Origin of the sequence: Nakamurella endophytica, assembly GCF_014646215.1 — a bacterium.
Classification (GTDB): Bacteria; Actinomycetota; Actinomycetes; order Mycobacteriales; family Nakamurellaceae; genus Nakamurella; species Nakamurella endophytica.
This window is the reverse complement of sequence record NZ_BMNA01000001.1, coordinates 507854-563959: the sequence shown is the minus strand read 5'-3', so window position 1 is coordinate 563959 and position 56106 is coordinate 507854. Positions and strand designations below refer to the sequence as shown.

Here is a 56106-nt window from a genome sequence, read left to right as displayed (position 1 = left end):
CCGGGGGCGCGCGGACGGGGTCGACCTGGACGCCCGCCAGGTGCACTACACGGGCGCCGACGGGTCGACGGCCGACCTCCCGTACGACCGCCTGCTGCTCGCCCCCGGCAGCGTCACCCGGCTGCTGGACATCCCCGGCCTCGCCGACCACGCCATCGGCCTGAAGACCGTCACCGAGGCGCTGTACCTGCGCGACCACGTCCTGGGCCGGATCGAGGCCGCGTCCGCGATGGACGATCCCGACCGCCGCCGCGCCGCGTTGACCTTCGTGGTGGTCGGCGCCGGGTACGCCGGCACCGAGCTGGTCGCCCAGATGGCCCGGATGACCGGCCAGCTGCTGCCGCTGCACCCGCGGATCCGGCCCGGCGAGCTGCGCTGGTTCCTGGTCGACGTGGCGCCGGCGGTCATGCCGGAGCTGGGCTCCCGGCTGGGCGAGGACGCGCTGCAGCTGCTCCGCCGCCGCGGGGTCGACGTGCGGTTGAAGACGTCGGTGCAGCGGGTGACGGCCGACCGGGTCACCCTGACCGACGGCACCGAGCTCGACTGCACGACGGTGGTCTGGTGCGCCGGCGTCACCGGCAACCCGCTGGTGTCCTCGCTCGGACTGCCCACCAGCAAGGGCCGGCTCGTCGTCGGGGCGGACCTGACGGTGCCCGGACATCCGGAGCTGTTCGCCATCGGCGACGCCGCCGCCGTCCCGGACCTGACCAAGGACCCGGACCGCGACGGGCACCGGCCGCTGTGCCCGCCGACCGCCCAGCACGCCATGCGCCAGGCGACCGCCGCCGCGCGGAACATCGCCGCCTCCCTGGGGAGGGGTCGCGCCCGGCCGTACCACCACCACGACCTCGGCCTGGTCGTCGACCTGGGCGGTCCCGACGCCGCCGCGACGCCGCTGGGCCTGCACCTGGCGGGCCGGACGGCCAAGGTGGTCACCCGCGGCTACCACCTCTACGCGTTGCCGACGGTCCGCCGCCGGGCCCGGGTGGCGGCCGACTGGGCCCTCGCCGGCCCGCTCCCGGACGACGTCTCGTTCGGTGCCGTGGACCGGGACGAGGCGCTGATCACCACGGCGGAGGCCGACCGTCCATGACGGTGCCGGGCGCCGCCCCGGTGCCGGTTTGACCCCGGCGCCGCCGGGGTAGTCACCACGGAGCGCCAAGGCCCGGTCCGTGTTGAACAGCAGCCCGTCCGGCCGCCAGGAGGGTGTGCATGACCGCTGTCCTGCCCCGTCCCGCGACCCGGCCCCGTCCGGTCGGCAGACCGCGTCCCGGCGTGGTGCTGCTGAACTACCTGCGCACCACGGACCCCAAGGTGCTCGGGAAGATGTACCTGGTCACCGCGTTCTTCTGGTTCGTCGTCGGTGGCTTCATGGCGCTGCTGATGCGCGCCGAACTCGCCAGGCCCGGTCTGCAGTTCCTGTCCCAGGAGCAGTACAACGAGCTGTTCACCGCGCACGGCACGATCATGTTGCTGCTGTACGCGACACCGGTGCTGTTCGGCTTCGCCAACTTCGTGCTGCCACTTCAGATCGGCGCTCCGGACGTCGCGTTCCCGCGGCTGAACTCGCTGGCGTACTGGCTGTACTTCTTCGGGGCCATCGTCACGACGTCCGGGTTCCTGACGCCGACGGGTGGCCCGCAATTCGGCTGGACCGCCTACGCGCCGCTGTCGGACAGCGTGAACTCGCCGCAGATCGGTGCGGACCTGTGGGTGATGGGCCTGGTCGTGTCCGGGCTCGGCACCATCCTCGGCGGGGTCAACATGATCACCACGGTGATCTGCCTGCGCGCCCCGGGCATGACGATGTGGCGGATGCCGATCTTCACCTGGAACATCTTCGTGACTGCGATCCTGGTGCTGCTGGCGTTCCCCGTCCTGACCGCAGCACTGCTGGGCCTGGAGGCGGACCGGCATTTCGGCGCCCACGTCTTCGACCCGGCCAACGGCGGCGCGATCCTGTGGCAGCACCTGTTCTGGTTCTTCGGCCACCCCGAGGTCTACATCGTCGCGCTGCCGTTCTTCGGCATCGTCACCGAGATCTTCCCGGTCTTCTCCCGCAAACCGGTGTTCGGCTACCGCGGGCTGGTGTTCGCCACGTTGAGCATCGCGGCGCTGTCGGTGGTGGTGTGGGCGCACCACATGTTCGTGACCGGGGCGGTGCTGCTGCCGTTCTTCAGCCTGACGACGTTCCTCATCGCCGTGCCGACCGGCCTGAAGTTCTTCAACTGGATCGGCAGCATGTGGCGCGGCCAGCTGACGTTCGAGTCACCGATGCTCTTCGCCTGCGGCTTCCTGGTCACCTTCCTGCTCGGCGGCCTGACCGGGATCATCCTGGCGGCACCGTCGCTGGACTTCCACGTCTCGGACACCTACTTCGTGGTGGCGCACTTCCACTACGTGCTGTTCGGCACGATCGTGTTCGCCACCTATGCCGGCATCTACTTCTGGTTCCCCAAGATGACCGGCCGGTTCCTGGACGAGCGACTGGGCAAACTGCACTTCTGGACCACCTTCGCGGGGTTCCACCTGACGTTCCTGGTGCAGCACTGGTTGGGCACGATGGGGATGCCGCGCCGCTACGCCGACTACCTGCCCAGCGACGGCTTCACCGGCTTGCACACCGTCTCGACGATCGGCGCGTTCCTGCTGGGCGCATCCACCCTGCCGTTCGTCTGGAACGTGCTGCGGTCGCTGCGCTACGGCGAGGTCACCACCGCCGACGACCCGTGGGGCTACGGGAACTCGCTGGAGTGGGCGACCAGCTCACCGCCGCCGCGGCACAACTTCACCTCGCTGCCGCGGATCCGGTCCGAGCGCCCGGCCTTCGAGCTGCACCATCCGCAGATCATCGAACGGATGCACGCCGAGGCCTCCCCGGACCGGGACTCGCCGGGCCTGGAACAGGCCGAGTCCAGCTCTCATCTGGAGATTCCGCATCGGGGGTAGTGGGAATCGACGTCCCGGCAGTCCCGTCCCTGCACACCAGGAGGTCCACCGATGGCAGCACAGCGACAGACCGGCTCGAGCGGTCGCCGGTTGCGATGGATCCTGCTCGGCGCCGCCATCCTGATCATCGCAATCGTCGTCGTGGTCGTGCTCATCACCGCAGGCGGGAACCCGACGGACATGCCGGGAACCCGGAACTGACCGTCGCTGCGCCGTTCGGGGCGACTGTCGAGCACGTCACACGGGGCGCCGGCGCGTCACCGTCGCTGCAGGTGGGCGCCATGTGCACGGCCGCACCGGGCGGTGGGCGGCCGGGTGCGTGAACCCGGGCCGTCCGGGGTACAGAGGTGCGGCAGCTACCGTGGTCAGAACCGCGACGACCCTGGGGACCCCCCGGTCGGGCCAGGAGGCACCTACTGCCGCGTGTCGCGTCGACGTGCCGCCGCAGCCGGGACAGACAGGATGGGCATGGCCGGTAACTCGATCCATCGCTACACGAACACGTCCGTGCTGGCCGTCTGTGCCATCGACGCCCCGCGGGTGGTGACCTCCGCGGAGATGGACGAGCGGCTGGCGCCGGTGTACCAGCGCGTCGGCCTGCGGCCCGGCATGCTCGGCGGGCTGGCCGGCATCCACGAGCGCCGCTGGTGGAACCGCGGGACGTCGTTCGTCGACGGCGCGGCCATGGCCGGCGCCAAGGCGATCGCCGAGGCCGGCGTGCATCCCAGCCAGATCGGCCTGATGATCAACACCTCGGTCAGCCGGCAGTATCTGGAGCCCAGCACCGCCGTCGCGGTGCACCACGCGCTCGGTCTGCCCAGCTCCTGCCAGAACTTCGACGTCACCAACGCTTGCCTGGGCTTCGTCAACGGCATGCAGCTGGCGGCCGCGATGCTGGAGAGCGGCCAGATCGAGTACGCGCTGGTCGTCAACGGCGAGGACGCGCAGCCGATCCACGAGGCGACCATCCGGCGGTTGCACGAGAGCACGGGCAACGCCAAGGAGGTCTTCGAGCAGTTCGCGTCGCTGACCCTGGGCTCCGGAGCGGCCGCGATGGTGCTGGGTCGCGCCGATGCGCACCCGGAGGGCCACCGGTACCTGGGCGGGGCGACCCGCGCGGGCAGCGAGCACCACGAGCTCTGTGTCGGGACCATGGAGCACATGAGCACGGACAGCACCGGCCTGATGAAGGCCGGGCTGGAGCTCACCCTGCAGCTGTGGGACGAGTCCGCGGCCGACTGGGGATGGGACCAGGGCATGCAGCGGTACGTCATGCACCAGGTCAGCACGGTGCACACCCGTGCCATCTCGCAGGCGCTGCAGCTGCCGGCCGACCGGGTGCCGCTGGTCTTCCCGACGCGCGGCAACCTCGGCCCGGCGGCCATCCCGTTCGCCCTGTCCACCGTCGCGGACGAGCTGGAGGCCGGGGACCGGGTGCTGCTGATGGGTGTGGGGTCGGGCCTCAACGTGTCGTTCTCCGAGATCGTCTGGTGATCCGCCGCCGCGGGGGCGCGCCGGTGACGCCGGCCGGGCCCAGGGCGGCGGCAGTGCCGCCCGCGGGGGTGCCCGGGCTGGATCCGCGATGGTCGCGGCTGGTGACCGTCCAGGACGCCGACGGCGTGGACCGTGCGTTCCACGTGTTGGACTCGGCGGTCGGGCCGGACGGCGCCGCCGTCGACGCGGCCGCCCCTCGCGCCGCCACCACGGGCGGCACGCTGCTGTGCGTCCACGGCAACCCGACCTGGAGCTACCTGTGGCGCCGGCTCGTGGCCGCGGCACCGCCGGGATGGCGCGTCGTGGCCCCCGACCAGCTGGGCATGGGGTTCTCCGAGCGCCCCGGGCAGCCCCGCGACCTGGCCCGGCGGATCGACGACCTCGGCCGGCTGACCGACGCCCTCGGGATCACCGGGCCTGTCGTCACCGTCGGGCACGACTGGGGTGGGGTCGTCTCGCTCGGCTGGGCGGTGCGGCACCCCGACCAGCTGGTCTCCGTGGTGCTCTGCAACACCGCCGTCCACCAGCCCGAGACCTCGCCGGGACCGGTGTTGATCCGGCTGGCGCACCGCCGGTGGGTCAACGAGCTGACGTGCCGCCGGACGCCGTTGTTCGTCCGCGCGGCGACCTCCGTGAACGTGCCCCGGCCGCCGAAGGACATCCGTGACGCCTACGCCGAGCCCTACCGCGCCGCGACCCGGCGGGCGGCGGTCTCCGACTTCGTCGCCGACATCCCCTTCGCCGCTGGGCACCCGAGCCGCCCGGCCGTCGACGCCGTCGCAGAGGGCATCCGGCACCTCGACGTGCCCGCGTTGCTGCTGTGGGGACCGCGGGACCCGGTTTTCCTCGAGGAGCACCTGGCCGACCTGCGCGCTCGCCTGCCGCACGCCCGGCTGCACCGCTTCGAGCGCGCCGGCCACCTGCTGCCGGAGGACGCCCCCGGGTACGTGACGGCCGTGACGCGCTGGGTGGCCGAACTCGACGTGCCCGGGACACCCGGTCCGTCCGGGGCCGCCCCCGAGGTGGCCGACGGGGCCGCCGCGGAGATGCCCGACGGGGGAGCCGCCGGCACCGCGGACACCGCTCCGGCGACCAGGACCGCGGACATCGCCGTGGCAACCGATGCCGCACCGTCCACGGCCGCCGATGCCGCCGCTGACCCCGCCACCGGCCGCCCGTCGCTGCTGGACGCGGTCCGCGCCCGCGCCGGCGACGACACCGCCGCCGTCGTCGAGATCGGCCGCGGCACGGTCTCCTGGCGGGAGCTGCACCGCCGCATCCGGGACGCCGCCGCGGTGCTCCGCCGCGCCGGCGTCGGGCCGGGGCGGCGGGTCGCGCTGCTGGTGCCGCCGTCGGTGGACCTGGTGGTGGCGGTCTACGCGGTGTGGTGGGTCGGCGGGTCCGTGGTGCTCGCCGACCGCGGGCTCGGGCTGGCGGGCATCCGCCGGGCGCTGCGCAGCACCGCGGCCGACCACGTCCTCGGCGGCCGGACCGCGCTCGTCGCCGCCCGCGCCCTCGGCCTGCCGGGTCGACGCATCCACGTCGAGGATCTGTCCGGCGCCACGTCCGCCACCGGTGACGGCGCGCCCGACCGTGAGGTCGACGATCCGGACCTTGAGGCGGCGGTGCTGTTCACGTCCGGCGCCACCGGCCCGGCCAAGGGTGTCCGGTACCGGCACCGGCAGTTGCGGGCGCAGCTGGAGCTGGTGCGCCGGGTCTTCGACGTCCGGCCCGGGGACGCCATGGTCGCCGCCTTCGCCCCCTTCGCGCTCTACGGGCCGGCTCTCGGCGTGCCGTCGGCGGTCCCGCGGATCGACGTCACCGCACCTGCGACGCTCACCGCACCCCTGCTGGCCGAGGCGGTGCGCGCCGTCGACGCCACCACCGTCTTCGCGGCGCCCGCGGCCCTGCGGACCGTGCTGGCGACCGCGGACGGGCTCACCGCGGCGGAGCGGGTGGCGCTCGCCGGGGTCCGGGTGCTGACCAGCGCCGGGGCGCCGGTCCCCGCCGTGCTGCTGCGCCGGCTGCAGGCGCTGCTGCCCGACGCCACGCTGCACACGCCCTACGGGATGACCGAGGCGCTGCCCGTCGCGGACATCGACCTGGCCGGGATCGAGGCCGCCGGCCCCGGTGACGGCGTCTGCGTCGGCCGGCCGGTGCCCGGCGTCCGCGTGCAGGTCAGCCCGCTCGGTCCGGACGGTCGGCCCACCGCGGGGCTCACCGACCGGCCGGGCGTGGTAGGCGAGCTGTGCGTGCAGGCCGAGCACGTCCGGGACGGCTACGACGCGCTGTGGCTCGCCGACCGGGACGGCTGGGCGGCGCCCGGCTGGCACCGCACCGGCGACGTCGGCGTGCTGGACGCCGACGGCCGGATCTGGGTGCAGGGCCGGACCGCCCACGTCATCGCGACCGAGACCGGTCCGGTCACCCCGGTCGGCATCGAGCAGCGCATCACCGGTGCGGTGTCCGGCGCCGGCGGCCCGGCGGACGTCGCCGTCGTCGGCGTCGGACCGGCCGGGGTGCAGCAGGTCGTCGCCGTGGTCGCCGGCGGCCGCCGCGGGGCCGGCCCCTTGCCGGACCCGGATCTGGTGGCCGCCGTCCGTGCGGCCGCCGGGCGCCCGCTCGCCGCCGTGCTGCGCCGGCCGGCGCTGCCGGTCGACATCCGGCACCAGTCGAAGATCGACCGGGTCGCCGTCGCGTCCTGGGCCGGCCGGGTGCTCGCCGGCGGATGAGGATCCTGCTGACCGGCGGGACCGGCCTGCTCGGCGGCGCCACCGCCCGGGCCCTGCTGGACCGTGGCGACGAGGTGACGGTGCTGCAGCGCCGGCCGGCCGGCCTGGGATGCCGGGAGGTGCTGGCCGACGTGACCGACCGGGATGCCGTGGCCCGGGCGGCGGCCGGCCAGGACGCCGTCCTGCACCTCGCGGCCAAGGTCGGCATCCAGGGCACGTGGCGCGAGTTCGCCGCCGCCAACATCGGCGGCACCCAGGCGGTCGTCCGGGGCTGCCGCGCCGGCGGCGTGGGCCGGCTGGTGCACGTGTCGTCGCCCTCCGTCGCCCACGCCGGGGACCCGCTGGTGGGTGCGGGTGCGCAGCCCGCGGACCCGGAGGGCGCCCGCGGCGACTACTCGCGGTCCAAGGCGGTCGCCGAGCAGGTCGCACTGGCGGCCGACGCGCCGGACCTGGCCGTGCTCGCCGTCCGGCCGCACCTGGTGTGGGGTGCGGGGGACCGGCAGCTGGTCGCCAAGATCGTCGACCGGGCGCGCCGCGGCCGGCTGCCGCTCGTCGGCACCGGCGCGGCCCTGATCGACAGCACGTACCTGGACAACGCCGTCGACGCCCTGGTCGCCGCGGTGGACGTCTGCGGCGCCGCGCACGGCGAGGCGCTGGTGGTCTCCAACGGCGAACCGCGGCCGGTCGGCGAGCTGCTGCAGCGGATCTGCCAGGCGCACGGCGTGCCCGGGCCGCGCGGGCGGGTGCCCCTGCCGGTCGCGGTGGCGGCCGGTGCCGTCGCCGAGCAGGTGTTCCGCCGGCTGCGCCCGGCGAGCGATCCGCCCATGTCGCGGTTCCTGGCCGAGCAGCTCGGCACCGCGCATTGGTTCGACCAGCGCCGCACCCGCGAGGTCTTGCGCTGGGTGCCGCGTATCCCGCTCGAGCAGGGTTTCGCGGCGCTCGCCGCCCACGCCGCAGGAGCCGGGACATGACGACGCACCGCCTCGACGCCCGCGCGGACACCGTCGTCGACGTGTTCGCCGCCGCCCGGCCAGCCGTGCTGACCGTCGACCCGGGTGACACGGTGGTGGTGCGGTCGCTGGACGCCTCGGGGTCGCTGCGGCCGCACGGGACGCCGGGGGAGCGGGTGCCGACGCTGCTGCCGCAGAGCGCCGGACACTGCCTGACCGGACCGATCGCCGTCCGCGGTGCCCGCCCGGGCGACGTGCTGGCCGTCCGGTTCGACGCGGTCGACCCGGACGACTGGGGCTGGACGGTGGCCGGTGCGCGCGACACGTGGCTGAACCGCCGCCTGCGGCTGACGCCGGGTGAACCGGCCTGGCTGCGGTGGACGCTGGACTGGGATCCGGCCACCCGCACGGGCACCGGCACCGACCAGTTCGGGCACCGGGTGCGGCTGGCCCCGTTCCTCGGCGTGGTCGGTATGCCGCCGGAGCCGGACGGCGAGCACTCCACGATCCCGCCGCGGCCGGTCGGCGGCGGCAACATCGACTGCCGCAGCCTGGTCGCCGGGTCGACGCTCCACCTGCCGGTCACCGTCGCCGGCGGGCTGTTGTGCCTGGGTGACGGCCACGCCGCGCAGGGCGACGGCGAGGTCAGCGGGACGGCGATCGAGTGCGGGATGACCAGCACCGTCACCCTGGACCTGGTGGCCGACCCGCCGGTGTCCGGCATCTACGCGCAGACGCCGGAGGGTCGGCTGACGTTCGGCTTCGACGCCTCCCTCGACGAGGCGGCGGCGCAGGCGCTGGACGCGATGGTCGACTGGCTGGCCCGGCTGCACGGCCTCGGCCGGGCGGAGGCGCTCGCGCTGGCCAGTGCGGTGGTCGACCTCCGGGTGACCCAGGTGGCGAACCGGACCTGGGGCGTGCACGCCCTGCTGCGGCCCGACGCCGTGCGCTGACCTCCGCATCGGGTTCGTCGGTCCGCCGCTATGGGGGTCGCCCGCGCAGTCACGGGAGATCGCGCCCGCCGCTACCGGGAGTCGGCCGAGCGGTCGGCCGGCGTCGGTCGGGGTCAGCCGGCCGCGGCCGGCGCGGGCGCCGAGCCGCGGGAGCTCCGCTCCTGGCCCGGACCCGCGGCGAGCGCCTCGACCTGCGACACGGTGAGCGGCCGGCCGAGGTGGAACCCCTGGGCCGACTCGCACCTCATGGCGCGGAGCGCGGCCACCTGATCGGGCGTCTCCACTCCCTCGGCGACCACCGGCAGGTCGAAGGCGTGCGCCGCGGTGATCATCAGCTCGAGCAGCGCCCTGGACGACCGGGTCCCGGTGTCCAGGAAGCTGCGGTCGATCTTCAGGGTGTCGACCGGCAGGTCGCGCAGCGAGGCCAGCGAGTGGTAGCCGGTGCCGAAGTCGTCGAGGGTGACCGCGACGCCCAGCTCGCGCAGCTGTCGCAGGTGGTGCGGCGCCCGCAGGTCCTCGATGACCACCGTCTCGGTGATCTCCAGCGCCAGCTGTGCCGGTGACAGGCCGGATCGGGCGAGCGCGGACCGGACGTCGTCGACGATGCGGGGGTCCGAGACGTGCCGCCCCGACACGTTGACCGACACCGTCCGGTCGTGGTGCCCCCAGGCGGCCATCTGCGCCGTCGCCCGGTGCAGCACCCAGGCGTCCAGCTCGCAGATCAGCGACGACTCCTCCGCGACGGGGATGAACTCCAGCGGCGGGACGAGCCCGTGGCCAGGGCGCTGCCAGCGCACCAGCGCCTCGTAGCCCTGCACGGCGCCCGAGGACAGGTCGACGACCGGTTGGTAGTGCAGCACCAGCTCGTCGGCGTCGATGGCGTGGCGCAGGTCGCGCTCGAGGTCGGCGCGGAGGTCCAGCTCGGTGCGCAGGGCGTCGTCGAACACCTCGACCCGGCCGCGGCCGGCGCGCTTGGCGCGGTACGCCGCGGTGTCGGCCTCGTGCAGCAGCCGGTCGGGGTCGGTGGACCCGTCCTGCCCGATCGCGACACCGATGCTCACCCCGACGGCGGCCTGCACCGCACCGGACAGCTGCACCGGCTCGCCGACCGTCCGGACCAGCCGGTGGGCCAGCTGCACGGCGTCGGCCTCGCGCGGCAGGCTTTCCAACAGCACGACGAACTCGTCGCCGCCCAGCCGGGCCACCAGGTCACCCACCCGGACGGCGCGGCGCAGCCGGTCCGCCACCGCCCGCAGGACCTCGTCGCCGGCCCGGTGGCCGAGCGAGTCGTTGACGGCCTTGAAGCCGTCCAGGTCCAGGAACAGCAGTCCGAGCAGGTCACCGGTCCGCTGCGCCCGGCCCAGCGCCGCCTCGATCCCGGCCATCGCCTGGGCCCGGTTGGGCAGGTGGGTGAGGAAGTCGTGGGCCGCCTGGAACGCCAGGTCGCCCTGCAGCCGGTCGCGTTCCCGGTGCGCGGCGACGACCTGCCGCACGGCCAGCCGCATCCGGGCCACCACGAGCAGGAACAGCAGCACCCAGCCGACGGCGATGGCGGCCGCATCGATCCCGGATCCGGTCCACCACTGCGCCAGCAGCACCCCCGGCGCCACCAGGCCCGCGGCGAGCAGGGCCACCAGGCGCCGGCGGCTGAACGGCCGCCGGGGCTCGACGGACCGCTCCGCCAGCCGCGCCGCGGACGGGTGCAGCGCCGCTGCCCCCCAGGCCACGTACGACAACAGCCAGAGCAGCTCCGGTACCGACGTGGCCGTCGACGTCCACAGACCCAGCGCCGTCGTGGTGGTGTCGGCCGCGACGAGCAGGACGGCCCCGGCGAACAGCAGCCGGAACGCCGGCGTCCGCCCACCCGGAGTGGTCAGCAACCGGATGAGCACGGCGAGCAGCACGATGTCGCCGACCGGGTACGCGACGCCGACGACCGCCGCCAGCGGTGCGGACGACGACTGCGCGAGGGTCGGGCGGGCGAGCACCACCCACGACAGCAGTCCCAGCCCGGCGGTGAGGATGGCGCTGTCCAGCAGCCCGGCGGTGTCGCGGTCCGCCAGCCGGCTCCGGACCAGCCGCCACAGCCCGACGGTGAGGACCGGGTAGGCGGCGAGGTAGCACGCGTCGGCCCACGTCGGGTAGGCGTCCAGATGTGCGACGTCCTGGAACCAGCTGCTCAGCGTGTCGCCCAGCACCCACAGCAGGAGCCCGAGCTGCAGCGCGCGCCAGGTCGGCCGGGCCGCGCGGGGCTGGCGGGACAGCCCGACGGTGACCGCGGCCAGGCACGAGAGACCGACGGCCAGGTAGACGGCGTCCTGGGGGAGGCCGTCCGGGACGGCGGCGTAGCCGGCGGCCACCACCACGCCCGCGGCGCCGTAGAGCATGGCGGCGCGGGGACGGGCGGGCGACACGGTGGCCACCCCCTGTATATCGGTCGCTGCTGACTGTGACGACCGCACCCTAACCGATCGGTGGCGCTCCGGGAGGCGGATCGACCCCCAATCGGCTGCGGACCACCCGGTACTGGTCGCGGTCCAGCCACGACGGGTTGGACATGAACGGCTGGCGCAGGACTTCGACGCCCTCCAGGCCCGGGAGGACCGCCAGCTCGGCGGCCGGCAGCGGCTCGGGCAACAGGTGGAGCGCCAGCCGGGCGGTCAGCGTCCGACTGCCCGGCGTGGCCGCGGCCGGTCCCTGCACGGTGCCCAGGCCCCAGAAGCCGCGCGCCCACGGCCGTCCCGGACCGCTGACCCACAGCAGCGCGGGCTGGGCCGCCGCCATCAACGCGCTGCGGTAGTTGTCGGCCACGCACCACGAGGTGACCGGGCCGCCCGCGGACAGCAGCGCGGCCAGGTCCGTCACCGCGGGATTGCACGTGAGCACCCAGGCGCCGAGGGTCCGCAGGTCGACGCGCGGCACCGCACCTCCACCGTGACGAGTGTGAGAAGGCTGTGCCCCCAGTAGGATTCGAACCTACGACACACGGTTTAGGAAACCGATGCTCTATCCCCTGAGCTATGGAGGCGGGGCGCCGGCAGGGGACTGGTGTCGCCCTGGCGGACGGCATCAGGGTACCGGCCCACGGAGGGGACGACGGCGAGCCGGCGGCCGCGCAGGCCGTCGCCGCGGTCCCGGTCGTCCCGCCGGCTCTTGGCCAGGCGCAGCTCGTGGTCCGCCCGGGCCAGCAGGGTGCCGGGGGTGTCGCCGGCGCGGGCGTGCGCCGAGCCCCAGGTGAGCGTGACCGGGACGCCGGCCACGGACCCGCCGGCCCAGCGACGGAGCCGGCTCTCCACGGCCTCGACGTCCGCGGCCCCCGGCGCCTGCACCAGCACCACGAACTCGTCGCCGCCCCACCGGCAGATCAGGTCCTGCGGCCGGGTGTGCTGCCGCAACCACTGCGCCACCTGCGCCAGGCAGCGGTCCCCGGCCAGGTGCCCGTGGACGTCGTTGATCGCCTTGAAGTGGTCGACGTCCGCCAGCAGCAGCGCCGTGGGCTGGTCCGGACCGGCCGGGCCCAGGATCCGGCCGAGCCGGTCGTCGAGCACGCGGCGGTTGACCAGCCCGGTGAGCGGGTCGGTGACGGCCTGGGTGCGCAGCGCCTCCCGGGTGCGGACCCACTCGGTCACCTCCAGGTGCCGCACCACCGTCCGGTCCCGTCCGCCGGCGTCGTCGGGCAGCCGCCGGATCTCCGCGCGCCACCAGCGGTCCCCGGTCGGGTCCGGGTAGTCGACCTCGGCGGACGGGCGGGCGCCGCCGAGGACGCCCACCAGCGCGGTGTGCAGGCGTCCGGCAGAGGGGTCACCACCCCGGGCGGCGCGGTCGCACACCTCGAGGTAGGAGGCGCCGGCCCGGCATCCGCCCGCGTCGAGCGTCCAGGACCGGTTCGCCGCCAGCACCCGGCCGCCGCGGTCCAGCACGGCGACCCGGTCCGGCAGGGCGTCCATCGCGGCGGACCACGGGTCCGCGCGCCCGCGGGTGCGGCGGCGCCCGGGCCGGTCCACCGTGCCCCGGTCGTCTGCCATCGCCCGTCCCTCCGGTGGTCCCGGCGGTCCGCCCGTCGGTCGATCCCGCGTTCCGGCGCGGCGCCGGGACCGCGTCGCGGCCCGAACGATGATCATGCAGTCACAGATCGGAGTGGTGGCGACGCGCCGCGTGACATCTGTTCGCCCGATCCGCGGCCGTGGCCCCGCGCGGCAGCGTGACGGCGGACCGGCCGTCGGGCGTCCGGACGGTGTGCGAGGGTGGCGCCATGCCGCAGCGCGCCGTCCGGGCGATCCTGTTCGACCTCGACGGAACCATGGTCGACTCGACCGCCAGCGTGGAGCGCAACTGGCGCCGACTGTCCGAGCGGGTGGGCATCGGGTGGGACGTCATCGGGCCGTGGATCCACGGCATCCCGGTCCGGCAGGTGCTGGCCCGGCTCGCGCCGGACATGTCGCCGGAGGAGATCGAGGAGCACCACCAGTTCATGGTGGAGGCGGAGTCGACCGACACCGGCGACGTGGTCCCGCTGCCCGGTGCGCTGCGGGCGCTCGACCAGCTGCCGACGAGCAGGTGGGCGATCGTGACCAGCGGCGGTCGCCGGCTGGCCACCGCGCGGATGCGTGCCGCCGGGCTGCCGCAGCCCCGCCACCTGGTGACCGCCGACGACGTCGACACCGGCAAGCCGGCGCCGGATCCGTACCTGGCCGGCGCCCGGGCCGTCGGCCAGCCCCCGCAGTCCTGCCTGGCCTTCGAGGACGCGCCGGCCGGCATCGCATCGGCGCAGGCCGCGGGCGTTCCGGTGGTCGGCATCCGGACCACGCACCGCGACCTGGACCAGCCGAGCGTGGGCAGTCTGGCCGAGGTCGAGTTCTCGGCGGACCGGATGGGCGTGGTGGTGACCTGGTGACCGGTCCCGGGTGCGGGTGAGCCGGATGCGCGTGGAGCTCCGGCAGGGCGACATCACCGCGGTCGCCGTGGACGCCGTCGTCAACGCGGCCAACTCGCGGCTGCTCGGCGGCGGCGGGGTGGACGGCGCCATCCACCGCGCCGGCGGCCCGGACATCCTGCGGGAGTGCCGCGCGCTGCGGGCCACGCCGGAGTACCGGGACGGGCTCCCCGCCGGGCAGGCCGTCGCCACCACGGCCGGCCGGCTGCCGGCGCGCTGGGTGATCCACACGGTCGGACCGGTGCACTCCCGGCGGGAGGACCGGTCGGCCGTCCTGCGCTCCTGCTACACCGAGAGCCTGCGGGTCGCGGACGGGCTGGGCGCCGGGTCGGTGGCCTTCCCGTTGATCTCCGCGGGCCTGTACCGCTGGCCCAAGCCGGACGCCGTCGCACAGGCGCTCGCGGCACTGCACGCCGCCGACACGTCGGTCGAGCAGGTCGTGCTGGTGCTGTTCGACGCCGCCACGCTGGAGCTGGCCCGCGAGGTCGCGGCGGGCCGTCAGCCGGGCAGCCCGCCCGCCTCGTTGCCGGCGCCGAGCGTCCAGACCAGCATCACCGACGGCTCGTCCTCGGGGCGGCCGCCGGCCGATCGGTAGGTGGCCTGCGCCGCCGCGTTGTCCGGCTCCGTGAGCACCCAGGCCTCGCTGCAGCCGCGCCGCCGGACCACGTCGACGAACCGCTCGGTCAGCGCGCGGCCCACGCCCTGCCGCCGCGCCCCGGCTGCCACGTCCAGGCTGTAGAGCAGGGCCGTCACCTCGCCGTCCGGGTGCAGCAGCTCCTGGCCGTAGACCCAGCCGACCGGCCGGCCGTCGATCTCGGCGACCAGCAGGTGGACGTCGTCGCGGGCCAGGAACCGGGACGGGTCCAGCCGCCCGCGGAGGTCGAAGAGCCGGCAGACCTCCGTCGCGGCCGCCGCGTCGTCGGGTCCGAGCCTGCGTACCTGCATGGGATCAGCATGACGGTCAGTCGTCGACGCCGCGCGCCACCAGGGCCTCGCCGACGTGGTCGGCCGTCCGCAACGCGCGCACCACGGCCGGTGCCGCCACCGCGGTCAGCGACCAGCCGGCGCCCCGGGCGGTGCGGGCCTCCTGCACCTCGCGGACGATGCCGCTGAGCACCGGCACCAGCCGGATGGTGAGGGCCAGCAGCAGCGCGACGCGGTCCCCGTCGACCCCGAACCGGCGCAGCGGCCGCAGGAGCCGGTGCAGCACGTCGAGCAGGGCGGTGACCCGGGTGGTCAGGGTCAGCAACGCGGCCAGCGCCACGGTCAGCACCAGGCCGCCGGTGACCCACAGCGCCTGCTGCCATCCGGCGAGCAGGAGCTGCGCCGCCGCCACCACCACGACCAGCCAGCGCAGCGGGCGCAGCTGCGTCCAGGCGACGCCGGGCGGGATCCGGGCGAGCGCGTAGAGCAGCACCTCGACCAGGGCGGCCAGGCCCAGCTGCCACGGCCGGCGCAGCACCACGAGCAGGACCGTGCCCGCCAGCAGGCCGACCAGCTTCGCCCCCGCGGGCAGCCGGTGCAGCACGGAGGTGCCGGGCCGGTACAGGCCGAGGGCGGTCACGGGATCGCCGGTCCCGCCGGGTCGGCGAGCACCCGGTCGTAGGCCGCGAGCGCCGTCGCCGGATCGGCGTCCGCCACCACCCGCCCCCCGTCCACCACGACCACCCGGTCGAAGCCGGACAGCAGGTGCAGGTGATGGGTGACCAGGACGACCTGCTGCGGCAGCTCGGCGAGCAGCGCGGCGACCCGGCGGGCGTTCCGGGCGTCGAGCAGCGTGGTCGGCTCGTCCGCGACGAGCACGTCGGGGTCGGTGACCAGCACCGCGGCCAGCGCCAGGAGCTGCTTCTGCCCGCCGGAGAGCTGGTGGGCCGGGTGGTCGGCGTGGCCGGCCAGGTCGAACCGGTCCAGCACCTCGGTCACCCGGCGCCGCACCTCGGGGTCCGGCAGCCGGTGCCGGCGCAGCGAGAAGGCGACGTCCTCGGCCACGGTCGGCATGACGATCTGGTTGTCCGGGTCGGTGAAGACGAACCCGACCCGGCGGCGCACGTCACGGCCCTTCCGGGCGGTCGACAGGCCGTCCACGGTGACCGTCCCGGTCGACGGCAGCACCAGCCCGTTGATCATCCGGGCCAGCGTCGACTTGCCGGAGCCGTTGCCGCCGACGACGCCGATGCGCCGCTCGGTGAGCACCAGGTCCACGCCGGCGAGCACCGTCCGCTCGCCGAACCGGTGGCCGACCCCCGTGAACCGGATCTCGGTCACCCGTCCACCCGCTCGACGACCATCGCCAGGCCCTGGCCGCCGCCGACGGCGCAGGCGGCCAGCCCCCACCGCGCGCCGGCAGGGCCGGACATGCGGTGGGCCAGCCGGACCAGCAGCAGCGCCCCGGACGCGCCCCACGGGTGACCGAGGCCGATGGCGCCGCCGTCCCGGCACACCAGCTCCGGGTCCAGGTCCAGGTCGTCGAGGGCGGCGACGGCCACCGCGGCGAACGCCTCGGTGATCTCGACCGCCCCCAGCGACGCGGTGGTCAGCCCGCGCGCCCGGGCGCGGGGGTGGGCGAGCGCGGCCCGGACGGCGGGTGCCAGGGCGGCCCCGGGCAGTGCCGGGTCCCCGCCGACGGCCGCGGCGGACACCACCCGCAGCGGACGGGGCTCGCCGGGCAGCTGCTCCGGGGGGCGGTGGCCGTCGACCACGGTGAGCAGGGCGGCGCCGTCGGACACGCCGCAGGAGTTGCCCGCGGTGCTGGTGCCGTCCGGGGTGAAGGCGGGGGGCAGCCGGGCGAGGCGGGACAGCGTCAGCCCGGTCCGGGGGCGGTCGTCCCGGGCGATGCCGGCGACGGGGACCACCTCCGCCGCGAAGACGCCGCCGCGCTGCGCGGCCGCGGCGCGGGCGTGGGACATCTCGGCGTACCGGTCGAGGCGGTCGCGGGAGTAGCCGCGGCGGCGCGCCAGGTCGTCGGCGGCCGCGCCCATGTCCGGGTCCGGGTGCCCGGGCGGGGCGAACGGCGCGCGGGTGTAGCGCTCGCCGGGAGGGCCGCCCGGCGCACCGGGCCAGTGCCGCCACGGCGCGGTGGACGCCGCCTCGACACCGCCGGCCAGCACGACGTCCGCATCGCCGGCCCGGATAAGGGCGGCGGCCTGCAGCACCGCCTCCAGCCCGGACCCGCACTGCCGGTCCACGGTGACCGCCGGGGTCCCGGGCGGCAGCCCGGCCGCCAGCGCGGCGACCCGCGCGACGTTCCCGCCGGGACCGGTGCAGTTGCCCAGCACCACCTCGTCGACGATCCGGCCGTCGAGGGCCGCGGCCGCGTCGGCGAGCAGCGGGGCGGCGAGGTCGGTGGTGGAGCAGCCGGCGAGGGCGTGCCCGGCGGTGCCGATGGGCGTCCGCCGGGCCCGGACGATCCACGGGTCGCCGCCGGGTCCCGCCGCGGTCACCGGGCGACCCGCCCGGCGGCCGGCGACCGGTGCGAGGCGCTCCCCGGACCCTCGGCGAGCAGCCCGGACAACGCGACCCGGTCCACCTTGCCGTTCGCCCGCCGCGGGATCCGGTCCAGGACGACCCAGCGCACCGGCCGGGCCTCGGCCCGCAGGCCCCGGCGGGCCGCGGTCCGGACGGCGGCCAGCCGCACCGGGTCGACCAGGCAGACGGCGGCCACCACGACCTGGCCGAGGGCGCCGTGCGGTGCTCCGGCCACCGCGGCGTCCTCGACGCCCGGCAGGCCGCGCAGCACGTCCTCGACCTCCTCGACCGGGACGGTGGCACCCCCGACGGTGACCGCGGTGTCGCCCCGCCCGGCCACCGTGACGGTGCCGTCGGGACCGACGGTGCCGCGGTCGCCGACGGTCGCCCAGCCGTCAGCCAGTCGGTGGGACCCGGTGGGCCGCCCGCCCGCCGCTGCGGGCATGCCGAGGGCCAGGTACGGCGACCGCGCCCAGAGCACGCCGTCCTGGTCCTGCACCTGGACGCCCGGGAACGGCCGGAACGGCGCGGGCGGCGTGCGGGCGGCGACGAAGGACAGCTCCGCGGCGCCGTAGTACTCGAGCACCCGCACGCCGCGGGCCGCGGCGCGGTCGGAGACGGCGTCCGGCAGGGCCGCTCCGGCGACGACGGCCCGGGACAGCCGGGGAGCGGACCCGGACAGCAGCCGGTCGAGCACGGTCGGGACGGCGTGCGCCGCGGTCGCCTCCGCCGGGCGGTCGGTCAGCCGGGCGCCCAGCCACAGGGTGTGCAGCGCGCCGAACAGGTGCAGCGTGCTGTGCAGCGGCCCGGTGAGCAGGACGGTGTCGGTCGCGGTCAGCCCGGCCAGCGCGGCCAGCGCCGGGAACGAGTCCGTCCACGACGCCAGCGTCCGGGCCACCGTCCTCGGCCGCCCGGTGCTGCCCGAGGTGCCGGCCATCAGCCAGGTCCCGGCCGGCAGCGGCCCGACCGCGGGAGCGGGTCCGGCCGGGTCGGCGACCAGCACGGGCACCGCCTCGGCGGTGGCGGCGAGGATGCCGGCGAGCAGCTCCGGGACGTCACAGCCGGACAGGTCCACCGGACGCGGCGGGGGAGCATCGCGCCACCGCGCCCGCTGCCGGTCCGCGGCAACGGCGAGGTCGGTGTAGCGCAGGGTGCGGCCTCGCCAGGTCAGCGCCGGTGCGTCGGCCGGCCCGCGGGCCAGCACGCCGATCCGCGCGGCCGTTGCCGATGGCGGCGGCGCGGCGGACGGGCGGGGGTGCCGGGCCGGCGTGGTCAGACCGGCGCTCCGGTCCGTCCGGTGGCGGGGGTGCGGGGAGCGAGCAGCCCGGGATAGGCCCGGTGCACCTGCCGGCACACGGCGGCCGCGACCACCGCCTTGACGGCGTCGCCGGGCAGGAACTTGCCGGCGTCGACGACCGCGGTCCACAGCGGCAGGTGCGCCCGCACCGCCGTCCACGGCACGCCGATCGCGTAGATGACCACGATGCCGCCGACCACCTGCACCACGATGCCCAGCCACAGCGGCCGGCGGGGCAGCAGGCGGCGGGACAGCAGGCCGATCACCACGACGCCCGGCAGCCAGCCGACCAGGTAGCCGGCGGAGACGCCGGCCAGCACGCCGATGCCGCCGCGGCCGCCGGCCAGCAGCGGCAGCCCGGCCAGGACGAGGGCGTCGAAGACCAGCACGGCGAGCAGGCCCCTGCGGGCGCCGAGCAGGCCGCCGGCGAGCATCACGCCCAGGGTCTGCAGGGTGATCGGGACGGCCGTGGTGCCGAGCGTCACGGTGCCCGGCAGGCCCAGTGCGGCCAGCAGGGCGGCGAAGACGGCGACCTGCGCGAGGTCCCGCGCGGTGGTGCGGCGGTCGGCCACGGCGTTCCTCTCGGTCGGCGGCGACCTGACTCTAGGACGCCGCCGGGGGTGGCGAGAACCGCGGCCGGCGGCCGGGGCAGAGTGGCCCGGTGCGGGATGCGGGCGAGCGCGACGAGTGGACCCTGCCGTCGTCGGCCGGTGGCGAGCTCTCGGTCACCGTCCACCGTGCGGCGGGCGAAGCTGCCGGGGCGGCGTCGGTGGCCGTGCTGGTGCACGGGTTCGGCTCGTCCGCCGAGACCAACTGGGTGCGCTCGGGCTGGGTGCGCCGGTTGTCGGCCGCCGGCGTGACGGCGGTGACGCTGGACCTGCCCGGCCACGGGCGGTCCGCCGCGCCGCACGACGCCGGGGCCTACCGGTTGCCGGGGTTGGTCGGTGACGTGTCCCGGGTGGTCGCCGCGGTGCCGGACCGGGTGCCGGGCGTCCGGTGGGTCGACCTGGTCGGCTACTCGCTGGGTGCCCGGCTGTCGGCGCACGTGGCCGCGGCGATTGCGGCCGGCGCCGGGGTGGCCGTGCGGCGGGTGGTGCTGGGCGGCTACGCCGGTGGCCCGTTGATGGTCGACGTCGACCCGGCGCACCTGCGGGAGCTGCTGACCGGCGACCCGCGGCGCGCCGAGGACGCCTGGGACCTCGCGGCGGACGCGGTGGGCACGCTGGGGACGGCAGGCACGGTGGGCACGATGGGCATGGTGGGCGCTGCGCACCCGGCGGTCCGCCGGCTCGCCGGCATCGCCCGTGCGCTGCCGGGCAGCGATGCCCACGCCCTGCTCGCCCTGGTCGAGGGGTTGGTCGGGGAGGGTCTGATCCGGCAGGACGCGCCCGTCGTGCCGCAGCCGTGCTTGCTGGTCACCGGGGCGGACGATCCGGTGGCGCCGGGCGTCCGGCGCTGGGCGCAGCAGCTCCCCGCCGCCCGGTTGCTCGTGGTGCCCGGCCGGGACCACATCTCCGTCGTTCCCGCCGCCCTGTTCCGGTCGACAGCCATCGACTTCCTGACCGGCGCCGAACCAACGGGTGACGACGCCGGGTGGTCGGGTCCGGCAGGCAGCGTCGAGCAGGAGCCGCGCCGCCCCGGCCGGGCGTGACGGGTCCGGTGCCACGGCGCCGGCGCCCCGCGGGCGCAGGGGACGCGGTCCGCCCCGGATACGCTCGTCGGACACCGAGCGGCCGGGCCGGGGCACTGCCGTCCTGTCCGGCCGCGTCAGGCACCGCCGCATCCGCGGCCGGAAAAGAGGGAGTAGTCGTGTCCGCAGCCACTCACGGGCGTGCGCTGATCGTGTCGATCACCGATCAACTGGTGCACGGACAGGGTGACAACGGGGCGGGAGCGCTGGTCACCGAGCTGCTCGCCGAGGCCGGGTTCACCGTGGACGGCACCGTCACCATCGCCTCGGACGCGGTCGACATCCGCAACGCCTTGAACACGGCCGTGATCGGCGGCGTGGATCTGGTCGTCACCGTCGGCGGCACGGGCGTCGCCCCGCGGGACGTGACGCCGGACGTCACGCAGGAGGTCCTGGACCGCGAGCTGCCCGGCGTCGCGCAGGCGCTGCGCTGGTCGGGCATGACCGCCGCCGTGATGGACTCGATCATCTCGCGCGGCATGGTCGGCGTCTCCGGGTCGACGATGGTGGCCAACATCGCCGGGTCCCGCGCCGCCATCCGCGACGGTCTGGCGACGCTGATCCCGCTGGCCATCCACGTGATCGAGGAGCTGTCGGACCCGGAGATCTAGGAGCCGGGCTCGCGGTCTTCGTCCCGGCCGTTCTCCGCCGCCGTGGCCCGGGTGCGGTCGGCCGCAGCCCTGGCCCGCTCGGCGGCTGCCTGGGCCGCGGACGCCGACTCCTGGGTGCCGGGCCCGGTGGTGCCCGGTTCCGGCACGGCGGACGGGGACTGCGTGGCGGTGGCCGTGTCATCGGCCGTGTCGTCGTCGGCATCCCCGGTCACCCGGTGCCGTACCTCCTCGGCGACGTCCACGACGCGCGAGCCGACGGTGCCTGCGACGCTGCGGAACCGGTCCCACGCCGGCCCGGCGACCTCGGTGACCCGGTCGCCGACGGTGTCGGCGACGTCGGCGACCCTGCCGCCGAGCGAGCCGGCGACCTCGACGACCTTGCCGCCGACGCTCTCGGCCGCCTCCTTGAGCTTGCCGCCGACGTCCTCGGCGGCCTCCTTCGCCCTGTCCACGATTCCCATGACTCGGCCTTTCGCTCGCGGGCGGCCGCAGCGGCCGCGGTGGTGGCAGGCTGCGGGCATGAACCTACCGCCGGGCACCGATCGGGACCCGGGTGTCGAGGACGCCGGGGACGCCGGCGCGAGCCCGACCGATCCCGCGCGTGCGGGCGCCGTCCCTGCCGGACGTCCGACGGTGGACCGGGCGACCTTGGACCGGGTCTTCGGTGTCGTCCTGCCCGACGTCACCGCCGACGAGGTCCCGGACGTGCCGGCGCGGCACGACGACGACTGGTACCGGGAGAACCGGCCGCCGCACCACGGCGGCTGACGGCTCGCCCGGAGCCCCGCCGGGCCGCTCGGCTCAGGACACCGTCGGCGGCGTCGGTCCGGTCGACTGGGCGCGCAGCAGGTCGCGGATCTCGATGAGCAGCTGGACGTCGGTCGGGGCTGTCTCCAGCTCCGCCTCCTTGCCGCGGCGCATCCGCGCGTTGATCCGGTTCATCGGCACCACGAAGATGAAGTAGACGACGCCGGCGGTGATCAGGAACGTGATCGCCGCCGTCAGCACCGCGCCGATGTTGACGAACGTCGACTCGTTGCCGGACAGGATGTGGAAGCCCAGCCCGATGTTGCCCGGTCCGCCGACCGCGGCGATCAGCGGATTGATGATGTTGTTCGTGAACGAGGTGACTATCGCGGTGAACGCCGTGCCGATCACCACGGCGATCGCCAGCTCGATGATGTTGCCGCGCAGGATGAAGTCCTTGAACCCCTTGAGCACCGGTGCCACTTCCTCTCCCGGGATCCCCGACAGGATCCGACGGCGCGGATGGTAGCCGTCGCCACGCTCGGGACGGTGCTGTGACCAGCGGTGATCTCTAGGCCCACCGCAGCGTCACGGATCCGCCGAGCGCGGCGGCCGCCAACCGGTCGGCGGCACCCGCCGGCACGGCCAGCACCACCAGCGGTGCGTCGTCGGCGCCGGCGCGGCCGGCGTCGACGCCCGCCGGTGGCGCGAGGGCGAGCACGACCGCGTCGGTCGCCAGCACCGTGCCGCGGCCACGCTCGTCGACCGCGATGGCCGCGACGTGCACTCCGGTGCGCAGCAAGGCGACCGTGCCGGGGTCGGCCGGGCGGACCGGCACGGCCACCCGCCCGGGTCCGGGTCGGGGTCCGTCGTCGGCGACCAGGCGGACGTCGGTGAGCACCTCGCCGCGGCGCACCGGTCCGGCGGTGGTGTGCCCGACCACCTGCGCCGGGTCGCCTCTGGCGCCGTCCGGCACGGGCTGCAGTCGCAGCGTCGTGACGTCCGCGGCGGTCAGCACCGCGCCGGTGGGCAGGTCCCGGGCGGCGGCGACCACCGGCACCCCTGCCGCCGGCGCCTCCCGCCCCCGGAGCGCGACGACGGCCGCCAGCACGGTCAGCAGGACGGCCAGGACGCGGCGCCACCGGCGGGCCCGGCGGCCACCCGCCCGCCGTGACCGCAGCGCGGTGAGGGTGCGGGTGAGCGGCCGGGGCTGCAGCTCCGCGGCGCCCGCGGACAGGTGCTGGGGCATGCGGCGACGCTAGGGAGCCGGGCGGATCCCGGCGAGCGGCCCGGCCAGCGGTGTGGACAACGTCGGGCGGTGTGGACCGCCCGCCGGGGGTCAGCTGCCGGCGGCCTTGCTGGCGCCGGTCGACGACCCGGACGAGGACGCGCTGCCCGCCGACTTCGGGGTCTTGGCGGAGGAGCCGGAGGTGCCCTCGCCCGAGGACGACGAGGAGGAGCTGCCGGTGGACGATGCGGTCGAGTCCGACTTCGCGGCGGCCGGAGCGGCGCCGTCGCTCTTGGCGGCTCCGTCCTTCTTGCCGTCGCCGGCGCGGGCGTCCGTGCGGTAGAAGCCGCTGCCCTTGAACACGACACCCACGGACCCGTAGACCTTGCGCAGCTTGCCGCCGCAGACGGGGCACTCGGTCAGCGCGGCGTCCGAGAAGGCCTGGAACTGCTCGAAGCGGTGGCCGCACTGGGTGCACGCGTACTGGTAGGTGGGCACGTCAACCTCCGGGCGCCGGTCCGTCCGGACCGTGGGGCAGCGGTGACCGGGTGGCGGTGGCCACCCCGGTTGGCACTCGACATCACCGAGTGCCAGAACGATGATGCGCCGCGCGGCCCGGACGGCGCAAACGTCCCGAGGCGCGCCCGGGGTCAGCGACGGGCCGGCCGGACCCCGCCGAGCGGGGTGACGACCAGGTCCACGGGCACGTCGTGCGGCTCCGCGGGCAGGTGGTCGGCGAGCTCGCCGTCGAACACCGGGGACAGCAGCACGGGACGCCGGCCGGTTCCGGCGAGGCCGGCGAGGCCGGCGAGGCCGGCGAGGGTGCGGTCGTAGTGGCCGCCGCCCCGCCCGAGCCGCGTGCCGGACCGGTCCACCGCCAGCGCCGGCACCAGCACCGCGTCGGCCGTCCGCACGGCATCCGTGCCGAGGGCGGGACCGAGGGGTTCCCGGATGCCGAACGGTCCCGCGGCCGTCGGGCAGGGGTACCGGCACCAGTCCAGCGGCGCGTCCGGCCGGACCCTGGGCACCAGCACGGTGACGCCCGTCCCCGCCAGCCGATCGAGCGCGGCGGGGTCGAGCGGCTCGGTCGGCAGCGGCAGGTACCCGCAGACCACGGCGTCCGGCCCGGTCCGCTCGGCGACCCAGGCGAGGACGTGCCGGCCGACCGCGGCACGGTCGGCCGCCCGCTGCCGCGGGTCCGTCGCGCGGCGGGCCCGGCCGAGCTCGGCCCGCAGGACCGCCTTGGGTTCCGTCGAGGGGCGTCGCTGCCCGCCCGGCCCGTCCTGCACCGGGCGAGCGTAGGTGGCCGGGCCGGGACGCGCGGGCTCCCGGGGGCCGCGGGTCGCCGGCGGCGATCCGGGCGGGATGCGGCGCGGTGACCGCCGGCCGCGGCCACGGCCCGGTGCGCCACGCGCCCCCCGACGGCGCAGGGGTGACCGGTCCGGCGGGGCGCAGACAGTAGCGTGAGGCGTCATGGCCCTGTCTCCGCACGTCCGGCGCCCGCCGTCGGGTGCTGCCGGCCCCGCGAGGTGCAGCGCGCGATGAGGACCGTCACCGAGCAACTCGACCTGGTGCTGTCCGCCGCCTTGACGCCGCCGCCGGTGCGGGTCGCCATCTCGGAGGCGCAGGGCCTGCTCTGCGCCGAGGAGGTGGTGGCCACCGCCGCGCTCCCGGCGTTCGACCAGGCCGCGGTCGACGGATACGCCGTGCGCTCCGTCGACATCCACAACGCCTCGGCGTCGGCTCCGGTCACCCTGCCGATCGTCGGGACCATCGAGGCGGGCACCCGCCTGGCGCACCGGTTGCAGCCGCACCAGTGCGTCTACGTGGCCACGGGCGCACCGCTGCCGATCATCGCCGACACCGTGGTGCCGCGGTCCACCACCGACCGGTCCGGCGCGCGGGTCACCGTCACCACCTCGTTGCCGTCCGGCCGCTACGTGCGGCGCACCGGCGAGGACGTCCAGCCCGGCGACGTGGCGGTGCGCTCCGGCGCCTTCATCGGCGCGGCGCAGGTCGGCCTGCTCGCCGCGGTCGGCCGGGACAAGGTCCTGGTGCACCCGCGGCCCCGGCTGTCGATCGTCACGGTCGGCGACGAGCTCGTCGACGTGTCGCGGACGCCGGGTCCCGGCCAGGTCTTCGACGTCAACTCCTACGCCCTGGCGGCCGCCGCCCGGGACGCCGGCGCCGAGGTCAACCGGGTCGGTATCGCCCCGCACGACCTGCGCCGGCTCCGCGAGCTGGTGGAGGCCCGGTTGCTGGTCTCGGAGCTGGTGGTGATCGCCGGTGCGGCCGGCGGTCACTCGGCCGAGCTGGTCGTCGAGGCGCTGTCCGAGCTGGGCGACCTGGACCTGACCCGGGTGGCCATGCAGCCCGGGTCCGCCCAGGGCTTCGGCCGGCTGGGTCCGGACCGGGTGCCGACCTTCCTGCTGCCGATGAACCCGGTGTCGGCCCTGGTGGTGTTCGAGGTGATCGTCCGGCCGGTCGTCCGGGTCATGCTCGGCCGGCGCAACCCCTACCGACGCACGGTCGCCGCCCGGACGCTGGAGCCGATCACGTCGCCGCCTGGGCGTCGCCAGTTCCTGCGCGGGCAGCTGCTGCGCGACGAGAACGACGACTACCTGGTGCACGTCCTGGGCGGCGGTGGGACCCACCTGCTGGCGTCGCTGGCCGAGGCGAACTGCCTGGTGCTGGTCGACGAGGACGCGACGTCGATCCCGGTCGGCAGCGAGGTGGCGGTGTCCTTCCTGGCCCAGCGGGCCTGATCCGGCATGGCGTGGTGGGGCGACGGCGGCCCCACGGGCCGGCACCCGGGATGGCCCGCCGTGCTCGGGCCGGTCGCCGCCGGCGGCGGGACGCTCACCGTGCGGCCGCTGGCCCGCCGGGACGGTGCGGAGTGGCGGCGCCAGCGCATCCGGGACGAGGCCAGCATCGCCCCGTGGGACGCGACGGTGGCCGCGCCGTGGACCGACCGGCACACGCCGGCCGCCTGGCGGCTGCACCGGTCGGCCCTCGTCGCCGGGGCGCGGCGGGGTGAGGTGCTGGCGTTCGCCGTCGAGCTGGACGGGCGGTTCGCCGGTCAGGTGACCGTGGGCGGTATCCAGCGGGGGGCGCTGCGGTCCGGCTGGATCGGCTACTGGATCGACTCGGCGGTGCAGGGCCGGGGAGTGGCGTCGGCCGCGGTCGCCCTGGCGGTCGGCCACGCGTTCGCGACGGCCGGGTTGCACCGCGTGGAGGCCACCATCGCCCCGGAGAACCGGGCGAGCCTGGCCGTGGTGACCCGGCTGGGCTTCCGGCAGGAGGGCCGACTGGTGCGCTACCTGGACGTCGGCGGCAGCTGGCACGACCACCTGCTGTTCGCCGTGACCGCCGAGGAGGTCCCGGGCGGCACCGCCCAGCTACTCGCCCGCTGCGCGACCCGCTCCGGCTCCCCGGAGTGATCCACGTCCTGGCGTGTCCTCCCAGGTCCGGGCGCATGCGCTGATTAGCGTCTGCGCCAGGCCCTTCCGCGCCGGCCGGACCGCGGAGACCCCGGCCCCGCCCGTCACGTCCAGGAGGCCGCGATGTCGATCCCCACGTCGCTCGTCATCGTGCTGCTCGTCGTCGCCTGGCTCGCCGTGCTGGTTCCGATGGTCGCCCGGCGCCGCGAGGCCGTGCTGCGCACCGACCGGGACGGCGGTCGCGTGCTGCGGCGGGCGGCCGGGCGGGTACGGAGGCGGCCGCACCTCGGCCGGCGGGTCGTCGACCAGGACGCCGAGGACCTCGGGGACGACGGCCTGCGGGTCGACACGGTCGAGCGCGAGGACGAGGGCCGCTACGGCTTCGACCAGGACAGCGACCGGCAGGACAGGGACGGGCAGGGCAGGGACGAGGACGGCATGGATCTGGACGGCGTGGACGACCGCGACCTGGCGGACGAGGACGAGGCCGTCGACGGTGGACGGGGACGGCGCCGGCTGCTGGCCGGCCGGTTCCACCGGACCGGCCGACCCACGCACGGTTCGCACCCGGTCCGGGTGCGCGGTGCGCAGGCCACGCTCGACGACCGGTACGAGGACGGGGTCGACGAACTGGACGCCGACCTGGACGCCGGGCGCGACCTGGCCGACGAGGGCGCGCTGGACGACGAGCTGATGGACAACCGGTACGACGTGGAGAACCTCGACGAGTCGGAGGACGACGCCGAGGACGTCGGCGACCGGGCGCTGCAGGCCCGCGACGGCCGGTCGCACGGCGCCCACCCCGTCGCCCCGAGCCGGGCGAGCCGGTACGCGGCGGTCGACGAGTACGACGACTTCGACCAGGGGGCCGCCGGCCCGGCGTGGTCCGAGCACGCCGCGGCGCCCGCGGACGACGTCGAGGACGACGAGCGCTACCGCCCGGTGCCCCGCCGGCACGGCCGCGGCGGCTACGACCCGGAGGCCGCCGAAGCCACCCGGGCGTACAAGTACTCGCGCCGGCGCCGTGTGGCCCTGTTCCTGCTCCTGCTGACGGTGGCCTTCGGCGTCGGCGCGGCGGCGTTCGCCCGGCCGGCGCTGTGGGCCGGCACGGCGGTCGCCGGGCTGCTGCTCGTCGGTTACCTGGCCTACCTGCGCCGGCAGGTGCGGATCGAGGCCGACATCCGGCAGCGCCGGCTGGCGAAGCTGCGCCGGGCCCGGCAGATCCGGCCCGAGTACCACCAGCGCGGCTACGCCGACGGCGCGGCCGTGCAGCACCCGTACGGGCCGCCGATGGTCGGGGAGCCGGAGCCGGTCGCCCCGGCGGTCCCGGCAGCGCCGGTGGCCCCGGCGGCGGTGTCGCACGGCCGCCGGATGGTGGTCGACGTCGAGGACGACGACCCCGGCTTCGAGGATCTCGAGTACTACCATCCGGTGACCTACCGGCGGGCCGCCGGACAGTAGGCGCGCGCACGCACGCCGTCACGTGCGGACGCGGTGGTCCGCGACAGGGGAGCGAGGACCGATGACGGCCGCGGGCGGGCCCTACCGGCAGTCGGCGTCGACGATCCGGTTCGACTGGGGGATGCCCGGGGCGTTGGCCGTCGTCGAGGGCGCCGCCGTCGCGGTGGTCGTCGACGTCCTGTCGTTCACCACGTCGGTGTCGGTGGCCATCGACAGCGGTGTGGAGGTCTTCCCCTACCGGTTCCGGGACGCGTCGGCGGCCGCGTTCGCCGCGACCCGGGGGGCGGTGCTGGCGGTCGGCCGCCGGGAGGCCGGCACGAGCGGGGTGAGCCTGTCGCCGCTGTCGGTGCGGGCCGCGGCCGCGGACGGCGTGCTCGGTGGCGGCGGGAAGCTCGTGCTGCCGTCGCCCAACGGGTCCGCGATCGCCCGGCAGCTCGGGGAGGCGGGCGTGCCGGTCGTCGGTGCCTCGCTGCGCAACGTCAAGGCGGTGGCCACCTGGGTGCGGTCGGCGGCCGGGCGGCGGCCGGTGGCCGTGGTCGCGGCCGGCGAGCGCTGGCCCGGGGACCTGCTCCGACCCGCCGTCGAGGACCTGTGGGGCGCCGGCGCGGTGATCCAGGCACTGCTCGACGCTGGCAGCGGGCCGGCCTCCCCGGAGGCGCTGGCCGCCGTCGCCGCCTACCGGGACCTGGGCCGGTCGCTGGTCCGCGCGCTCTCGTCCTGCGCCTCGGGGCAGGAACTGATCGCCGACGGCTACGGCGACGAGATCGCCGTGGCCGCCGAACTGGACCGCTCCTCTCGGGTCCCGGTGCTGCAGGGCGAGAGCTTCCGGGCCGCCTGAGCGTGCCGGGCGTCGCCCGGCCGCCTGCTATCCTGACCGGGCGTCGCGGAGCGATCCGCGTCCGGGGCTGTAGCGCAGTTGGTAGCGCGCTTCGTTCGCATCGAAGAGGTCCGGGGTTCGATTCCCCGCAGCTCCACCGTATTGTCGCAGTTCGATGCCGGTCACTACTCATGGTGGACCGGCTTCGTCCGTCTGAAGCACGCGCTTGCTCGAGCGATTCGGTGCTCCGGGGCGATGCCGACGGGCCGTCGGGAGCGGTCGACGGTCGAGATCGACACGGGTGTTCCAGTGGCGCTCCCGAGAATCATCCCGGCACGGACTCGGGCCGGGGCACGGGCCTCGGACAGCTGCTGCCGTGACGGATTTCCTCGCCGAGGATCTCGGTAGCGGCCGGCCGGGAGTCGTCGTCGATCACTGCGCCTGGGCCCGGGGCGCGGCTCGGTCGGCCGTGTCCGGCAGAGCAACAGCTGCGACGACCGGAGCGGCCCAGGAATGCGCGGCACCGGACAGTGTCTGATGACCCAGGTCTATAGGCCGCGTCGCCCAGGTCGCATACGGTTCGCTCGCGGCGACGATCTTGGTCGCGGCTCGAGGCTCTCTGCGGAAGGCACCTCGCGTGACGATCAGCGATCGAACCGGGCCCAGTGACACCATGCTCGACACGTCTGCAGCCGAGGCCGGGCCACCTCGTTCCCGTGCACCGTGGTTGCTGGCGTTCACCCCTGTGGCAATCGTGCTCTCGCACTACGCCTCGGTGCTTCCGCACGAATTCGCGCACTCCATCACGGCCTGGACCGTCGGGATCAAGGATCAGCCGTTCGCCATCACCTGGGGCGGAGGCAGTCCGGCCAACGTCCTGCTGCTGATCGACATCGACGAGAACGTCGACTACACCGCGGCGCTGGACGCCGGTCATCACTGGCAGGCGGCGTTGACCGCATTCGCGGGTCCGGGCATCGCCGCCACGGGCCTGTACCTCGCCTCCCGCTGGGCCATCACCAAGCCCTTCTGGCTCTCGCACCCCGTCGCGGCCAACCTGTTGTTCTGGTTCCTTTTGATGTGCCTCGGCAACGTGTCCGCCTACTTGCCGACCCGCGTGTTCGCCAGCCACGCCGACGTGCACAACTTCATCGCCGGTACCGGAGCGAATCCGTGGGTCGTCTATGTCGTGGGCAACTACCTGGTGTTGTGGGCCGTTGTCGACTTCTATCGCAAGGTCATGCCACTGGGTCTGCGCCTGAGTGAGTTCCGGACGGCGACGGCACGCGCCGTCACGTTGATCGCCATGACGGTTTTCCTCTTCGGGTACTTCGCCAACCCCTCCCTGCTCGTCGGGTCCGACGTCCGAGCGCAGATCCTGGCGGCGACCTCGATGATGACAATCGCACCGATCGTCATCCTGCAGTGGCGACGCCTCGTCCTCGCACCGCTACCTCCGCTCGCGGACGGACGGCCGACGGCCGGTCCCGGCCCTGGAGTTCAAGCCCCGCGCGCCTGAACGGGCTGGTCAGTCGGGCGCCCGGTCGCCCACGATTGCGGTACCGGCTCGTCGGTGCCGGACGGCGTCGGTTCCCTCGACGAAGCCTTGGTCGACGACGACCGGCCTACCCCTCAGCGGCTCGACCGGGTCGTTTCTCGTCAGGATCCCCTTCTCCGGGCCGGTCCCCATGGAGCCGACCAGCTCGTGGAACACCTGGCCCGGGATGGATCCTCACGGCGTCCTGATCGAATTCTTGATCGCCGCTGCCGCCGACTCCGACAGGCCCCTCGCAGCGAGCCATGATTTTCGGTGACGGACGCGTCCGATCCGGCCGGGCCTGTTCGTCGTAGGGGCAGCGGACCGGGGCGGTACCCGGGCCCACGGCGGAGGGGCGACGTCATGAGCGATCCACGGGTCACCGGCACCGAGCGGCCGTTCCGGTTCGGCGTCGTCGCGCCGGTGCGCACCGGCCTGCCGGAGTGGCGGGAGCAGGTGCGGCGCATCGCCGGCAGCGGGTACTCCACCGTCCTGATGCCGGACGTCCAGCAGTGGCAGCCGGCACCCGGACCGACGCTCGCGGTCGCCGCGACGATCACCGACCTGCGCGTCGGCACCTGGGTGTACGCGTCCCCGCTGCGCCCACCGCGGACCCTGGCGTGGGAGGCGCACTCGCTGTCGCTGCTGACCGAGGGCCGGTTCGAGATGGGCATCGGGACGGGAAGGCCGAGCCTCGCGGACGAGTTGCGGGAGTTCGGACAGCCGGTCCCGAGCGACCGGGTCGCCCAGCTGCGCGAGGCCGTCGCCACGCTGCGCGAGCTGGACGGCCCGGAACGGCACACCCCGGTCGCGATGGCCGTCCGTGGTGCCAGGGCACGGGCGGTGGCACTGGAGCTGGCCGACACCATCACCTTCCCCGCGTCCCCCGACGACTCCCGGGCGACCCTGCTGCGGCTGGCCGCCGAGGTCCGGGCGGCCAGGGACGTGGAGCTCGCCCTGCACGTACCCGTCGTCGGCGACACCGTCGCTGCCTTCATGGCTCCGCCGGGCACCGATCCCGCCGCGCTTCGGACCGTGGACTCGCTGCTCGTCCTGCCCGGCGACCCGTCGGCGGCCGTGGAGGAGCTGCTGCGGCGACGGGAGGAGGGCGGGTTCTCCTACGTCGTCGTGGGCGCCAGCGCCGCCGGCGTCCTCGCTCCGGTGGTCGCCGACCTGGCCGGACGCTGACACGGAGCCGCCCCGGGCAGCGGACGCCGCGGTCCGGGTCTGGCACCTGCATACCCCCCGGGGGTACAGTGGCCGGACGAGCGGAAGGAGCGACCCATGCCGACGTTCCACCAGCACGGAGCCGCCGGCGGCGGCACTCGTCCCGGGCCGGCGGGCACCGCCGCGGTGGCGGACCCGGTCTCGAGCACCGGATCGGTGCCCGGCGCGGAACGCGGTCAGCACGCCGGGCACCCGGCCGCCCACGGCGAGCGCGGCGGCCACGACCACGTCGGCGAGCACGCCGGCCATGCCAGGCACGGCGGCCATGCCGGGCACGGCGGCCATGTCGGGCACGGGGACCACGCGGCCGTCTTCCGGGAGCGCTTCTGGTGGTCGCTGGCGCTGGCCGTCCCGACCGTCCTGCTGTCGCACATGTTCGCCGACCTGCTCGGCTACGGGGTGCCGGCGTCGCTGACCTGGGTGTCCCCGGTGCTGGGGACCGCGGTGTTCGTCTACGGCGGGTGGCCGTTCCTCACCGGCGCCCTCGGCGAGATCCGAGCCCGCGCACCGGGGATGATGCTGCTCATCGCGCTCGCGATCACCGTCGCGTTCGTCGCGTCGGGGGCGACCTCGCTCGGCGTCGGCCACCTCGAGCTCGACTTCTGGTGGGAACTCGCCCTCCTCGTCGTGATCATGTTGCTCGGCCACTGGCTCGAGATGCGGGCGATCGGGCAGGCATCGGGGGCGCTGGACGCCCTGGCGCGGTTGCTGCCGGACCGGGCGGAGCGGGTGGATCCGGACGGCACGGTCCGGCCGGTCGAGCTGTCCGCCCTCGCGGTGGGCGACGTCGTGCTGGTGCGCTCGGGCGGCCGGGTGCCCGCGGACGGCGTCGTGGTGGACGGCCGCGCCCACCTGGACGAGTCCATGATCACCGGCGAGTCGCGGCCGGTGGTCCGGGATGTCGGTGACCGCGTGGTGGCAGGGACCGTCGCCGCCGACTCGGCGCTGCGGGTCCGCGTCGACGCCGTCGGCGAGGGCACCGCGCTGGCCGGTATCCGCAGGCTGGTCGAGCAGGCGCAGAACTCCCGGTCCCGCGCGCAGGCGCTCGCCGACCGCGCCGCCGCCGCGCTGTTCTGGTTCGCGAGCGCGGCCGGCGCGGTCACCTTCGCGGTCTGGCTGCTGCTCGGCGAGCCGCAGCAGGCGGTGGAGCGCACCGTCACCGTGCTCGTCATCGCCTGCCCCCACGCGCTCGGCCTGGCGATCCCGTTAGTCATCGCGCTGTCGACGGCCCTCTCGGCGCGGTCGGGGATCCTGGTCAAGGACCGGCTGGCACTGGAGCGGATGCGCACGGTCGACGTCGTGCTGTTCGACAAGACCGGGACGCTGACCGAGGGACGGCCCGCCGTCACCGGCGTCGCGACCGCCGGAGGGGACCCCGACGGCGAGACCGCTGATCCCGCATCGGGGTCGGAGAGTCGGCTGCTGGCCCTGGCCGCCGCCGCGGAGGCCGACAGCGAGCACCCGCTGGGCCGGGCCGTCGTCGCCGCCGCCCGCGAGCGCGGACCGGTGCCGTCCGCGACGGAGTTCCGGTCGGCGACCGGGCGCGGCGTGCAGGCCCGGGTGGCGGGGGAGCTGGTCGAGGTGGGCGGACCGGGGCTGCTGGCGGCCTCCGGAGCCGGCGTCTCGCCGGCGGTGCAGCGAGCGGTGTCGGCGTGGGAACGGGCGGGCAGCACGGTGCTGTACGTGCTGCGGTCCGGCCGCGTCGCCGGTGCCCTCGCGGTGGCGGACCGGGTCCGTCCGGAGTCCGCGGCGGCGGTCGCGGAGCTGCGCCGCCACGGTGTCCGCACGGCGATGGTCACCGGGGACGCCCGCTCGGTGGCGGACGCCGTGGCCGGCCGGCTCGGCATCGAGGAGGTCTTCGCGCAGGTGCTGCCGGCCGAGAAGGCATCGGTGGTGCAAGGTCTGCAGGCGCGCGGGCACCGGGTCGCGATGGTGGGCGACGGCGTCAACGACGCCCCCGCCCTGGCGGGCGCCGACGTGGGCATCGCGATCGGCGCCGGCACCGACGTGGCGGTCGAGTCGGCGGGCGTGGTGCTGGCCTCGGACGACCCGCGGTCGGTGCTCGGGGTGGTCACCCTGTCGCGCGCCGCCTACCGCAAGATGTGGCAGAACCTGGTCTGGGCGACGGGCTACAACGTCCTCGCCGTGCCGCTGGCGGCGGGTGTGCTGGCACCGGTCGGGTTCGTGCTGGCACCGGCCGTGGGGGCGGTGCTGATGAGCGTGTCGACCGTGGTCGTGGCACTCAACGCGCAACTGCTGCGGCGGCTGGACCTGCGGCCGGCTGCCGATCGTTGAGCGGCCGCCGGGAGGCCGTCAGGCGGCCGGGTTCTCGGCCGGGTCGTCCGCGGCGGCGGCCGGCGCGGCGGCGGGAGGGGCCGGCGGCGCGGCCGCCGGCGACCCGCCCGACCGGCGGTGCAGCGGGTCGATGCGGTTGAACAGCGGGCGGCGCTGGGCGAACCGGTCACGGTCCAGCACGGACAGCTGGGCGTCCAGCGCGCGGTCCATCGGGCTGCGGCGACGCAGCACCCACGGCAGGCCTCGCACGGCCATCGCGACGCCGCGCCACCAGTCCCGGTTCTTCGGGCTGTCGGCCAGGATGAACAGCGTCCACGCCGCGGCACTGCGGAACCGCCGGTGCAGCCAGGCGTTCCAGAGGGTGTTCCGCATGCCGAAGGCCCGCATCCGCGGTGCGTTGGCCACGCTGGGGTGGTGCCGCATGACGACCTCCGGCACGTACCGCATGTGCCACCCGGTCCTGGCCCACTTGAACGACAGCGTCTCCTCCTCGCCGCCCATGAAGAACACCGGCTCGTACCCCCCGGCCTCCAGGTAGGCGGACCGGCGGACCACCGACGCGCCGGCCATGAAGCTGAGCAGCACGGCGCCGGGGATACCGGCCGTGTCGGCCAGCGGGCTGCGGGACATGATCGTCGAGATCGGGTCCACCCTGGCCTCGTCGCGGATCAGGATGCGCGCGTTGACCAGGGCCAGCCGGGGGTGCCGGTCGAGCAGGTCGGCGGCGACGACCAAGCCGTCCCGGTCGTACCAGCCGTCGTCGTCGCAGAACGCCAGGTACGGGGTGGCGGCTCGCTCGGCGCCGGCGTTGCGGGCGGCGGCCCCGATGTTCTCCGGCAGCGGCACCACCTCGAGGCCGGGCCGGGCCCGCAGCACGTCGACGGTGCCGTCGGCCGAGGCGTTGTCGACCGCGACGACCGGGACGCCGAGCGCGGTCAGCTCGTCGAGCACCCGGCCCAGCCGGTGCGCGCAGTTGTAGGTCAGCAGCACGACGGTGACCCGCTCCGCGAGCCCGTCGTCCCCGGGCGCCACCGTGGGCGGGGACGGGACGGCGGCGACGCCTTCCGTCCGCTGCACGGGAGTGCCCGGCTCCGCCACGGTCCCGTCCCTCCGTCCCTCGGCACCGCTGGCGCGGCGCGGTGCGCACCGTAGCAAGGTGCCCCGGCGGGCCCGCGTCACACCGGCAGCGCTGGCGGGACCGGGGTGGCAGGCGGGCGGGCCGCCGCCCCGGCCGGAGCCGCGGACACCGGCGTGGGCAGGTCCGGCCGGAGCCGGAGCCTGCCCACGTCGGCTGGACGGGAGGGGAGCCGTCAGCAGGTGACGGTGATGAAGAACGGGTAGTCGGTGGGCGACTCGCGGTGGGTGGTGGCGTCCAGGGTCCACAGGTAGACGCTGATGGTGTTGGGCGTGGTGGAGCTGGACAGGCCGACCGAGGCGTACCGGTAGATGTTGTAGGTGGACACCTGCGGCGAGCACTGGCGCGCCGGGCGGTCGAGAGTGATGTAGTACGAACCGGTTCCGGGGTGGCTGGTGCCGACGATCCGCGTGGTGCCGCCGAGCTGCGTGCCGTCGGAGCCGATCAGGCCCTGCGCCTGCGGGATGTAGTAGCCCTGCACGTCGATGGCGACGTTGACCGCCGGGCCGACGTTGCGGACCCGCAGCGCCGGCTCGAACAGCGGCCGGATGCTCAGCGTCATGCCGCTGCTCACCGCGCCGGCCGTCTTGACGTAGTTCAGCACCGACGAGTTCGGTTCCGCGGCGCCCTCGGGGTAGGCCTTGAGGTACCCGCCGCCCGCCGGGTTGATCACCACGGTGGTCGCGGCGATCGCGGTCGCTCCGCTGGGGATGCCGCAGCCGCCGGCCTTGCCGCCCTGGGGTGCGAAGCCGGTGGTGCCGGAGACCCGGAAGGCCCGGCTGACGCCGGCACCCAGAGCTCCTCCGCCGCTGCGGGTGTCGACGATGCGACACGGTGTGAGGGGTCGGTACACCGTCTCGGGCGCGGCCTGCGGGCCGGGATCCGCGGCCACCATCGGCTGCATGCCGATGCCCGCGCCGGCGGGAGCCGCCGGCGGCGCCTGCTGCACGGACGGGGATGCCGACGCGGCGGCGGGTGCGGACGCCGATGCGGAGCCGACACCGAGACCGATCGCGGCGACGGCCGCGACGGCGAGGGTGACGCGGGCCAGGTGCATGAGGGTGGTTCCTCTCTGGGTGCCGTCGACGCGACGGCGGGCGTGGACAGGTGCTCGGCGGCAGCCACCCGGGCGGGCGGGCAGGTGCGGCCGGGGCGGGGTCCGCGGCGCCGACGCGCCGCGGGCCGTCCCGCGGTGCGGGACCGGCGGATCGCGATCGGCCAGAGGATGCCGGACCGGGGGCGGCTGATACAGGGGTGACCGGCGTGTCGACCTTCGCGGGACCGGCAGGTATCCGACGCACCCCCGCCCGGTCGACCGCCCTGCGGCGGGATCGCCGGAAAGCGGACGGAACCTGCTCGACAGCAACAGATCTCCGGACCTCCGCCCGACGGTCACGGCTCGTCACGACGCGACCACGGTCGCGGATCCACCACCCGACACCCTTTACACGGTGTCCGTTTTGTTGCAGTGTGTCGGACGCCGCGACGAGGCGGCGTACCGGACGCGAGGAGCGGACATGGTGTGGTGCAGGTCGATCCTGGTGGCGGGAGCCGCCGTCGCTGCGACGGTCACCGTCGCGGCGCTACCGGCCGAGGCGGCGGCACCGGCACGGCACGCACCACCGTTGACGGTGACGAAGACGCTGTCGTCTGCGTTCGCGCTGCCGTTGCAGTTCGCCGTCTCCGGTCGCAAGGTCTACGTCGCCGACTCGGGCACCTCGACGCTGAACCTGATCGGTGCGGCCGCACCGATCGCGACCGGCCCCAGCCCGGCGTCCGGTGGCGACGTGGCCGGCGTCGACGTCGACGCGCGCACCGGCGCCGTCGCCTACACCACGAGCACCGGCGACCACTCGTCGACGAAACTGACCGTGCTGCAACGGGGCCGGACACCGGTCGTCGCCGATCTGTCGAAGTTCGAGCGCACCCGCAACCCCGACGGGCGCACCTTCTACGGCACCCGCAACCCGACACCGTGCCAGGTCGAGGCGCTCCAGGCGCTCGAGTTGGAGCCGTCGTACCACGGGCTTGTCGACTCGCACCCGTACGCCGTCGCCTCGCTCGGGCACGGGTCCTGGGCGGTCGCGGACGCCGGCGGCAACGACATCGTGAAGGTCGACGCCCACGGCCGCCCGTCGCTGCTGGCCGTGCTGCCGGCCCAGCCGTTCACCGTCAGCGCGGCGTTCGCGAAGGCCAACGGGCTGCCGGACTGCCTGGTGGGTCTGACGTACCGGTTCGAGCCGGTGCCCACGGACGTCGAGGTGGGCCCACACGGCGACCTGTACGTCACGACGCTGCCGGGCGGCGGTGAGGCTCCGGGCGGCAACCCCGGCAGCGTCTACCGGATCGATCGGCACGGACACGTGCAGCGGGTGGCGACGGGCTTCGCCGGAGCGACGAACCTGGCGATCGGTCCGCACGGCACCGTGTACGTCGCCGAGCTGGGGAGCGGCACCATCTCCCAGGTGCTCTGCAACGGCAGGCACCAGACCGTGGCCACCCTCCCCGGCGTGGTGGCAGTGGAGTGGGCGAACGGCCACCTGTACGCCAGCACGGCACCGGCGGTGACCGGAGCGCAGGCGCCCGGCACGGTGGTGCAGCTCGGTCGGGCCGCACCGCGGAGCTGACCCCGGCCGGGACCGGACGGCCGCACCGGACCGGCCGGCACGACGCACGGTCGTGCCGGCCGGTCGTGGGCGACTGCGGAGCCGGTGCGGCGCCGTGTCGGGGCTGGTCCGCCGGATCAGCGGCAGGCGGCGCTGCTCTGCTGCCAGCGGAACACGGCGGCCTGCTGCCGGCCCATGGCCTCGAACGCGGCGCGGTCCGCCCAGGCCTGGCGCGACCGGGCGTTGGGCGCCCAGGTGGCCCGCACCTGGCTCTCGTAGGCCCTGACCCACCCGGCGATCACCAGCTTGGCGTCGGCGACCGCTGCGGCGCAGGAGCTCTGCTCGTAGGACACGGTCTGCACGGAGGGCTGCCCGGGGACCGCGGCGGCGGGCGCGTGGCCCGCGAGGACGGCCGTGGCGACGGCGCCGAAGGCGGCAGCCGTGACGAGCGAGGTGGCGCGGCGGAGGGCGGGACGGACGGCGGACGGGCGAACGGGCATGGCGGGCCTCTCCCGGGGGGACCGGTACGGAGCGGGTGGGGTGGTTGCCGGTGAGACCCGTTGCGCCGCAACGCTGCGGCGGTGTCGGGCGGTGCCGTCGGGGTGGAACGGCCTCACGGTAGGGCGCGCCACGCCGGGTCGATGTCCGACCCTCCAGACCGTGTTCGGACTGTGACCTGTCGGTGACCGGCCGTCCACCTGGGAGGCCGGACACGGGCTCCGGCGGGCGCGGACCGGCCGGAGCCTAGGGTGGACGGCGCGTCGTCCACCCCCCGGGGTCGTCGCGGGACGGCGCCGGCCCGGCACGACCCCCGTACCGGACCCGCCGGTCCCGCCGCGTCGTGTGACGCAGCCGGGGCCGCCCCGGGGCAACCCGGTCCGGGCGGCGGCGTCCCCGGGCGAGCAGCCCCCGTCCCGCAGCCAAGGAGCACCGTGGTCCAGCCCGACAGCACCGTCCTCACCGACGGTCGCCCGTCCTCGCCCGACGCCACCTGGTGGCGGCAGGCGGTCGTCTACCAGATCTACCCGCGCAGCTTCGCGGACGTGGACGGCGACGGACTCGGTGACCTGGCCGGCATCACGTCCCGCGTGCCGTACCTGCGGGACCTCGGCGTGCAGGCCGTGTGGCTGAGCCCGTTCTACCCGTCGGCGCTGGCCGACGGCGGCTACGACGTCGACGACTACCGCGACGTGGACCCCCGGCTCGGATCGCTGGACGACTTCGACGCCATGGTCGCCGCGCTGCACGACGCCGGCATCAAGGTGGTCGTCGACATCGTCCCCAACCACTCCTCGGACCGGCACTCCTGGTTCCGCGAGGCCCTCGTCTCGCCGCCCGGGTCCCCGGAGCGCGACCGGTACATCTTCCGGGACGGCCAGGGGCCCGACGGCTCCGTGCCGCCGTCCGACTGGGAGTCGCTGTTCGGCGGGCCGGCATGGGAGCGGGTCGCCGACGGCCAGTGGTACCTGCACATGTTCGCCCGCGAGCAGCCGGACCTGAACTGGGACAACGCCGACGTCCGCGCGGACTTCCTGCGCACCCTGCGGTTCTGGTCGGACCGCGGCGTGGACGGCTTCCGGGTCGACGTGGCGCACGGGCTCGCCAAGGACCTGACGCCGCCGCTGGCGGGCACCCTGCTGCCCGACGAGCCGCTGGCCGGCGGGAACCATCCGCTGTGGGACCGCGACGAGGTGCACGACATCTACCGCGAGTGGCGCTCGGTGTTCGACGAGTACGACCCGCCGCGGACCGCCGTCGCCGAGGCCTGGGTGCACGACCTGCGCCGGGCCCGGTACGCCAGCCCGGAGGGGTTGGGGCAGGCCTTCAACTTCGACCTGCTCGAGGCGGCCTGGGATGCGGGCGCGTTCCGCGCGGTGATCGCGCACAACCTGGCGCATGCCGAGCAGTCCGGGGCGTCCTCGACGTGGGTGCTGTCCAACCACGACGTCGTCCGGCACGCCACCCGCTACGGCCTTCCGGAGGTCGACGGCCTGCCGACCAAGGAGGTCGCCCGGCGGTGGCTGCTCACCGACGGCACCGAGCCGGCCGTCGACGTGGACCGCGGCCTGCGCCGGGCCCGGGCCGCGACGCTGCTCATGCTCGCGCTGCCCGGCTCGGCCTACCTCTACCAGGGGGAGGAGCTGGGCCTGGCCGAGGTGCCGGACCTGCCCGCGGCCGCTCGCGAGGACCCGATCTACTTCCGCACCGGCGGCGCCGAGCGCGGGCGCGACGGGTGCCGGGTGCCGTTGCCGTGGCAGGCGCGGGCCGAGGGCGGCGAGTCCTTCGGCTTCGGCCCGGGTCCGGCGCACCTGCCGCAGCCGGCGTGGTTCGACCGCTATGCCGTGGACGCCGAGCTGGCGGATCCCGCCTCCACGCTCCGCCTATACCGGCAGGCCCTGGCGCTGCGCCGCCAGCTGCAGGGCGCGGAGTCCCTGGAGTGGCTCGAGTCCGGCAATCCGGACGTGCTGGCCTTCGCCCGCCCGGGCGGCTGGCAGTGCTGGACCAACTTCGGCCCCCGGCCGGTCACGGTGCCGGCCGACCTGCGGGCCGGGCTGGTGCTGGGCAGCGGCGTGGTGGACGATGATCAGCTGCCGCCCGAGACGACCGTCTGGATCGCCTGACCCGAGGACCCGACATGACAGGTGCCCCGCCGCCCGCCCCGGGCGCCGGGACACCCGCCACGGTCGCCGGCGACCCGGGGCCGGACGCTCCGGTCGACCGTGTGGTCGACGGTGCCCACCCGCAGCGGCGCCCGGACCGCGGGGCGCGGCCGGTCGACCGGTGGGCCACGGCCGCCCGCCGGCAGTGGGCCACCGCCGCCGTCTTCGCGGTCGCGCTGGCCGCCTACCAGCTGCGCATCCCGGGCGTGGTGCGGACCACCCTGTACGCCGAGGACGGGCGGGAGTTCGTCGGCGACTGGCTGGGGCGCGCCGGCCCCTGGGTGCTGTTCCAGCCCTACGCCGGCTACCAGCACGTCGTCCCGCGGCTGCTGGCGCTGGTGACCCGCGGGCTGGCCCCGGTGTCCTGGTGGCCGGCGGTGCTGTCCGCGCTGGCCGGCGTCACGGTCGCGGCGACGTGCGCGGCGGTGTTCCGGCTGAGCGCCCGGTTCCTGGCACTGCCGGCCGCCCGGTGGCTGGTGGCGCTGGTGCCGGTCCTCGTCCCGCTCGCCGGGCTCGAGGCGATCGGTGACGTCGCGAACCTGCACTGGTTCGCGCTGTACCTCCTGCCGTGGTGCCTGCTGGCCGGGCCCGGGTCGCGGGTGGCGCAGGCCGGGCTGTTCCTCGCTGCGGCGGGCGCGGCGCTGACCGAGGTGCAGTCCGTGGTGCTGGCCCCGCTCGTCGCGCTGCTGGTCTGGCGACGCCTGCGCGGCGGCCGCTGGGCGCCGGGCAACCCCGCGGCCGTCGCCGGTTGGGCCCTCGGTGCCGCGGCGCAGCTGGCCACCGTGCTGCTGTCCCGGGCGGCGCGCCCGGCGGACCTGCACGACCTGCTGTCCGGCGTCGACGGGTACGCGCTGAACGCGGCGGTGTCGACCGTGGCGGCCGGCGACCCGTCCCGGGTGGTCGCCGCGGCCGGGTGGCCGGCCGTCTGGGCGCTGGTGCTCGTCGTGTGGGCAGCGGCGGCAGCGGCCGCCGCCCGTCGACCGGCGGTGCGGTTGCTGCTGGCGACGCTGGTGCTGTGCTCGGCGGCCAGCTGGGCGCTGGGGTTCTTCCTCAACCTGCACGCCGCCTTCGACTACCACCGGCTCGACCCGGCGCTCGGGCTGCCGCTGGTCCGGTGGGGGACCGCCGCCGCGTTGCTGCTCGCCGCGACGGTGCCGGTCGCCGCGGACGTCGTCGCCCGGCTGCGCCCGGCCCTGGCCCTGCCGGTGTCCGTCGCGCTCGCGGCCCTGGCGACGGTCATGGTGATCGGGTCGGCCGTCGGCGTGCCCGGGGAGACCGCACCGTCGTGGGAGCGCCAGGTGGACCGGGCCACTGCCCGGTGCGCCGCCGGTGGCGTCCGGGTGGTGCCGGTCCCGACCTACCCGGCCGGCTGGCGGGTCGTGCTGCCCTGCAGCCTGCTCCGCTGACCAGCAGGACCGGGCGCCGGGAGCGGGGTTCAGCCGAGCAGCACCGGCACGGCGAGCGGCTTGCGGAACACGAAGCCCTGCACGGGCGGCAGCGGACCGGCGGCGCGGATGCCGGGAAACCGCTCGAGCAGCAGGGTCAGCGCCAGCGTCGTCTGCAGCGTGGTCAGGTGCACGCCGAGGCAGTAGTGCGGGCCGATGGCGAAGGACAGGTGCTGGTCCGCGTTCTCCCGGTGGATGTCGAAGGTGTCGGGGTCGTCGAACACCGCCGGATCCCGGTTGGCGGCCGACAGCGACACGACGACGAGGTCGCCGGCCCGAACCGCGGCGCCGGCCAGCTCGACGTCGGCGGTGGCGTACCGGTCCACCCGGGTCGCCGCGGGTTCCAGTCGCAGCGACTCCTGCACGGCGCCGGGCAGCAGCGCCGGGTCGGCGGCCACCGCGCGCAGCGCGTCGGGGTGGGAGAGCAGGTGGTGCGCCGCGATGGCCGTCATGCTCTCCGCCGTGTCGACGCCGCCGAACAGCAGCACCGCGACGTCGGCGGCCAGGACGGCCGGGTCACCGCCGGCCGCGGCGGCGTCGGAGAGCACCGACCCGCTCGCCGGCTCGGACAGTGCGTGCGCCACGTGGTGGCGGATCCCGGCCATCGCCCGCAGCGCCGCGGCCGGCGGCTCGCCGCCGCGGGTGACCTCGTCGACACCGGCGACCATCGCCCGGTACCAGTCGAGCACCTGACCGACCTCGAGCCCGGACAGCCCCAGCGCCTGCGCCATGGCCGCGGTGGCCAGCGGGGCGGCCAGGCCGGTCCGCAGGTCCGGCTCCGCCGCCTCGGCGAGATCGTCCAGCAGGCGGTCGATCTCCTGGCGGAGCGCCTCGGTGAACCGGTCGCGGACCGCGACCGGGCGGAAGCCGTCCGCCCACGGCCGCCGGTGTGCGGTGTGGGCGGCACCGTCGGTGGACAGCATGCTGGCGCCGACGATGCGCGACGTGGAGAAGCGCGGGTCGTCCACGGTGAAGGAGCGGGCGTCCCGCATGACGGCGGCGGCCGCCGCCCGGGTCACCGTGACCCAGCCGTCGATCTCGGGGACCCACACCACCTCGCCCAGCTCGCGCAGCCGCGCCCAGACCGGGTGCGGGTCCGCGGTGAGCAGGTCGAGCGGGACGTGCGCCTGCGGGGTCCGGTTCACCGGGACGAGTCTGCCCGTCCCGCAGCCGGCCGCAGGACGGGCCGGCCCCGCGATCACCGCCGCCCGACGATGTCCCGCCCGATGATCGTCTTCATGATCTCGGTCGTGCCGCCGTAGATGGTCTGCACCCGGGCGTCGACGTACGCCCGCGCGATCGGGTACTCGGCCATGTACCCGTACCCGCCGAACAGCTGCAGACACCGGTCCACCAGGCGCTTCTGGAACTCGGTCGTCCACCACTTGACCTTGGCCGCGTCCACCGCCGTCAGGTCGCCGGCGTTGTACGCCCGGACGGCGTCGTCGACGTAGCCCCCGGTCACCTCCAGCTCGGTGGTCAGCTCGGCGAGGGTGAACCGGATCGTCTGCTGGTCGGCGAGCGGGATGCCGAACGCCCGGCGCTGCTGGACGTACCCGACCGTCCAGTCCAGCGCCGACCGCGCCGCGCCGATCGCGCCGACGGCGATCGACAGTCGTTCTAAAGGCAGGTGTGTCATCAGGTACCGCAAGCCGTGGTGCGGGTCGCCGAGCACGTTGGCGGCCGGCACCCGGACGTCGTCGAAGAACAGCTCGGCGGTGTCCTGGGCCACCATGCCGATCTTGTCCAGCTTGCGGCCGCGGGTGAAGCCGGGCATGTCGCGCTCCACGACGAACAGCCCGACGGACGGCCGGTCCTGGGCGTCGGAGGTGCGCGCCGCGGTCACCACCAGGTCCGCGTTGATGCCGTTGGAGATGAACGTCTTCGCGCCGCTGAGCACCCAGTCCTCGCCGTCGCGGCGGGCGGTGGTGGTGATGCCGCGGAGATCGCTGCCGGCGCCCGGCTCGGACATGGCGATCGCCCCGATGAGCTCGCCCTGGCACATGCCGGGCAGCCAGCGCAGCCGCTGCTCCGCGTCGGCGTGCTCCAGCAGGTACGGCAGCACGATGTCGTCCTGCAGCGCGAAGCTGAGGTTCAGCGCCGTCGCGCCGACGGCCGTGAGCTCGTCGTTGACGACGCAGCGGTACCGGTAGTCCCGGGTCCCGCCGCCGCCGTGGGCCTCGTCCACGGCGAGCCCGAGCAGGCCCTGCTTGCCGGCGGCCCGCCAGACGTCCCGGTCGATCAGCCGGTCGGCGTCCCAGCGGGCGAGGTTGTCGGTGACCTCGCGGCGCACGAACTCGCGCACCACGTCACGGAACGCCTCGTGCTCGTCCTCGTACAGAGGTGGGGTGATGGCCACGGGGACGACCTCTCGGCAAGGCGCGGCACGGCGGTGGGGCGACCCGACCAGGATAAGTGAACGGCGGCTCACCGGGCGGTGCCCCGGGCCGGCGTGCCGCTGGTGGGCCGACGGTGCCCGCCGGTCGACGGTGCCGGCGGTGCTGCGCCACCCGGTCGCGGCGGCCGGGTGCTTGACTGGCACACCCGATACCGACCGAGAGAGGGACAGCGCCGATGGCCACTGGAGGCACTGCAGCGGCTCGCGCGACCGCCACGGCCCGCAGGGCGGCGCACCGCGCCTTCGGGCTGCTCCCGCCGCGGGTCCGCCGGGCCGTCGTCGGCGTCGTGACGCCGTCGTTCACCGTCGGGGCGCTCGCCGTGGTGCACGACGGCCCGCGCATCCTGTTCGTCACCCAGGCGCACCGCTCCGGGTTCGCCCTGCCCGGCGGGCTGCTCGGCCGGCGGGAAGCCGCCCGCGCCGCGCTGCTCCGCGAGCTCCGTGAGGAGATCGGCTGGACCGACCCGACCGGCGTGGCCCCCTCGCCGGACACCGCGCACATCGACCCGCTCCGCCGGCGCGTCGACCTGGTGTGGCTGCTGCCGCGGCCGGCCGGCAGCGTCACCGTGCAGCACGGCCCGGACGTGCTGGAGCACCGCTGGTGCACCGCCGACGACCCGGGGTTGACGCCGCAGACCCGGGAGATCCTGGCCGGCGTCGCCGACCGGCTGCCGGGATGAGCCCGGCCGCACCCGGGGCGGGCGGCGACCTGGCCGGGGTGGTGCTGGCCGCCGGCCGGGGCAGCCGGATGCGGCCGCTCACCGACCGCGTGCCCAAGCCGCTGCTGACCGTGGGCGACCGGTCGCTGCTCGAGCTGGCGCTGGCCAGGGTCGCGGCGCTCACCCCGTCGCTGGCGGTCAACGCCCACCACCTGGCCGGGCAGATCGACGAGGCGGCCCGCGCCCTGCACCCCGGCGTCCACGTGTCGCACGAGCGGGAGGCCCTGCTGGGCACGGCCGGCGCGCTGCACCGGCTGCGGGACTGGATCGGCGGGCGGCCGGTCGTCGTCGCCAACAGCGACATGTGGCTGGCCCGGCCGGTGCCGAACGCCCTGCTGGAGGGCTGGGACGGCCGCCGGGTCCGGTTGCTCACCGAGGACGTCGGGCGCCCGGCGGACTTCGGCACCCACCGCTACATGGGCGTCTGCCTGCTCCCGGGGCCGGTCGCCGCGGCGCTCACCGGCGAGCCGTCGGGTCTGTACGCCGCGGTGTGGCGGGACGCCGCGGCCGCCGGGGAGCTCGACCTCGTCCCGGCCGCCGGCGGCGGCTTCGACTGCGGCACCGCCGCGGAGTTCGTCACCGCCAATCTGCAGGCCACCGGCCGCCGGGCCGTCGTCGCGCCGGACGCCGAGGTCGAGGGGACGGTCGACCTGGCCGTGGTGCTGGCCGGTGGTCGGGTCACGGCGGGCGAGCACCTGGTGGCGGCGGTGCGGGACCGGTGGGGACAGACGCTGCCCGCGGACCCGGCGGCGATCGAGGTGCCGGCGGCGGCCGGCTGACCGGGCGCGCAGGTACGGTCGCGGCGGTGCAGACGTCGCGGTTCGCCGCCGCCCTGGCCGCCGGCCCGGTGCCGCTGGACGGAGGCCTGGCGACGCTGCTGGAGGCGCACGGCCACGACCTGTCCTCCAGCCTCTGGTCGGCGCGGCTGCTGCTGGACGACCCGCAGGCGCTCGTCAGCGCCCACCGCGAGTTCTTCGCCGCCGGCGCCCGGGTCGCGACCACGGCGTCGTACCAGGTCAGCGTGTCGGGGTTCGAGGCGGCCGGGCTGTCGGCCGAGCTGGCCGACCGGGCCCTGCGCCGCAGCGTCGAACTCGCCGCCGAGGCCCGCGCGGCGGCCGACCGCCCCGAGCTGCTGTTCGTCGCCGCGTCGCTCGGTCCGTACGGGGCGACCCTGGCCGACGGGTCGGAGTACCGCGGGGACTACGGGCTCGACGTCCGCCGGTTGCGGGACTGGCACGCGCCCCGGTTCGAGACGCTCGCGGCCGCCGGCGCGGACGTGCTGGCCGTGGAGACCGTCCCGTGCCTGGCCGAGGTGGAAGCACTCTGCCGGCTGCTGGCCGGGTCGGGCGTCCCCGCGTGGCTGTCGGTGACGGCGGCCGGTGGCCGCACCCGGGCGGGGGAGCCGGTGGAGGCGGCGTTCGAGCTGGCCCGGGACGTCGACGAGATCGTCGCCGTCGGCGTCAACTGCCTGGACCCGGCGGAGGTGCCGGAGCTGCTCGCACTGGCGCGCGACCGGTCCGGCAAGCCGGGCGTGGCCTACCCGAACAGCGGGGAGACCTGGGACGGGGTGGCGCGGAGCTGGCGCGGGTCCGGCGACTTGGATGTGGCGCAGGTGCCGCGATGGCTGGCGGCCGGGGCGTGCGCGGTGGGCGGCTGCTGCCGGGTCGGACCGGACGGCATCCGGGCGATCAGCCGGCTGCTGGCCGCGGATCCGGGGTGACCGGTCGCCGCCGCAGGGCGTCGACCCCGACCACGATCACCGCAGCGACCTCGCTGGCCGCCATGCCGCGCTCCACCAGCCCGAGCGGGACGGCCTGCCACCACGGCAGCCCGCTGACCGACCGCGTCGCGATGGCCACCGCGATGGGCAGGAACCAGGCCAGGCCGAGGACGGCCAGCCCGCACCCCCAGCGGGCCAGCGCCGAGCCGGCCCGCGCCCGCCGCCACTGCAGGAGCAGCACGGCGAAGGGCAGCACGAGGAACGCCACCAGGCTCGCCATCCGGTGCACCGTGCCGCTGGTGCTCGGCCCGACCGCCCAGTTGTGCTTGGGGAAGACCACCAGGACGAGCAGGGCGACGATCCACACCGCGCCGAACACCAGCCCGGTCCGCGACGCCGAGCGGAACCGGCCGAGCTGGGCGGCGAGGACGGCTGCCGACCCCGCGGCGAGGGCGACCACGCCGAGGTTGAACGCCCAGGACAGCGACGACAACCCGTACTCGCTGATGGTCCGGCGGACCGGCGAGATGGCCGAGGTCGGCGGGACCACATGCAGCGTCAGGACGGTCACGACGCAGAGCACGGTGAGCGCGATGCCGGTGCCGGCCAGCGCCCGCACCGGGGCCGACGGGGGCGCGGCCGCCGCGGTGCCGGTGCCGGTCCCGGCTTCCGCCACGGTGCGGTCGTTGACGTCGGTCACCGTCAGCCCCTCTCCGCCGCCGCCCCGCCACCGGCCGGCCCTGCCGACCACGGTACGGACGCGGCCCGTGCCGCCGGTGTGTGCGCCGGCCCGACCGAGCCGCCCCGGTAGCGTGCCCGGCATGCACCGGGACGGCGGCCAGCGGTGACCCGGCTCCGCCGACGGTTTCCCGCCCGGGTCTACGAGGTCGGGGACGAGCCGGACCCGCGGTTCTCGCTGGCCAACGAGCGGACCTTCCTGGCGTGGATCCGCACCGCACTGGCCCTGACGGCCGGCGGCGTGGCGCTGGAGGCGCTGGGTCTCGGCCTGCAGCCGGGCCTGCGGCTGGCGGCGTCGGTGGTGCTCGTCGTCGCCGGCACCGCCTGCCCGCTGCAGGCCTGGGTGGGCTGGATGCGCACCGAGCGCGCGCTCCGGCAGAACCGGCCCCTGCCCAGCCCGATGCTGTCCCTGCCGATCGGCATCGCCGTCGTCGTGGTCGGCGTCCTGCTGCTGCTGGCGATCGCGTTCCGGTGACCGGCGGCCGGTCGCCCGAGGAGCCCACGGCAGAGGCCGGGCACGGCGCCGGCGCCGGCCGGGCCGCCGACCACCCGTTCGACCGCGGACTGCAGCCGGAACGAACCGCGCTGGCCTGGCGGCGCACCGCCCTGGCCCTCACGGTCGGCGCGCTCGCCGGCCTGCGCATCCTGCCGCAGCTGTTCGGGACGTGGGCCGTGATCGCGGCCGGTGCGGGCGTCGTGCTGTCCGTCGCCGTGCTGGTGGCGGCGCACCGCCGGTACCGGGCGTCGCACCGGGGGCTCACGGCGGGGCGGCTCGGCAGCTCGCTGCCGGACGGCGTCCTGCCCGCGGTGACCGCAGGGCTGGCGCTCGCGGCCGCCCTGGCGGGGATCGCGGTGGCGGTGGCGGCCGCGGGCGCCGGCGGGCTCCTGCACCGCTGAACGGGGCACGGCACCCGGCGGAGGCGACCGGCTGTCGGTGTGCTGGCCTAGCGTCCCGATGGAGCCGCACGGAGGGCGTGGCGGGAGCGGTCAGGACGGGAACGGAGGCGGCATGTCTCGGCGGGGCTGGCTGCTTTTCGTCCTGCTTTCGGTGCTGTGGGGCCTGCCGTACCCGTTGATCCGGGTCGCCGTCGAGGACCTGCCGCCCTCGACGGTGGTGTTCGCCCGGGTGGTGTTGGCCACTGTGCTGCTGGTGCCGGTGTGCGTGATCCGCGGCTGGACGGCCACGGTCGGGCCGGTGCTGCGGCACTGGCGGCCGCTGCTGCTGTACACGGCGGTGGAGATCGCCGCGCCGTGGCTGCTGCTCACCCGTGCGGAGCGCGAGCTGTCCAGTTCGCTGGCCGGGATCCTGGTCGCCTGCACCTCGCTGGTGGCCGCGGTGCTCGCGCGGGTGGTGGCCGGCCGGTCGGGCCCGGTGCCGGCGGCCGACCGGCTGGACCGCTGGCGGGTGACCGGCCTGCTCGTCGGCTTCGCCGGGGTGCTGATCCTGCTCGGGCTCGACGTCGGGCACGTCGCGCCCGGTCCGATGGTCGAGGTCCTCGGCGTGGTGCTCTGCTACGCCGTCGGTCCGATGATCCTGGCCCGGCGGCTCTCGCACCTGCCCGGACTGGGCGTCGTCACCGTGTCGGTCGCGCTGACCGCGCTCGGCTACCTCCCGGCCGTGCTCGCCGGTCCCGCCGTCCCGTGGGGCCGGGTCGACGCCGGCGCGGTCTGGTCGCTGGTCGGCCTCGGTGCCCTGTGCACGGCGCTGGCGTTCATGGTCTTCTTCGAACTCGTCGCGGAGGCCGGCCCGGCCCGGGCGGTGGTGATCACCTACGTCAACCCCGCTGTCGCGCTCGTGCTCGGGATCACCGTGCTGTCCGAACCGCTGACCACCGGGATCGTCGTGGGCTTCCCGCTCATCCTGCTCGGCTGCATCCTGGGCGCGCGCCGCACCCGGGCGAGGGCCGGCGTCCCCGACGGGCCGGACATCGCCACCGGCCCGCCGGCCGACGGTCCCGCGCTGGCGGCCGACGCCGCGGCCGGCGGGGCAGCGTCGGGGTCGGCCGCGGGACGTCCCGGCCGGTCGGCGACCGCGGCGGTCGATCCGTGAGGCCGCCGGGCGTAGCCGCTGCGCGACAGCACCCGGTCACCGCGGAATCACGCACCGGGACGGCGGCTGCGTGCCACAGTGTCGGCATGACGAGCGGCCGTCCCCAGCCCAGGACCTCCGCACCGCCCACAGCGGAGCACACCCGGCTGGCCGAGTCGCCGTCCTCGGCCGACCCGTGGCGGCTGTGGGGTCCGTACCTGTCGGGCCGGCAGTGGGGCACCGTGCGCGAGGACTACTCCGCCGACGGCGACGCCTGGTCCTACCTGCCGTTCGAGCAGGCGCACGCCCGGGCCTACCGCTGGGGTGAGGACGGGCTCGGCGGCATCTGCGACCGGTTCGGGTTCCTCAACTTCTCCGTGGCGCTGTGGAACGGCCGCGACCCCGTCCTCAAGGAGCGGCTGTACGGCCTGACCAACGGCCAGGGCAACCACGGCGAGGACGTCAAGGAGTACTGGTGGCCGCTCGACGGCACCCCGACGCACTCGTTCCTGCGGTGGCTCTACCGCTACCCGCAGGCGGAGTACCCGTACGCCCGGCTGCGGGAGGAGAACGCCCGGCGCGGCCGGGACCAGCGCGAGTTCGAGCTGGCCGACACCGGGGTGCTGGACGGCAACCGCTTCTTCGACGTCGTGGTCGAGTACGCCAAGGCGGCGCCGGACGACCTGTGCATCCGCATCGACGCGACCAACCACGGCCCCGACCCGGCGGACCTGCACCTGGTCCCGCAGATCTGGTACCGCAACACCTGGTCCTGGGGGCTGGACGACCGGACGCCGGAGCTGGAGCCGCTGGATCCGGGCGACGTGGTCGGGGACATGCGCGCCGTGGTGTGCCGGCACGAGTTCCTCGGCCGCTACACGCTCAGCGCGCAGGGCCGGCCCGAGGTCCTGGTGTGCGACAACGAGAGCAACGACCGGCTGCTGTTCGGGACCGCGACCAACCCGGCGCGGCGCACCAAGGACGGCATCAATCAGCGCATCGTGCACGGCGACACCGATGCCGTGGCCACCGAGGGCACCGGCACCAAGGCCGGGTTCTGGTACCGGTTCGACGCGGTGCCCCCCGGCGCGACCGTGTCGGTGCGGCTGCGGCTGTCCACCGCCGAGCCGGACGAGAACACCTTCGGTGCCGGCTTCCACGCCGTCTTCGGCGACCGCGCGGCCGAGGCGGACGAGTTCTACGGGGCGGTGCTGCCGGCCGGGTTGACCGACGACCGGCGCGCGGTCGCCCGCCGCGCCTACGCCGGGCTGCTGTGGGGCAAGCAGCTCTACCGCTACGACGTGCACCGCTGGCTGCAGGGCGACCCGGCGCAGCCGCCGCCGCCGGACCAGCGCCGGCAGCCGTCCGGCCGGAACACCTCCTGGGAGCACCTGAGCCTGGCCGACGTGATCAGCATGCCGGACGAGTGGGAGTACCCCTGGTTCGCCTCCTGGGACCTGGCGTTCCACTGCGTCGCGCTGTCGCACGTGGACCCGGCCTTCGCCAAGGAGCAGCTGCTGCTGCTGGCCCGGGAGTGGGCCATGCACCCGGACGGCCAGCTGCCCGCGTACGAGTGGGCCTTCGGCGACGTCAACCCGCCCGTCCACGCCTGGGCCGCCTGGCACGTGTACCAGGCCGACGGTGCCTGGGACACCGACTTCCTGGTCCGCATCGGTACCAAGATGCTGCTCAACTTCGCCTGGTGGGTGAACCGCAAGGACGCCGACGGGTCGAACCTGTTCGAGGGCGGCTTCCTCGGCATGGACAACATCGGCCTGTTCAACCGGTCCGCCCCGCTGCCGGCCGGGTTCCGGCTGGAGCAGTCCGACGCCACCAGCTGGATGGCGTTCTTCTGCCTGCAGATGCTGCGGATCTGCGTCGAGGCGGCGCACCGGGTGCCCGCCTTCGACGAGCTGGCCACCAAGTTCCTGGAGCACTTCCTGTCCATCGCGCACGCCATGCGCAGCTTCGGCTCGCAGGACGTCGCGCTGTGGGACGAGGAGGACGGCTTCTTCTACGACGTGCTCGTGCACCCGGACGGCGGCTCCCAGCGGCTCCGGGTCCGGTCGATGGTCGGCCTGCTCCCGCTGCTGGCCGTCGCGGTGCTGCCGGAGCGGACCGCCGAGCTGCCGGACTTCAGCAGCCGGCTGGCCTGGCTCCGGCGACGACGCCCGGAGCTGCTGGACGGGCTGGTCACCGACGCCGAGCACGGCGGCCGGGTGATGCTGTCGCTGCTGCTCGGCGACGCCCTGCCGCGGCTGCTCGCCCGGATGTTCGACGAGCAGGAGTTCCTGTCCGTCGCCGGCATCCGGTCGCTGTCCGCGGCGTACTCCACGCCGTACACCACCGAGGTCGACGGCCGGTCGATGACCATCGACTACGAACCCGGCGAGTCGCGCAGCGGGCTGTTCGGCGGCAACTCCAACTGGCGCGGGCCGGTGTGGTTCCCGGTGAACGTCCTGCTGGCCGACGCGCTGCGGGCGCACGGCAACTACCTGGGCGACGACTTCCGGGTCGAGGTGCCCACCGGGTCGGGCAACCGGGTCACCCTGGCGGAGGCCGCCGACCTGATCGACCAGCGACTGGTCTCGCTGTTCCTCCCCGGACCGGACGGGCGCCGGCCCAGCGACGGCCACCGCATCGAGTCGTCCCCGGACCCGCTCTGGGCGGCTCACCCGACCTTCAGCGAGTACTTCGACGGCGACACCGGCGAGGGGCTCGGCGCCACGCACCAGACCGGCTGGACCGCGCTGGTCGCCGACCTGCTCCAGGGACCCGACGGCCGCTGACGCCGCCACCCCACGTCCCTGCGCGGCGTGCCGTGGGAACCGGTACACGCAGCGTCATCGTCATGCACACTGTGCGTCATGACCAGCACTGCGGGAACCGGGTCGGCAGCGGGCGGCCCGGCCGCGTCGGGGGCGTCCGGCCGTTCAGTGCCGGCCGGTTCGGTGCCGCGCGCGGCAGAACCGCGGAGAGCGGTGTCGCGAGCAGCGCGCAGGCGGGCCGGCGGCCCCGCCTCGAGCGGCGGCGCTGCCGGCGCTGCCCGTGCTGCCCGTGGGTCCGACCATCCCGCGGTGCACCGCGGCGGGATGGCCGGCCTCGCGCTGGGCGCGATCGGCGTCGTCTTCGGGGACATCGGCACCAGCCCGCTCTACGCGCTGCAGACGGTCTTCTCCATCGACGACAACGCGGTCAAGCCCACGGTCGGCGACGTCTACGGCGTCATCTCGCTGGTCTTCTGGGCGATCACCATCGTGGTGTCCGTCAAGTACGTGGCCTTCATCCTGCGGGCCGACAACGACGGCGAGGGCGGGATCATGGCGCTCGCCGCGCTGATCCGGGACCGGCTGCGGCCCCGCAGCCGGCGGGTGGCGGTGGCCATGCTGCTCGGCGTCATCGGCGCGTCGCTGTTCTACGGCGACAGCCTGATCACCCCGGCGATCTCCGTGCTCTCGGCCGTCGAGGGCATCGAGGTGGTGGAACCGCACGCGGCGGACGTCGTCCTCCCGGTGGGCCTGCTCATCGTCATCGGCCTGTTCCTGGTCCAGCGCCTGGGCACGCACCGGATCGGCCGGCTGTTCGGGCCGATCATGGTGGTGTGGTTCCTGGTGCTGGCCGTCCTCGGGCTGCCGCACATCATCGCCCGGCCCGGCATCCTGCGCGGGTTGTCGCCGACCTACGCGGTCGGGTTCGTGGCCGACCACCCGTTCACCGCGTTCATCGCCATGGGCGCCGTGGTGCTGTCCATCACCGGGGCCGAGGCGCTCTACGCGGACATGGGCCACTTCGGCCGCCGGCCGATCCGGATGTCGTGGTTCTTCCTGGTCTTCCCGGCGCTGATCGTCAACTACCTGGGTCAGGGCGCGCTGATCCTGGACCAGCCGCGGTCGATCTCGAACCCCTTCTACATCATGGCGCCCGGCTGGGCGCGGCTGCCGCTGGTGGTGCTGGCCACCATGGCCACGGTCATCGCGTCGCAGGCCGTCATCTCCGGTGCCTTCTCGGTGTCCCGGCAGGCGGTGCGGCTGGGGTTCCTGCCGCACCTGACCGTCCGGCACACCTCGCAGCAGGAGAGCGGGCAGATCTACGTGCCCGCGGTGAACTGGCTGCTGTTCACCGGGGTGATCATCCTGATGCTGCTGTTCCGCTCGTCGAACCGGCTGGCGACCGCGTACGGCCTGGCGGTCACCGGGACCCTGCTGCTGACCACCACGCTATTCCTGATCCTCGCCGGGTCGGCCTGGCGCTGGCCGGTCTGGCGGCTGGTGGTCATCGGCGTCGTGTTCGGCGGGCTGGAACTCGTCTTCTTCGCGGCGAACCTGAGCAAGGTGGTGCACGGCGGCTGGCTGCCGCTGCTCATCGCCGTCGTCGTGGTCACCCTGATGACCACCTGGGAGCGCGGCCGCCGGCTGATCACCGCGCGGCGCATCGAGGCCGAGGGATCGCTGCCGGACTTCGTGGAGCGCATCCGCGAGAGCGGCATCCCGCGGGTGCCCGGGATCGCGGTGTTCCCGCACCCCGGCAAGGAGACGACACCGCTGGCCCTGCGGGCGAACACCGAGTTCAACCACACCTTGCACGAGCACGTGGTGATCGTGTCGCTGCAACCGCAGAACGTGCCCTACTACACCGGCGAGGACCGGATCACCGTCGACGACCTCAAGTACGCCGACGACGGAATCGTGCACGTGTCGGTGCGCGTCGGCTTCCAGGACGACCAGGACATCCCCGCGGTGCTGCGCGAGGTCACCGGGCGCAGCTCGGAACTCGACTTCGCCGAGGACCAGGCCTACTACTTCCTGTCCCGGATCGGCGTGGAGACCGGGACGCAGCCGGGGCTGGCCGCCTGGCGCAAGCGGCTCTTCGTCGCGCTGGCCCACAACGCCGCCAGCCCGGCCGCCTCTTTCCGGCTGCCGGAGGAGCGGACCGTCGTCATGGGGTCCCGGATCAGCCTGTGACGGGTGCGCCGCCGCGCACGCCGGACAGGCGGGCGCCGCGGGCGATGTCGTCGACGTCAGCCGCCGCCCTGCACCGACAGCACGGTGAAGCCGTAGGCGGCGATCGCCCCCAGGACCAGGAACAGCACCAGGTCGACCACCACGGTCAGCGGTCCGTGGCTGCGCCCGGGCACCGCATCGCGCGGCAGGACGATGTGGGCCAGCAGGGCGCCGCCGACGGCCATCACGACGACGGACCACAGCGGCAGGCCGAGCACGGTCATCGGGGGAGCGTAGGACCGGCCGCAGGCGGACGGAAGGCGCTCAGCGGTAGAGCTCGTCGAGCTCCTGCACGTACTGGTTCTCCACCGTGCGGCGGCGCACCTTCATCGACGGCGTCAGCTCGCCGGCCTCCACGGACAGGTCCCGGGCCAGCACGACGAACTTCTTGATCGTCTCCCACCGCTCGAGCCGGCTGTTGAGCTCGTCGACGCCGCTCTGCACCAGCTCCTGCACCGCGGGATGCCGTGACAGCTCGGCCATGTCGAGCGCGCCGAGCCCGTGCTGGTCGGCCCAGCCCTTCATGGCGTCGGGGTCGAGGGTGATGAGCGCGGACGCGAACCGCCGGGACTCGCCGTGCACCACGATGTGCGAGGCGTACGGGAACACCGCCTTGAAGACGCCCTCGATCTTCTGCGGCGAGACGTACTTGCCGCCGGAGGTCTTGATCATGTCCTTCTTGCGGTCGGTGACGCGCAGGTAGCCGTCCGAGAGCTCGCCGATGTCGCCGGTGTGCAGCCAGCCGTCCGGGTCCAGGACGTCGTCGGTGGCCTCCGGCAGGCCGTGGTACCCGGTCATCACACCACCGCCGCGGACGAGGATCTCGCCGTCCGACGCGATCATGAACTCGGTGCCGGGCAGCGGCGGGCCGACCGTGCCGATGCGGGTGTCCTGCGGCAGGTTCACCGCGCAGGCGGCGCTGGTCTCGGTGAGCCCGTAGCCCTCGAGCACGGTGAGCCCGGCGGCGTCGAACCACTCGGCCACCTCGCGCGACAGCGGGGCCGATCCCGACACGAAGAACCGGATGCGGCCGCCCATCGCCGCGCGGATCTTGCGGAACACCAGGGCGTCGGCCACCGTGAGCCGGGCCGCGGTCCAGCGGTCCACGGGCGCCCGGCGCTGCCGGGTGCGGGAGGCCGCCAGGCCGACCCGGAAGGCCCAGTCGAAGATCCTGGCCTGGATCCCGCCGTGGCCCTGGGTGCGCAGCGTGACCGTGGCCCGGACCTTCTCGAAGATCCGCGGCGCGCCGCCCATGAACGTCGGCTTCACCTGGCCGAGGTTCTCCACGATCCGGCTCAGGTCGCCGTCGACGGCGGTGGCGAAGCCGATCTCGAGCTGGATGCCGATGAGCATCTTGCCGAGCACGTGCGACAGCGGCAGCCACAGGTACTGCAGGTCCGCCGGGGTGAGCAGGTCGAGCTCGGCGACGGCCCGGCCCTCGTACGTCCAGTTGGCGTGGCTGAGCCGGACGCCCTTGGGCCGGCCGGTCGTGCCGGAGGTGTAGACGAGCGTCGCCAGGTGGTCGGGGGTCAGCGCGTCGACCCGCTCGTCGACCGCGTCCGGCCGCCGGGCGAGCAGGTCACGGCCGCGCGCCGCGAGCTCCTGCAGGGTGAGCACGTCGACGCCGTCCGGCGCCGTCACGTCGGCGGCCGGTTCGATGACCACCACCGCGCGCAGCTGCGGCAGCTCCGACTCGCGGAGCTTGGCGACCTGCCCGGCGTCCTCGGCGATGACCACGACGCAGCCCGAGTCGCCGACGATGTACCCCACCTCGTCGGCGGCCGTCGTCGGGTAGACGGTGGTGGTGGCCGCGCCGGCGCACATGACGGC

Annotated in this window: 53 protein-coding genes and 2 tRNA genes (2 of these 55 only partly in view); 31 read left to right on the top strand and 24 right to left on the bottom strand. The window is 75.3% G+C overall.

Annotation, left to right across the window (positions count from 1 at the left end):
* From IEY37_RS02465 to IEY37_RS02435, 7 genes are all read left to right on the top strand, one after another.
* Positions 1-1093 carry the 3' portion of an NAD(P)/FAD-dependent oxidoreductase gene (locus tag IEY37_RS02465; protein WP_188939881.1) on the top strand. Its footprint begins 251 nt before the window's first position, so the window shows 1093 of its 1344 coding nt (coding positions 252-1344); its start codon lies beyond the left edge, outside the window; its stop codon occupies positions 1091-1093.
* Between the two features lie 119 nt (positions 1094-1212).
* Positions 1213-2949 carry an aa3-type cytochrome oxidase subunit I gene (gene ctaD, locus IEY37_RS02460; protein WP_188939880.1) on the top strand — a complete coding sequence of 579 codons (1737 nt, stop codon included), beginning with the start codon at positions 1213-1215 and terminating at the stop codon, positions 2947-2949.
* A 51-nt stretch (positions 2950-3000) separates the two neighbouring features.
* Positions 3001-3150: a hypothetical protein gene (locus IEY37_RS02455; RefSeq protein WP_188939879.1), complete on the top strand. Its 150-nt coding sequence runs from the start codon at positions 3001-3003 to the stop codon at positions 3148-3150.
* A 267-nt stretch (positions 3151-3417) separates the two neighbouring features.
* Complete coding sequence (locus tag IEY37_RS02450) at positions 3418-4443, top strand: 3-oxoacyl-ACP synthase III (RefSeq protein ID WP_188939878.1); 1026 nt, start codon at positions 3418-3420, stop codon at positions 4441-4443.
* A 101-nt stretch (positions 4444-4544) separates the two neighbouring features.
* On the top strand, positions 4545-7175 hold the full coding sequence (locus IEY37_RS02445; RefSeq protein WP_229673613.1) for an alpha/beta fold hydrolase: 2631 nt from the start codon (positions 4545-4547) through the stop codon (positions 7173-7175).
* A complete protein-coding gene (locus IEY37_RS02440; RefSeq protein ID WP_188939877.1) occupies positions 7172-8146 on the top strand; it encodes an NAD-dependent epimerase/dehydratase family protein in 975 nt (324 codons plus the stop codon). Before IEY37_RS02445 ends, IEY37_RS02440 begins: the two co-directional genes overlap by 4 nt.
* Positions 8143-9078, top strand: a complete 936-nt coding sequence (locus IEY37_RS02435) for an acetamidase/formamidase family protein (protein WP_188939876.1) — start codon at positions 8143-8145, stop codon at positions 9076-9078. Before IEY37_RS02440 ends, IEY37_RS02435 begins: the two co-directional genes overlap by 4 nt.
* Before the next feature lie 113 nt (positions 9079-9191).
* Here IEY37_RS02435 and IEY37_RS02430 read toward each other — a convergent pair whose 3' ends face one another.
* From IEY37_RS02430 to IEY37_RS22730, 4 genes are all read right to left on the bottom strand, one after another.
* On the bottom strand, positions 9192-11492 hold the full coding sequence (locus IEY37_RS02430) for a putative bifunctional diguanylate cyclase/phosphodiesterase (RefSeq protein WP_188939875.1): 2301 nt from the start codon (positions 11490-11492) through the stop codon (positions 9192-9194).
* A 49-nt stretch (positions 11493-11541) separates the two neighbouring features.
* Positions 11542-12000 (bottom strand): hypothetical protein, encoded by a 459-nt coding sequence (locus tag IEY37_RS02425; RefSeq protein WP_188939874.1) that lies wholly within the window; start codon positions 11998-12000, stop codon positions 11542-11544.
* 33 nt (positions 12001-12033) lie between these two features.
* A tRNA-Arg gene (locus IEY37_RS02420) sits at positions 12034-12106 on the bottom strand.
* Positions 12069-13025 (bottom strand): GGDEF domain-containing protein, encoded by a 957-nt coding sequence (locus IEY37_RS22730; protein ID WP_373298242.1) that lies wholly within the window; start codon positions 13023-13025, stop codon positions 12069-12071. Before IEY37_RS22730 ends, IEY37_RS02420 begins: the two co-directional genes overlap by 38 nt.
* A gap of 305 nt (positions 13026-13330) precedes the next feature.
* Between IEY37_RS22730 and IEY37_RS02410 the strand changes: the two genes are divergently transcribed.
* Positions 13331-13972, top strand: a complete 642-nt coding sequence (locus IEY37_RS02410) for an HAD-IA family hydrolase (protein ID WP_188939873.1) — start codon at positions 13331-13333, stop codon at positions 13970-13972.
* 25 nt (positions 13973-13997) lie between these two features.
* Entirely contained in the window at positions 13998-14606 is a 609-nt protein-coding gene (locus tag IEY37_RS02405; RefSeq protein ID WP_188939872.1) for an O-acetyl-ADP-ribose deacetylase, read from the top strand.
* Here IEY37_RS02405 and IEY37_RS02400 read toward each other — a convergent pair.
* The 6 genes from IEY37_RS02400 to IEY37_RS02375 form a co-directional block, all read right to left on the bottom strand.
* Positions 14510-14956, bottom strand: a complete 447-nt coding sequence (locus IEY37_RS02400; RefSeq protein ID WP_188939871.1) for a GNAT family N-acetyltransferase — start codon at positions 14954-14956, stop codon at positions 14510-14512. The two genes, IEY37_RS02405 and IEY37_RS02400, sit on opposite strands and share 97 nt — an antisense overlap.
* A gap of 16 nt (positions 14957-14972) precedes the next feature.
* Positions 14973-15575, bottom strand: a complete 603-nt coding sequence (locus IEY37_RS02395; RefSeq protein ID WP_188939870.1) for an energy-coupling factor transporter transmembrane component T family protein — start codon at positions 15573-15575, stop codon at positions 14973-14975.
* Entirely contained in the window at positions 15572-16276 is a 705-nt protein-coding gene (locus IEY37_RS02390) for an energy-coupling factor ABC transporter ATP-binding protein (RefSeq protein WP_188939869.1), read from the bottom strand. Before IEY37_RS02390 ends, IEY37_RS02395 begins: the two co-directional genes overlap by 4 nt.
* A complete protein-coding gene (locus tag IEY37_RS02385) occupies positions 16273-17451 on the bottom strand; it encodes a thiolase family protein (RefSeq protein WP_188939868.1) in 1179 nt (392 codons plus the stop codon). The genes IEY37_RS02390 and IEY37_RS02385 overlap by 4 nt, the downstream gene beginning before the upstream one ends.
* Complete coding sequence (locus tag IEY37_RS02380) at positions 17448-18680, bottom strand: class I adenylate-forming enzyme family protein (RefSeq protein WP_229673611.1); 1233 nt, start codon at positions 18678-18680, stop codon at positions 17448-17450. The genes IEY37_RS02385 and IEY37_RS02380 overlap by 4 nt, the downstream gene beginning before the upstream one ends.
* Positions 18681-18748: 68 nt before the next feature.
* Positions 18749-19345: a biotin transporter BioY gene (locus tag IEY37_RS02375; RefSeq protein ID WP_188939867.1), complete on the bottom strand. Its 597-nt coding sequence runs from the start codon at positions 19343-19345 to the stop codon at positions 18749-18751.
* Between the two features lie 89 nt (positions 19346-19434).
* Here IEY37_RS02375 and IEY37_RS02370 point away from each other — a divergent pair, with 89 nt between their 5' ends.
* Complete coding sequence (locus IEY37_RS02370) at positions 19435-20424, top strand: alpha/beta fold hydrolase (protein ID WP_188939866.1); 990 nt, start codon at positions 19435-19437, stop codon at positions 20422-20424.
* A gap of 158 nt (positions 20425-20582) precedes the next feature.
* Positions 20583-21074 (top strand): MogA/MoaB family molybdenum cofactor biosynthesis protein, encoded by a 492-nt coding sequence (locus tag IEY37_RS02365; protein WP_188939865.1) that lies wholly within the window; start codon positions 20583-20585, stop codon positions 21072-21074.
* On the opposite strand, the gene IEY37_RS02360 is transcribed toward IEY37_RS02365, so the two are convergent.
* Entirely contained in the window at positions 21071-21535 is a 465-nt protein-coding gene (locus tag IEY37_RS02360) for a hypothetical protein (protein WP_188939864.1), read from the bottom strand. The genes IEY37_RS02365 and IEY37_RS02360 overlap by 4 nt on opposite strands.
* A 58-nt stretch (positions 21536-21593) precedes the next feature.
* Here IEY37_RS02360 and IEY37_RS02355 point away from each other — a divergent pair, with 58 nt between their 5' ends.
* Complete coding sequence (locus IEY37_RS02355; protein WP_188940214.1) at positions 21594-21842, top strand: hypothetical protein; 249 nt, start codon at positions 21594-21596, stop codon at positions 21840-21842.
* Between the two features lie 33 nt (positions 21843-21875).
* On the opposite strand, the gene mscL is transcribed toward IEY37_RS02355, so the two are convergent.
* The 4 genes from mscL to IEY37_RS02335 all read right to left on the bottom strand — a co-directional run bounded on the left by mscL (position 21876) and on the right by IEY37_RS02335 (position 24338).
* On the bottom strand, positions 21876-22295 hold the full coding sequence (gene mscL, locus IEY37_RS02350) for a large conductance mechanosensitive channel protein MscL (RefSeq protein ID WP_188940163.1): 420 nt from the start codon (positions 22293-22295) through the stop codon (positions 21876-21878).
* A gap of 97 nt (positions 22296-22392) precedes the next feature.
* Positions 22393-23070: an SAF domain-containing protein gene (locus tag IEY37_RS02345; protein ID WP_188939863.1), complete on the bottom strand. Its 678-nt coding sequence runs from the start codon at positions 23068-23070 to the stop codon at positions 22393-22395.
* A 90-nt stretch (positions 23071-23160) separates the two neighbouring features.
* On the bottom strand, positions 23161-23547 hold the full coding sequence (locus IEY37_RS02340) for an FmdB family zinc ribbon protein (RefSeq protein ID WP_188939862.1): 387 nt from the start codon (positions 23545-23547) through the stop codon (positions 23161-23163).
* 152 nt (positions 23548-23699) lie between these two features.
* Positions 23700-24338 carry a 5-formyltetrahydrofolate cyclo-ligase gene (locus IEY37_RS02335; protein WP_229673607.1) on the bottom strand — a complete coding sequence of 213 codons (639 nt, stop codon included), beginning with the start codon at positions 24336-24338 and terminating at the stop codon, positions 23700-23702.
* Between the two features lie 252 nt (positions 24339-24590).
* Here IEY37_RS02335 and glp point away from each other — a divergent pair, with 252 nt between their 5' ends.
* The 6 genes from glp (at position 24591) to IEY37_RS02305 (ending at position 30286) form a co-directional block, all read left to right on the top strand.
* Positions 24591-25814 (top strand): molybdotransferase-like divisome protein Glp, encoded by a 1224-nt coding sequence (gene glp, locus IEY37_RS02330; RefSeq protein ID WP_188939860.1) that lies wholly within the window; start codon positions 24591-24593, stop codon positions 25812-25814.
* Between the two features lie 6 nt (positions 25815-25820).
* A complete protein-coding gene (locus IEY37_RS02325; protein WP_188939859.1) occupies positions 25821-26489 on the top strand; it encodes a GNAT family N-acetyltransferase in 669 nt (222 codons plus the stop codon).
* A 123-nt stretch (positions 26490-26612) separates the two neighbouring features.
* Positions 26613-27950, top strand: a complete 1338-nt coding sequence (gene sepX, locus IEY37_RS02320; RefSeq protein WP_188939858.1) for a divisome protein SepX/GlpR — start codon at positions 26613-26615, stop codon at positions 27948-27950.
* Positions 27951-28011: 61 nt separating this feature from the next.
* Positions 28012-28788 carry a 2-phosphosulfolactate phosphatase gene (locus IEY37_RS02315; RefSeq protein ID WP_188939857.1) on the top strand — a complete coding sequence of 259 codons (777 nt, stop codon included), beginning with the start codon at positions 28012-28014 and terminating at the stop codon, positions 28786-28788.
* 63 nt (positions 28789-28851) lie between these two features.
* Positions 28852-28924, top strand: a tRNA-Ala gene (locus IEY37_RS02310).
* Positions 28925-29512: 588 nt separating this feature from the next.
* Positions 29513-30286, top strand: coding sequence for a hypothetical protein (locus tag IEY37_RS02305; RefSeq protein ID WP_188939856.1), 774 nt, complete (start codon positions 29513-29515; stop codon positions 30284-30286).
* Between the two features lie 9 nt (positions 30287-30295).
* Here IEY37_RS02305 and IEY37_RS02300 read toward each other — a convergent pair whose 3' ends face one another.
* Positions 30296-30481 (bottom strand): hypothetical protein, encoded by a 186-nt coding sequence (locus tag IEY37_RS02300; protein ID WP_188939855.1) that lies wholly within the window; start codon positions 30479-30481, stop codon positions 30296-30298.
* A 186-nt stretch (positions 30482-30667) separates the two neighbouring features.
* Here IEY37_RS02300 and IEY37_RS02295 point away from each other — a divergent pair, with 186 nt between their 5' ends.
* Both IEY37_RS02295 and IEY37_RS02290 read left to right on the top strand, forming a co-directional pair.
* Positions 30668-31492, top strand: a complete 825-nt coding sequence (locus IEY37_RS02295; RefSeq protein ID WP_188939854.1) for an LLM class flavin-dependent oxidoreductase — start codon at positions 30668-30670, stop codon at positions 31490-31492.
* A 96-nt stretch (positions 31493-31588) separates the two neighbouring features.
* Positions 31589-33826 (top strand): heavy metal translocating P-type ATPase, encoded by a 2238-nt coding sequence (locus tag IEY37_RS02290; protein ID WP_188939853.1) that lies wholly within the window; start codon positions 31589-31591, stop codon positions 33824-33826.
* A gap of 18 nt (positions 33827-33844) precedes the next feature.
* Here the strand turns inward: IEY37_RS02290 and IEY37_RS02285 are convergent, their stop codons facing one another.
* Positions 33845-34924, bottom strand: a complete 1080-nt coding sequence (locus tag IEY37_RS02285) for a glycosyltransferase family 2 protein (RefSeq protein WP_188939852.1) — start codon at positions 34922-34924, stop codon at positions 33845-33847.
* A 212-nt stretch (positions 34925-35136) separates the two neighbouring features.
* Positions 35137-36018, bottom strand: a complete 882-nt coding sequence (locus IEY37_RS02280; RefSeq protein ID WP_188939851.1) for a hypothetical protein — start codon at positions 36016-36018, stop codon at positions 35137-35139.
* Positions 36019-36478: 460 nt separating this feature from the next.
* Between IEY37_RS02280 and IEY37_RS02275 the strand changes: the two genes are divergently transcribed.
* Positions 36479-37588: a ScyD/ScyE family protein gene (locus tag IEY37_RS02275; RefSeq protein WP_188939850.1), complete on the top strand. Its 1110-nt coding sequence runs from the start codon at positions 36479-36481 to the stop codon at positions 37586-37588.
* Between the two features lie 116 nt (positions 37589-37704).
* On the opposite strand, the gene IEY37_RS02270 is transcribed toward IEY37_RS02275, so the two are convergent.
* Positions 37705-38067, bottom strand: coding sequence for a hypothetical protein (locus IEY37_RS02270; RefSeq protein ID WP_188939849.1), 363 nt, complete (start codon positions 38065-38067; stop codon positions 37705-37707).
* Between the two features lie 432 nt (positions 38068-38499).
* Between IEY37_RS02270 and IEY37_RS02265 the strand changes: the two genes are divergently transcribed.
* Positions 38500-40188, top strand: a complete 1689-nt coding sequence (locus IEY37_RS02265) for a glycoside hydrolase family 13 protein (RefSeq protein WP_188939848.1) — start codon at positions 38500-38502, stop codon at positions 40186-40188.
* Positions 40189-40202: 14 nt separating this feature from the next.
* The gene (locus tag IEY37_RS02260; RefSeq protein WP_188939847.1) at positions 40203-41633 is read left to right on the top strand and encodes a hypothetical protein; all 1431 of its coding nucleotides are present in this window, start codon (positions 40203-40205) and stop codon (positions 41631-41633) included.
* Between the two features lie 29 nt (positions 41634-41662).
* Here IEY37_RS02260 and IEY37_RS02255 read toward each other — a convergent pair whose 3' ends face one another.
* Both IEY37_RS02255 and IEY37_RS02250 read right to left on the bottom strand, forming a co-directional pair.
* Complete coding sequence (locus IEY37_RS02255; protein WP_188939846.1) at positions 41663-42817, bottom strand: cytochrome P450; 1155 nt, start codon at positions 42815-42817, stop codon at positions 41663-41665.
* A 53-nt stretch (positions 42818-42870) separates the two neighbouring features.
* A complete protein-coding gene (locus tag IEY37_RS02250; protein ID WP_188940162.1) occupies positions 42871-44025 on the bottom strand; it encodes an acyl-CoA dehydrogenase family protein in 1155 nt (384 codons plus the stop codon).
* 221 nt (positions 44026-44246) lie between these two features.
* On the opposite strand from IEY37_RS02250, the gene IEY37_RS02245 reads away from it, so the two are divergent.
* The 3 genes from IEY37_RS02245 to mmuM are packed head-to-tail and all read left to right on the top strand — an operon-like array spanning position 44247 to position 46509.
* Positions 44247-44750 carry an NUDIX hydrolase gene (locus tag IEY37_RS02245; protein ID WP_188939845.1) on the top strand — a complete coding sequence of 168 codons (504 nt, stop codon included), beginning with the start codon at positions 44247-44249 and terminating at the stop codon, positions 44748-44750.
* Complete coding sequence (locus IEY37_RS02240) at positions 44747-45568, top strand: NTP transferase domain-containing protein (protein ID WP_188939844.1); 822 nt, start codon at positions 44747-44749, stop codon at positions 45566-45568. The genes IEY37_RS02245 and IEY37_RS02240 overlap by 4 nt, the downstream gene beginning before the upstream one ends.
* Before the next feature lie 26 nt (positions 45569-45594).
* Positions 45595-46509, top strand: coding sequence for a homocysteine S-methyltransferase (mmuM, locus tag IEY37_RS02235; protein WP_188939843.1), 915 nt, complete (start codon positions 45595-45597; stop codon positions 46507-46509).
* Here mmuM and IEY37_RS02230 read toward each other — a convergent pair.
* Positions 46478-47209 carry a DUF998 domain-containing protein gene (locus IEY37_RS02230; RefSeq protein ID WP_229673602.1) on the bottom strand — a complete coding sequence of 244 codons (732 nt, stop codon included), beginning with the start codon at positions 47207-47209 and terminating at the stop codon, positions 46478-46480. The genes mmuM and IEY37_RS02230 overlap by 32 nt on opposite strands.
* Positions 47210-47353: 144 nt before the next feature.
* Here IEY37_RS02230 and IEY37_RS02225 point away from each other — a divergent pair, with 144 nt between their 5' ends.
* From IEY37_RS02225 to IEY37_RS02205, 5 genes are all read left to right on the top strand, one after another.
* Positions 47354-47722, top strand: a complete 369-nt coding sequence (locus IEY37_RS02225; protein ID WP_188939841.1) for a YidH family protein — start codon at positions 47354-47356, stop codon at positions 47720-47722.
* Positions 47719-48144, top strand: a complete 426-nt coding sequence (locus tag IEY37_RS02220; protein ID WP_188939840.1) for a DUF202 domain-containing protein — start codon at positions 47719-47721, stop codon at positions 48142-48144. Before IEY37_RS02225 ends, IEY37_RS02220 begins: the two co-directional genes overlap by 4 nt.
* Positions 48145-48256: 112 nt before the next feature.
* Entirely contained in the window at positions 48257-49297 is a 1041-nt protein-coding gene (locus tag IEY37_RS02215) for a DMT family transporter (RefSeq protein WP_188939839.1), read from the top strand.
* 86 nt (positions 49298-49383) lie between these two features.
* Positions 49384-52065 carry an MGH1-like glycoside hydrolase domain-containing protein gene (locus tag IEY37_RS02210; protein WP_188939838.1) on the top strand — a complete coding sequence of 894 codons (2682 nt, stop codon included), beginning with the start codon at positions 49384-49386 and terminating at the stop codon, positions 52063-52065.
* Positions 52066-52368: 303 nt separating this feature from the next.
* Positions 52369-54237 (top strand): potassium transporter Kup, encoded by a 1869-nt coding sequence (locus tag IEY37_RS02205; protein ID WP_188940161.1) that lies wholly within the window; start codon positions 52369-52371, stop codon positions 54235-54237.
* Positions 54238-54293: 56 nt separating this feature from the next.
* Here the strand turns inward: IEY37_RS02205 and IEY37_RS02200 are convergent, their stop codons facing one another.
* A complete protein-coding gene (locus tag IEY37_RS02200; protein ID WP_188939837.1) occupies positions 54294-54500 on the bottom strand; it encodes a hypothetical protein in 207 nt (68 codons plus the stop codon).
* A 40-nt stretch (positions 54501-54540) separates the two neighbouring features.
* Positions 54541-56106, bottom strand: the 3' portion of a protein-coding gene (locus tag IEY37_RS02195) for an AMP-dependent synthetase/ligase (RefSeq protein WP_308426358.1). Its footprint extends 240 nt past the window's final position; only the last 1566 of its 1806 coding nucleotides appear in the window; its start codon lies off the right edge, out of view — the gene reads right to left on this strand; it ends in the stop codon at positions 54541-54543.

Coding starts and splice junctions, on each gene's coding strand:
- ctaD (WP_188939880.1), top strand. CDS start 1,213: ATGACCGCTGTCCTGCCCCGTCCCGCGACCCGGCCCCGTCCGGTCGGC.
- IEY37_RS02455 (WP_188939879.1), top strand. CDS start 3,001: ATGGCAGCACAGCGACAGACCGGCTCGAGCGGTCGCCGGTTGCGATGG.
- IEY37_RS02450 (WP_188939878.1), top strand. CDS start 3,418: ATGGCCGGTAACTCGATCCATCGCTACACGAACACGTCCGTGCTGGCC.
- IEY37_RS02440 (WP_188939877.1), top strand. CDS start 7,172: ATGAGGATCCTGCTGACCGGCGGGACCGGCCTGCTCGGCGGCGCCACC.
- IEY37_RS02435 (WP_188939876.1), top strand. CDS start 8,143: ATGACGACGCACCGCCTCGACGCCCGCGCGGACACCGTCGTCGACGTG.
- IEY37_RS22730 (WP_373298242.1), bottom strand. CDS start 13,025: ATGGACGCCCTGCCGGACCGGGTCGCCGTGCTGGACCGCGGCGGCCGG.
- IEY37_RS02410 (WP_188939873.1), top strand. CDS start 13,331: ATGCCGCAGCGCGCCGTCCGGGCGATCCTGTTCGACCTCGACGGAACC.
- IEY37_RS02405 (WP_188939872.1), top strand. CDS start 13,998: ATGCGCGTGGAGCTCCGGCAGGGCGACATCACCGCGGTCGCCGTGGAC.
- IEY37_RS02400 (WP_188939871.1), bottom strand. CDS start 14,956: ATGCAGGTACGCAGGCTCGGACCCGACGACGCGGCGGCCGCGACGGAG.
- IEY37_RS02360 (WP_188939864.1), bottom strand. CDS start 21,535: ATGGGAATCGTGGACAGGGCGAAGGAGGCCGCCGAGGACGTCGGCGGC.
- IEY37_RS02355 (WP_188940214.1), top strand. CDS start 21,594: ATGAACCTACCGCCGGGCACCGATCGGGACCCGGGTGTCGAGGACGCC.
- IEY37_RS02345 (WP_188939863.1), bottom strand. CDS start 23,070: ATGCCCCAGCACCTGTCCGCGGGCGCCGCGGAGCTGCAGCCCCGGCCG.
- glp (WP_188939860.1), top strand. CDS start 24,591: ATGAGGACCGTCACCGAGCAACTCGACCTGGTGCTGTCCGCCGCCTTG.
- IEY37_RS02325 (WP_188939859.1), top strand. CDS start 25,821: ATGGCGTGGTGGGGCGACGGCGGCCCCACGGGCCGGCACCCGGGATGG.
- sepX (WP_188939858.1), top strand. CDS start 26,613: ATGTCGATCCCCACGTCGCTCGTCATCGTGCTGCTCGTCGTCGCCTGG.
- IEY37_RS02315 (WP_188939857.1), top strand. CDS start 28,012: ATGACGGCCGCGGGCGGGCCCTACCGGCAGTCGGCGTCGACGATCCGG.
- IEY37_RS02295 (WP_188939854.1), top strand. CDS start 30,668: ATGAGCGATCCACGGGTCACCGGCACCGAGCGGCCGTTCCGGTTCGGC.
- IEY37_RS02290 (WP_188939853.1), top strand. CDS start 31,589: ATGCCGACGTTCCACCAGCACGGAGCCGCCGGCGGCGGCACTCGTCCC.
- IEY37_RS02280 (WP_188939851.1), bottom strand. CDS start 36,018: ATGCACCTGGCCCGCGTCACCCTCGCCGTCGCGGCCGTCGCCGCGATC.
- IEY37_RS02275 (WP_188939850.1), top strand. CDS start 36,479: ATGGTGTGGTGCAGGTCGATCCTGGTGGCGGGAGCCGCCGTCGCTGCG.
- IEY37_RS02270 (WP_188939849.1), bottom strand. CDS start 38,067: ATGCCCGTTCGCCCGTCCGCCGTCCGTCCCGCCCTCCGCCGCGCCACC.
- IEY37_RS02260 (WP_188939847.1), top strand. CDS start 40,203: ATGACAGGTGCCCCGCCGCCCGCCCCGGGCGCCGGGACACCCGCCACG.
- IEY37_RS02245 (WP_188939845.1), top strand. CDS start 44,247: ATGGCCACTGGAGGCACTGCAGCGGCTCGCGCGACCGCCACGGCCCGC.
- IEY37_RS02240 (WP_188939844.1), top strand. CDS start 44,747: ATGAGCCCGGCCGCACCCGGGGCGGGCGGCGACCTGGCCGGGGTGGTG.
- IEY37_RS02215 (WP_188939839.1), top strand. CDS start 48,257: ATGTCTCGGCGGGGCTGGCTGCTTTTCGTCCTGCTTTCGGTGCTGTGG.
- IEY37_RS02210 (WP_188939838.1), top strand. CDS start 49,384: ATGACGAGCGGCCGTCCCCAGCCCAGGACCTCCGCACCGCCCACAGCG.
- IEY37_RS02205 (WP_188940161.1), top strand. CDS start 52,369: ATGGCCGGCCTCGCGCTGGGCGCGATCGGCGTCGTCTTCGGGGACATC.
- IEY37_RS02200 (WP_188939837.1), bottom strand. CDS start 54,500: ATGACCGTGCTCGGCCTGCCGCTGTGGTCCGTCGTCGTGATGGCCGTC.